Genomic DNA, 56,659 nt, shown 5'->3' on the forward strand with positions numbered 1-56,659 from the left:
GATTGATGATTTTTGGCTTTTTTGTACTTTTGGTTTTAGTATTTTTGATTTAAGGTAGATTATGGAGCATTTTTTAAGTTTAATTATATTTTTCCCAGCCGTCGCTGGGGCGCTTGGGGTTTTTATCGATGAGCGAAGCATAAAAACTTATGCTGTGATGATGAGCCTGATAGAATTTGCACTTTCGCTCTTTTTGCTGGCTTTTTACGAGGGCGGGACCTCGTTTAGCACCTCGGCTAGCATAATTAGCGCGTATGGGATAAGCTATTTTATCGGCGTAGATGGGATTAGCCTATTTTTGGTGATTTTAAGCACGCTAATGACATTTTTGGCCCTAATTAGCCTAAGCATAAGGGAGAGGGTTAAAAATTTAATCATCTCGGTTTTGTTTTTAGAAATGACGATGATTGGGGTATTTGTCGCGCTTGATGCGATATTGTTTTATATATTTTGGGAACTCTCTCTTATCCCAATGCTCTATATCATCGGCGCGTGGGGAAGCGGACGCAGGATTTATGCTGGGGTGAAATTTTTTATCTACACATTTTTTGGCTCTATGTTTTTGCTCGTGGGGCTAATCGCAATGGCGTATTTATACTACAAATCCACGGGCGAACTAAGCTTTAATCTCATCGCGTGGCAGGGGCTAAATTTGCCAATAAATGCGCAAAATTTGCTATTTTTGGCTTTTGGAATTGCTTTTGCGATAAAAACACCGATGTTTCCATTTCACACTTGGCTACCTTACGCGCACGGACAGGCCCCTACAATCGGCTCTGTTTTGCTAGCGGCTGTTTTGCTAAAAATGGGAACTTACGGCTTCGTGCGATTTTCGTTGCCGCTTTTCCCTGATGCGTGCGTGCATTTCGCCCCTTTAATGTGCGTTTTAGCGATAATTATGGTGATTTATACTAGCTTCATCGCATTTGCGCAAAAAGACATAAAACAAGTCGTCGCTTACAGCTCTATCGCTCACATGGGCGTGATAATACTAGGCATTTTCTCGCTTGGAAGCGAGGGCATTAGCGGGGCGATATTTTTGATGATTAGCCACGGAATCACCTCTGGCGGGCTTTTTATGCTTGTGGGATTTATCTATGATAGACGCCACACAAAGCTGCTAAGCGAGTTTGGCGGACTTGCCGAAATTATGCCAGTTTATGCCTTTTGCTTTGGCGTGGTTTTATTTAGCGGGATTGGACTTCCGCTTACGATTGGATTTGTGGGCGAGTTTTTAAGCTTGCTTGGCATTTATAAAATCAGCTTTTCGTATGCCATGCTTGGCGGTTTTGGCATAATTATGGGGGCGATTTATAGCCTAAATTTATACAAAAAAACATTTTTTGGCAAAATTTGCGTCGAACAAAACAAAAGCTTAAAAGATTTGAAATTTAGCGAAATTTCAAGCATTGTTCCGATTTGTGTTTTGTGCATTTTCCTAGGTGTCGCGCCAAATTTTATGCTTAGCCGCATTTCGCCAAGTGTGAGCGAAAATATCGCTCTAATGGCGCACAACGCCCAAAATTTAGCCACCAAAAACTATATAGAAAAAGCAAATTTCAAGGCGGTGATAAATGCAAAATAGTCTTTTAAATTTAGCCGTAATCGTACCAATGGCGATTTTGTGCGTGTTTGCGCTACTGATTTTAGCACTTTGCCTTTTTGGGCGCAAATTACCCCAAAACTTCTACGCCATAATCACACTTTTAGCCCTTATTTTGGACTTTGGCTTCGTTTTTGGATACAGCGGCGGCGCAAGAGGCTTTTTCGATATTATGCTAGTTGATAATCTAGCAATTCTTGCAACCCTCATAATTTTGGGTTGTAGCGTGTTTTATATCTGGCTAAGCCTTGGGGCTAAAAGCGCGCATGAATACAGCGTAGCTGAGTTTTTCGCTATTTTTCTTTTTATGATTTTAGGGTATGAATTTATGGTATCAAGCGAAAATTTAATGATGATTTTCGTCGGACTTGAAACCTCATCGCTGGCACTTTATACACTCATTGCCATGCACAACCGCGCGCGCTCTGCTGAGGCTGCGCTCAAATACTTCGTAATGGGCGCGCTGGGTTCTGCATTTTACGCATTTGGCGCGGCGCTATTTTTCTTAATCACAGGCTCGTTTGAAATTTCGCAAATCGCTATGATTGCGCAAAATTCAGGCCTTAGCACGAGCGCGGCTCTGTTTGGCGCAAGTGCATTTATGATAGCTTCTATCGGCTTTAAGCTATCGTTTATCCCATTTCACACATGGATTATGGACGCTTACGAGGGCGCTAGCTCAGCCCTTAGTGGTTTTATGTCCGTCGCGCCCAAAATCGCAGCCTTTATTGTGGCCATTAGACTTTTTGAAGCATTGCAAAACATAGGCGTAGCGTGGCTTAACTCGGTTTTATACGCAATCGCCGTGCTTACAATGAGCGTGGCAAATGTCATGGCGCTAGTCCAGCACGATGTCAAACGCATGCTATCTTACAGCGCGATTAGCCACGCTGGATTTGGGCTTTGCGCCATAGTTATCGGCACGACGGAGGCAAATTTAAGCCTTTTTCTTTATTGGGTTTTATACGCAATGGCGAATTTAGGCGCATTTGCCGTGCTTTGGAGCGCGAGAGAAAAAAGGGATTTGCACGGCGTAAGTAACGAAATTTGGAGCCGTTTCGAGTATCCATACGAGAAATTTAACGGCCTTATCCACACATTTCCACTGCGCGCGATTGCTCTGGCTATTTTTATGCTTAGCCTCGCTGGGATTCCGCCGTTTGGGCTGTTTTGGGGCAAATTATATTTGCTAGGCTCTGCTATTAGGAGCGAATTTTACGGCTTGGCTGTGATAATGGCGGTAAATAGCGCGATTGCGCTGTATTATTATCTGCGTTTAATCGTGTGTATGTTTTTGTGCGAGGCGGACTTTCGCTCGGCCAAATTTCGCGCCGCACTGCGCCAAAGTAGCGCGCCGATAAATTTCGCCGTGGCTTTGTGTGCGGTTTTGTGCGCTATAATGCCGTTTCTTGTGGATTTTATAAGTAGTAGTATGGGTAAGGTTTTGCTTTAAATTTTAAAATTTTGGCTCAAATTTGAGCCAAAATTTAGCGAATTTACGGGCAAATTTTACTCTGCCACCCTAGTTTCGTTTGGATCCATTTCGATGATTTCCCATGGTAAGCCTTGGCGATTTAGCTCGTCCATAAATGGCTTGGCATCAAATTCTTCCATATTAAATACGCCTTTTCCGCTCCATTTGCCAGTTGCTATCATCATCGAGCCTATCATAGCTGGCACGCCTGTGGTGTAGCTAACGGCTTGTGCGCCAGTTTCAGCGTAGCACTCTTCGTGGTCGCAGACATTGTAGATATAAACTTTTCGTGGTTTTCCGTCTTTGACGCCTTTTATCACACAGCCGATATTTGTTTTGCCTTTTGTGCGTGGTCCTAAGCTTGCGGGATCTGGCAAAAGTGTTTTTAGGAATTGAATTGGCACGATTTTCATGCCGTTGTGTTCCACTTCGTCAATGCGAAGCATGCCGACATTTTCTAGGCAACGCATGTGCGTTAGATAGCTTTGCCCAAAAGTCATAAAAAAGCGAATTCGCTTTAAGCCTTTGATATTTTTAACCAAACTTTCCATTTCTTCGTGGTAAAGCAAATAGCTATCTTTCACGCCGACTTTTGGGTAGTCCCATTTCATCATTATTTCAAGCGGTTTTGTGGTGATCCACGAGCCATTTTCCCAGTATCTGCCATTAGCTGATACTTCACGCAAATTAATTTCTGGGTTAAAATTTGTCGCAAACGCGTATCCGTGGTCGCCTGCGTTGCAATCAAGTATATCAATCTCATTTATTTCATCGAATAAATTTTGCTGTGCGTAGGCGCAAAATACATTTGTAACGCCCGGATCAAATCCGCTTCCAAGAAGTGCGGGAATCCCTGCGTTTTTAAAATCATCATTTTTCGCCCATTGAAGTTTGTATTCAAAGTGCGCGGTGTCTGGGTGCTCGTAGTTTGCAGTATCGATATATGGGATTCCAGCTTTCAAACAAGCGTCCATTAGTGTGAGATCCTGATACGGCAAAGCCACATTTAAAAGCAAATCTGCTCCGATTTCTTTGGCGAATTTTGCCACAGCTCCCGTGTCATCAGCATCGATTTTAGCCGTTGCGATTTCTACGCCAAGGCGCTCTTTTATAAATTTAGCAATCTCATCGCATTTGCTTTTGGTTCTACTTGCAAGAGTTATTTTGGTAAAAACTTGCGAATTCATCGCGCATTTCACGGTTGCCACACGGCTTACTCCACCCGCTCCGATAATCAAAATATGGCTCATTTTCCTTCCTTTAAACAAAATTTGCAAATTTTATCAAAAACGCACTTAAAAGCTAAATTTTAAACAAAAATTCCGCTATCAAATACGCCATATAGACCATTATCACGCCCACCACGCTATCTATGATCCGCCATGCTTTTTCGTTCGCAAACAGCCCGGCAAGCGCCCTAGCAGCGTATCCTAGGCTAAAAAACCACGCGAAGGATACCAAAACCGCCCCGCAAAAAAACCAAATTTTTAGCTCGCTTGGCACGGGTGCTGATGTCGAGCCGATAACGACGATAGTATCCAAATAAACATGCGGATTTAGCACGGTTACGGCTAGGGTTTTTAAAACCACCGGAAGTAGTGAGGCATTTTTGGCGTTTTTGATTTTGGCGAAGTGCGAGCCCTTGTATGCGCTACGAAATGAGGCTAGCGCGTAACTTAGCAAAAACAAAATTCCACTCACACCCAAAATCAGCGTCAAAAGCTCGTTTTTAGCGAAACTCTCGCCCACGACAAAGACGCCAAAACCCGTAAAAACGATATCAAGCAAGGTGCAAAGCGCGCAAACGACGAAAATATAGCTTTTGGCTAGGCCTTGCGAGATGACAAAGATATTTTGTGCGCCAATCGCCACAATCATCGATAGCATAAGCCCAGCCCCGCGCAAAAATGCGCTGGTGATGGCTGGGTCTATCATTTGCGTTTGCCGTGTTTTTTAGAATTTGCGCTAGGCTCTTCGGGTTCGTTTTCAAAGCCCATTTTAGCGCGCAAAATTTTATTTATTTCATATATTGAGGTTTCGTAGATATCTGGCATCGTAGCCTCTTTATCAGTATAAAAATGCAAGAAATTATAAGTATCGTCTAAATCCAGAGCGCGCTTGAATTCGAAATTTAAAAGCTTAACCTGTTTTTTGCCAGCGGTGAAAGTTTTGACATTGATATTTTTAATATCAGCGAATTTAAACTCACACTCGCGCTCATTTATGACGATTTTTAGGGCGTCATCGGTAATTTCGATATGTTTTTTGCTAAACATTTTTTTCAGACAAAACAGCGCGCTCACAGCACAAGTCGCCGACATAAAAAGCGCGATCCCACCATATCCGATATGATACAAATATCCGCCACAAACTGCCAAAATAAGGGCAGCGACCAAGGTTGCTCTAACTGGTTTTTTATTTTCGTTTATTATCATTTTTACCTACTTAAAATTTGTTTTATATGTTCGTAAATTTTATAGTTAAATGCGTCGATTGCGCGCGATTTTGACAAATTTGAGCTACTATTTTGATAGGTCAAATTCGTAGTGTAATCCTGCCAAGCTTTGCCATTTTTCACGCTGATTAGCAAACCAACCTGCGCGTCATAGAGCCTTTCGGGGACATCGTCATACCATGGATCATAAAACATCGGAAATCCCATGCCTACGCCCCAGCGGCTGTGTCTATGACCTCTACCGCCACCAAAACCAAAGCCAAAACTAAACCTAGGCCTTGCATAATAATCCCCACCAACGCTTAGCAAGCGAAAATAATTTATATTTCCACCTACCTTAATCGTGGCGTCTTTTTCGTTTTTTACTACCACAAATCCGTCTTTTACCAGATATTCGCTCACAGCCGAGGTTAGATTTAAATCACTCGTGCTGGTGTTTGTAAAACTCACGCTGATGAATTTTTTCTCTGGCATTTTGGTGATAAAAATCGGCTCGCTCGTGCGCACGATCCCGCTATTTACCGGCGCTTTTGCGCAACCTGTAAAAAACGCAAAAATACAAATCGTAAAAACGCTTAAAATTTTAATTTTCATCAAATTTCTCCGAAAAAATTTCAGAGATTGTAGCAAATTTAGGATTAAGAATTTATAGAATTAAGAAATTTTGGGAGATTTCTCTCCCAAAATTTTATAAATTTGTGCCCCGAGTAAGCACGCGTTTGCGATAAACTTCCGAAACTTTCGTGCTATCTCCGACTAAAAGCGCATTTGTGCAACAAATCGCCGCGCACATTGGCACCTTGCCCTCAGCTATGCGGTTTTGGCCGTATTTGTGAAGCTCGGCACTAGAAAATGTCTCCTCAGGTCCGCCTGCGCACATTGTGCATTTATCCATTGCGCCTTTTATGCCAAAAGCACCATCTCGTGGGAACTGCGGCGCACCGAACGGACACGCATACAAGCAGTATCCGCAACCGATACATTTATCTTTATCATGCAAGACAATCCCGTCAGCCCTGATATAAAAGCACTGTACTGGGCAAACCTGCGCACATGGTGCGTCTGTGCAGTGCTGACATGCGATCGAGCTAGCCACCTCTTTGCCAGGGACGCCCTCATTTAGGATTAAAACCTTGCGTCTATTAATGCCCACAGGGACTTCGTGCGCATTAGAGCAGGCTACTTGACAGCCGTAGCATGCGATACATCTTTGAACATCTACATAAAATTTCATTCTTCCCATTATCTACTCCTTACGCTTTTTCCAAACGGCAAAGTCCGGCGTTAAATTCCGAAATTTGCGTATTTATATCAAAGCCGTAATTCGTGATAGTGTTCGAACTCTCACCGATGACATAAGGTTTCGCCCCCTCTGGATAGCGCGAGCTTAGATCCACGCCCTGCATAATTCCAGCGAAGTTATACGGAAGCACTATGCGATCTGGCGTAACAGAGTGCGAATATATACATTTGACCTTGATTTTCGTGCCTTGTGGCGAGTGTATCCACATCATCGTCCCGTCAGCTATACCATAATCTGCCGCTAGTTTTGGATTGACATGGGCAAACATCTCTGGCGTGATTGCTGCAAGGTATTTGCTAGTGCGCTCTAACATACCAGCACCGCTTAAATTTACAAGTCTCATAGAACTCATAATCGTAGGGAAATCCTTGCTCCAATCCTGCTTTTTCTGCTCGCTGATAAATTTAACCTCGACACGGAAATTTTTAGCCTGATCGTCAAATGTAGGGTATTTTTCTACCAAATCCCAGCGCGGAGAGTGTAACGGCTCTCTGTGTTTAGGGATAGGATCGGCAAACTCCCAAACTTTCGCCCTAGCCCTTGCGTTTCCACAAGGACAAATTCCAAATTCACGCGCTTTTTGGTTGATGATTCCACTATAATCATCGCTCCAACTAGGCCCCATTTTCGCCTTTTCTTCCTCGCTAAGCGTGATTCCTAGCATTTCTTCGATATTATCTTTTAGCAAATGCGCATGTCCGCCAGAAATTTTCGCTCCTGGCAGAGTTATGCCCTCGCCTGCGAGCTGTGAAACGCCGTCGTGCTCTAAACCAAAGCGATTTCTAAATCCCATACCACCCTTTTCATAAGGTTTGCTTAAATCATACAAAATAGGCGTGCCTGGGTGCTTAATGTCCCAGCAAGGCCACGGAAGTCCGAAGTATTCGCCCTCGACTTCGCCACCAATTCCCATTAGCGTATCAGGATCGAAAAATTCCCAGTTTCTTTGGTGGCGTCTTAATCTCTCGGCAGTTCTACCTTGTGCGCCGATACTATGACCGCACCTTGCGATCTCGTTTGTAGCATCATCTGGCCAGATGAAAGGCTCATTATCGGCTTTTACCTGCTTGATTTCGCCATTTACGACTTCCATTTTCATACCGCGAGTGTATTCATCATAAAAGCCAAATTTTTTGGCGAACATAAACATTACCTCGTGGTCTTCCTTGCTCTCATAGATTGGTTTGATGACCTGAGTGCGCCACTGACCAGTTCTGTTTGTAGCCTGCAAATGCCCCTCTGTCTCAAACTGAGTGCAAGTAGGAAGGACATAAATGCCGTCCTTTCTATCGCTTAAAATCGCAACTTCGTTTAAGAAAGGCTCGGCTACGACGAGCATATCTAGCTTATCAACAGCTTGTTGAATTTTAGTCAAATGCGCCATAGAGGTGATTCCTGTGCCTTGAACCCAAAGCACGCGTAAATTTCCGCTTGAATATGTTTTTTCCTCTTTTAGCACGCCTTGCCACCATTTAGAGAGCGAATAGCCTTTTTCGTTGCGCCAAGTTATCTCTTTCTCGGCGTTTGGATCGACATGGAAATACTCATCAAAATTCGTTCCAGGAACTTTTCCGCCTTGTTTTGGCTCTTTAATGGTCGTAGCGAAGCGTTTGACAAATGTATCAAAATCCACGCCCCAGCCCTTGCAGTAGTGTTTCCACGCCGCATCACCTAATCCATAATACATAGATAAGGTATCAGCCAAACAACCCATATCGGTAGAGCCTTGGACATTATCGTGACCTCTAATGATATTTGTGCCACCGCCTGGTTTGCCCATATTTCCTAAAACTAATTGCAAAATCGAAAGAATTCTAGTATTCGAGCTACCCACAGAGTGCTGAGTGATACCAAGTGCCCAAATCAGCGTAGCTGGCTTGGTCGTAGCAAACATTTTTGTAAATTCGAGCAACTCTTCAATCTTACAGCCCGTAACATTTGCTGTCTCTTCTGGCGTCCATTTTTCGGCCTCTGAGCGAATTTCATCGATTGCATAAGATTGATTTGCGATGACATCTTTATCTTCCCAGCCATTTTTGAAAATCAAATGCAACATACCATAGACAAATGCAATATCTGTGCCAGGTCGAATTCTAATATACATATCAGCCTTGGCCGCAGTTCTAGTAAATGCGGGATCTACAACGACGATTTTCGCGCCGTTTCTATCTTTGGCTTGCAAAGCGTGTTTCATACCACCAACTGGGTTTGCCACGGCTGAATTTGCACCAATGAAAAGTATCATTTTTGAGTTTGCTGCCATATCACCGAAGTGATTTGTCATAGCGCCATAACCCCATGTATTCGCCACACCGGCGACTGTCGCGCTATGTCAAATTCTAGCAACATGGTCTATATTATTAGAACCCCAAAATGCTGCAAATTTTCTAAAATAAAATGCCTGTTCGTTGCAAAATTTAGCTGAACCTAGAAATTCTACGCTATCTGGACCATCTTCTTTTCGCACTTCTAGCATTTTTGCTGAAATTTCATTAACTGCTTGATCCCAAGTAATGCGTTCCCACTTACCATTAACTTTTTTAAGCGGGTATTTTAAACGCATTTTAGACTTGGTTAAATCGATTTGATCGATTCCCTTACAGCAATGGCTTCCTTGCGAAATCGGGTGATCTACCGCCATGTCTTGGCGAATCCAAGTGTTTGTGCTCTCATCGACCTGTGCGATGATACCGCACCCTGCCGAACAAATCGAGCACACCGTCTTTTTATAAACCGAATTTGGAAAAGGGTTTTTAATCTCTTGCTCCGTCGCCTCGCGAAGTGTGTCGTTAGCTCCAAACGCACTTACGCTAGCACCGCCCAAAGCAGCGAGTTTTAAAAACGACCTTCTGCCGATCGTATTTTCACTCATAATCTACTCCTAATACGCTACTTTGTAGTATTTTTGCCACGCTTCACTTTCAAAGTAAAGCACCTCTTTTTTTGGTGATTTTCCGCGAACTGTGTTTGGTTGGGGAGTGTCTTTATCACCGTTTGCACTAGCTACGCTAGCAGCTATACCTACGGCACCGACGGCGCCGACTTTTAGAGATTTTTTGAGAAAATCTCTGCGCTTGCTTTGCATAATCTCTCCTTTAAAAGGAAATTTTATTTTAATCTTTGTCGTAACGCCTGCTACATATCTTAAAATAGTTGATATTAACGAAAAGTTAATAATAAAGCGGTTAAAAATAAAATTATAATTTAAGATTAATTTTATTTTAAGAAAGGCTAAAATTCGGCGAATTTAGCCAAATTTAGCCAAATTTTAGCGAATTTACTCCTCAAATTCGAAATTGTGCTTCGCGTTTTTGAAATTTCCGCGGTAAAGCTTAGCATTAATTGATTCTTTGGCGATATTTTTATCTTTTTGCGGTTTTGGCAGAGCTAAAAGCGAACGCTCCAAAGCAAAAAAACTCTCCATAATCCCAGCCAACGCCCTAAAAAATTTCGAACTCTTATGCTCCTTTAAAAGCCCCATAAAATGGTCGCAAAACTCATTTATCACGCTTGCAAAAAGCTCGGTTGAAAGGAAAATATTTCCATTTTGCGCCTCCGCCTCATCGCGCAAAAGCGAAGATTGCAGATAAAAAATAAATCCCACGAAATCCTCGCTATCCTTGCAAAGCTCGCTGTTACGGCGAAATTTGCTCTTTTTAAGGGTGTTTGTGATGAGGATTTTCATTCTGCCCTCGTCCCTGCCCTCGTCGTAAAAACTAGCCGTCGTCGGGACATTGACAAAAGAAAAATCAAACAAAACATCGTTTTGCTCGCGCCTAAACTCCTCAAAACTAAAATTTTGCAAAATTTCAAAATTCTTAGCGTCTGCTTCGCTAATCGGCGATGATTTTAGAAATTCGAGTTGCTCTTTCCACAGGCTAAATTTAGCCCCGTTTTCGTAGAAAAAAAACGGAATTGCGAAAAATTCATAATAATACGACCTAGCCTTAATCAAATTTAAATCCATTTTCAAATCTCCTCTTGCATTTGCTTTAAAATCATAATTTTCGCCTTGCAATCAGCGCAACAAAACAGCGTTTTTGCCTTATCCGCGTCGTCTGCGAAGTGCGCGCTCATCAAATTTGCGATTTTCATAATCGCCTTTTTTGTGGCAAATTTTTTGCCACACTCGATACACTCAAACAGCTCGTCGCGAGCTAAAATTTGATACTCGAAAAACTCTTTTTTAAGCTCTACGCCACATAGATCAAGCGCCATAGTATCTTTTTCGGCGCAACTTAGCACGCAGTAATCGCACCCCACGCAAAGCGAAGCGTTAAATTTGAGCGAATTATCGCTTTTATCGGCAAAAAGTGCGCCTGTGTTACACGCGCCCACGCATGATAGGCACAGCGTACAGGTTTGCTCGTTTATGCTGATTTTAGCGTGGCTTTGCGACGCGCCGTTTGCAATCACGCCGTAATCGCCCTCGCCCACCATAAATGCCATGCGAGCTGAGAAAATTTCAATTTTGCTCAAATTTGTCTCATTTAGGCTAAATTTCCATTTTTGCCCGCTTTTAGCCAAATTTAGCGCAGTTTTTAGCTGGGCTTCATCGCTAGCCACAAACACTCCCTGCACGCCATAAATCGCCATTGTCGCGCTATTTATGAGATTTATCGCATCTTTTGTGGCTTCGCAAATCTCGCCCTCAAAAAGCACGATTTGCGAGCCTGTTTCTTGCATTATGCTAAGCAAAAAAACCTCATCAAGCTGAAATTTAGCAAAAATTCCAAATGGAAGCACGCCGCAGGGCAAACTCACGCCCGAAATCTCGCCAAAGCTCGCCTCATGGGCAAGAAGTGGAATTTTGCCGGCGTAGAGTTTTGCCATTTGGCTAATCGCGATTGGTGGCTGTTTTGCCGAGCTAATCGCGCCTGTGGGGCAGACGCTCACACACCTACCACAGGCTATGCAATCTATATGCGAAATTTCAAGCTTGCGATTTTGCTCATCTTTCAAAAGTGCCACGCTAGGGCAAACCTCCACGCATTTGGCGCACAGCTCCGCTCTCCTGCCCTCGTATTGACAGATGTTTGCGTTAAATGAAATGTTGTTTTTGTAAGTGTAAATCGGCGATTTTTCGGATACGAGAGCTAGAATTTCATCATCATTTAACCCTGCGATTTCATAGCAACCACTTTGGCGAAGTTGATAGCTTTTTGCATTTTCTACTAAGAAAAAATCGGCCTCGACCTCGTATTCATCGGTGCTGCTTAGCACGCTTACACTCAAATCGCCAATCCCACCATAGACAAATTTTACCTCAGCGTGAGTTAGGCAAATCACCTTAAATCCAGCGTTTTTGAGCGCATTTACACTGCTTTCGCGCTCATTATCGCTTACGAAAATTATATTTTTTCCCACTGGTTTTTGATAGGCATTATCTGCGCCATAATCAAACATCACCGCCTTTGCTTCGTATAAAATTTCGACATTTCTAGCGATTTGAAGCATTTCATCGTTTGTGGAATTTATATAAAAATTTATCTCTGGCGCGTAAATTTCAGCCTTTAAGCTAGGCGAATTTGCCACGACAAAGTGTTTTTCGCTATCAGTGCAAACCTCTATGCTATCGCCTAAAATGGCCTCTTTTACCCCTACTGGGCTAAATCCGTATTCGCTCATTTTCTATCCTAAAAACAAAATTCGCATTTTTTACACTCATTTTCTAAACAATCGTTAAATGTAAATTTAAACTAAACATAAGTTAAATTTGTAATTTTTTTGGCATGTTAAATTTTAATAAAAATAGTGATAAAAACAGTCCATAAAAACAAAATTTATAGGATTTTTTAAATGCAAATCAAACTTCCCAAAGTCGATAAAATCGCAAATAGCGGGGAATTTCACGGACTTTTGAAGCCTGTGGTTTTGCGAATCGCAAAAGAGGTCATAAACGAATTTCGAACCAGCCTGGTAAATGGCGAAAATTCTTGCGCTAGCGAAGAGCAAATCATCGCGCAAATCAAATCCCGCTACGAAAAATTCGCAAATCTCGCACTTCGCCCGCTTATCAACGCAACCGGCGTCGTGCTTCACACCAATCTCGGTCGTAGCGTGATTTCGCCTGAAATTTTATCTCGCGCGCAGGGGGCGATTTGTGCCTACTCTAACCTCGAATTTGACCTAGATAGCGGGACGCGCGCCAATCGCTACGATCATACTAGCGCGCTTTTGGCTGAGCTTTTTGGCGCCGAATCCGCACTTGTGGTAAATAACAACGCAGCGGCTGTATTTTTGGTGCTAAATACCTTTGCTAGGGGGCGCGAAGTCGTGGTAAGTCGTGGCGAGCTAGTCGAAATCGGCGGGAGTTTTAGGGTAAGCGAGGTCATGGCAAACTCTGGGGCGATTTTGCGCGAGGTTGGCACCACGAATAAGACTAAAATTTCGGATTATCAAAACGCCATAAACGAAAATACGGCAGTTTTGATGAAAATTCATCGTTCAAATTTTGAAATTTCAGGTTTCACGCAAAGTGTGGAAATAGGCGAAATTTCAAATTTGGCAAAATTTGCGAGCGAGAAAAAGGCTGAATTTTACGAGAAAAAAGAGCTGGAATTTAAAATTTGCGAAGAGGAAAAATTTAGCGAAATCATTGATTATTACGATCTTGGAAGTGGGAGCGTGAATGATTTAGGCTCAAATTTAAGCAAAAACGAGCCAAAAATTGGTGAAATTTTAGGCTCCGGGGCTAGGCTAATTAGTTTTAGCGGGGATAAACTTTTTGGAAGCGTGCAGTGCGGAATAATCCTGGGCGAAAAATCCTTAATCGAAAAATTGCGCAAAAATCAGCTTTTGCGAATGCTTCGCGCTGATAAAATCACACTTGCGATTTTAAACGAAACGATTAAGGCTTACATTAATAAAGAATTTTCGCTAATTCCTACGATTGATCAAATTCATCTGCCCCTTAGCGAGCTTGAAAGGCGCGCCAAGGCTGTTTTGGACGCGCTAAAAAACACTAAATTTCAAGCAAGCCTTATTCGCACAAAAACCTTTGTGGGTGGCGGGAGTCTGCCTTGCAAAAACTACGATAGCGTCGCTTTGGTGCTTAGCCAAAACGCTAGCCCAGAGGAAATTTCGGCGAAATTTAGGGCGCGTGGGATTATCGGGCGCATTGAAAATGATAAATTTTTGCTTGATTTTCGCGCCATTTTAAAACACGATTTGCAAAAACTAATAAAAATTTTAAAGGAAATGTATGAATAGCGTCATAATCGGCACAGCAGGGCATATCGATCATGGCAAAACCGCACTCATAAAGGCGCTAAATGGCGTCGATGGCGACAGGCTAGCAAGCGAGATTGAGCGCGGAATCACGATTGATTTAAGCTTTTCAAATTTAAAATCAAAAAACGCAAATATCGCATTTATCGATGTTCCGGGACACGAAAATTTAGTAAAAACCATGATTAGTGGGGCGTATGCGTTTGATTGCGCGCTTTTGATTGTCGCTAGCGATGACGGACTAATGCCCCAAAGCAGGGAGCATATCGAAATTTTATCGCTTTTAGATGTAAAAAGCGTGGTTTTGTGTATCACAAAGTGCGATCTCACGGACTCTGCGCGCCAAAGCGAAGTTAAAAAAGAGTGCGAGGAATTTATAGCTAAATTTTCAAATTTGCAAATTTTAAATACATTTTTCCTAAGCGCAAAGACAAATTTAGGCGTTGATGAGCTTAAATCTTATCTATTTAATATAAAGCCAAAACCGCGCAAAAATGGTGGAATTTTGCACTATTATATAGATAGAATTTTCACTTTAAAAGGCATTGGCACGGTGGTAACTGGCTCGCTTATTAGCGGGGCGATTTCGCGTGGCGAAAAGCTTCTTTGCGCAGATTGTGGCAAAATTTTAACCGCCAAAAGCCTGCAAATCCACGATACCGACACGCAGGTTGCGTATGCGCCAAACCGCGTAGCAATCGCACTTGATGCTAAAACTAGCGAGTTAGAGCGAGGCTATATCCTCACTAAAAAGGGCTTTTTTAGGGGATTTAACGAAGCCGATACGCTCTTTCGTGGCAAAATAGCGCACGGGGAAGATGTGAGCTTTTGTGTGGGCTCAAAGCAAACGCCGGCAAAAGCGCGCATTATCAAAGAGCTTGATAGTGGCGAATTTTTGATAAATTTTAAATTTGAAAAAACTATGTTTTTGAAATTTGACGAGCCGTTTGTATGCTTGGCAAACTCTCGCGTGTGTGGGGGCGGAAGGGTGCTAAATGCGGTCATTGAGCCACTAAAAAAGGCAAATAAGGCAGAGTTTTTAACAGCACTTTTGCACAAAAATTTCAAAAAAGCCTTTGAAATTTTAAGCAAATTTCACCGCCATGGATTTGGGCTATTTTCGGCGTATCAGAGATTTGATATGGATTATGATAGCGCAAAAGCGATCGCTAAGACGATACCAAATACATATTTTGACGAAGCGACGCTGTGCGTGTATGATAATAGCGCGATTGGCGATATCAAAGAACTGATTAAATTTATCATAGACAAAAACCCGCACGCTGTATTTTCCCCAACCTCAATCGCCCTAAAACTCTCTTGGGCTAGCGAAAGCTTAGCCTCCCTCGTGCTTAGCGAGCTAGAAAGGGCCAGCGTGATAGAAAAAACCGGTGGCGTGTATATCAAAAAAGGGGCGAATTTACAGGATTTAAAACAGAGCTTGGAGGGCAAAATTTTTGACATCATCAAAAAAGGCGGAATTGCCCCGCTTGCGCCATATAATATCTACGAAATGCTCGATATCGACCGCGTCAGTGGCGATGACGCTCTGAAAAAACTAACATATTCTAAAAAGGTAGTTCGCCTAGCGCACAATCTATTTGTGGAGGCTGGGAATTTAAGCCAAATTATCAAAAAGCTTTATGATTTGATAAAAGAAGCTGGTTTTGCCGATGTAGCAAATGTCAAAGAGAGGCTAAATTTAAGCAGAAAATTTGCGATTTCTTACCTAGAATACCTCGACAATCTAGGCGATATCATCACAATCGATAATAAACGCTACTTAAAAAAATAAGTTATTTACAAATTTTGGCTAAAATCGTTGGATTTTTTAAAAAAGGAAGAAAATGAAAAAAGTTTTACTTTTCTCGCTTGCGGGCGCGCTAAGCCTAAATGCCGCGCTTAGCGATAGCGAAATCTTATCTATGTATGGCGGTTTGCCATCAAATTTAAAAATCAGCGTGGCTGAGCGTATGCCAGTAGAAGGGCTAAAAGATATCCAAGCTGTGATTTTGAAAATTTCAAATGGCGAAATTTCACAAGAAGAGGTGATTTTCACTAGTGGAGATTTGGTTTTGATGGATGTAATCGACCCTAAAAAACAGATTCTTTACAAAGATCAAATCAAACAATCTAGACTTTCAAAAGGGGTAGCAAGCGTCTATAAAAGCGAAAGCAAAGACAATATCATTACCCTTGGAAATGACCCTAAAAAGCCAACTTTGCTAATGCTAACTGACGCTGAGTGTCCGTTTTGTCGTAGAGAGCTAGCCGAAATCGAGCGAACGCTTAAAAGCAACAATGTCGAAATCATAATGACATCAGTGCATGGAGATAGCGGTCATGCTAAATCAGCGCTGATTTACAAAGAGGTCAAATCAGCCAAAACTGACGCCGAAAAAATCGCTGTTTTGCGCAAATACTATGCCGAAGATAACAAAGCAAACGCTTCAAGCGTAAGCCCAGAGGAACTAAAAGGCGCAAAAGCTATCGCCGATAAATACTTCTCATCTGGCCTAAATTCAGTGCCATTTATCATCGAAACTTCTAAATTAAAATAAATTTCAAAATTTATACTTCAAATTCCACGCTAAATTTATGAATTTAGCGTGGTGTAAATTTCAAAATTTCATTAAAATTTAAATTTTGGAAATTTTAAAATTTCCAAAATTTTGGGTAGGTTATTTAGATTTTTTTGTAGAATTTGTAGGATTTAGGTTGCGGTCAATTATGCGGACATTTGCGTTTGCGCGGATTCTATCGTTAAATTCCTCGACCATTTTTTTGCGCTTGTTTGTCACATAGGCTTCGATTGCCTTTTCTTGCACGCTTTCGAAATCTGCCATTTGCACGCCTTTTTTATCATTTACATAAAACATCTCATATCCATTTGCCGTAGGGATAACTGGTGAGAATTTACCCTTATCCACGCTTGTGACGATATATTTTAGCCCTGCGTCCATTTGGCTAGATTTTAGCGTGCCACGCATGACATATACATTGCCAGGGCGGGCGTTTGGATTGCGTTTGATTGGATTAAGAGCGCTTTCGGTTTTGGCGATATAGCGAGTTAGCGTAATGCTATCAAAGGTCGTGAATAAAGATGGATTTTGCTCGTAAAATCTGCGCACATTTTGTGGCGTTACGGTGCGTTGCACATCGGCAAAAAGTGGCCCATAGAGCTTTTCTTCTAAAATTCCGCGACGCACATTTTCTCTAAACGCCTCTTCTGACATTTTTTGCTGTTTTAGCGCCTTTTGTAGCTGTTCTAGGCTGAGTTTGTTCTGCTCGGCAATCATTTTTATGCGGTTATCTATTTCGGCCGGGCTTACGGTGATTCCTCTGCGCTTAATCTCAGAATCTTGCAATTTTTGCTTGATTAAAATTTCCATTGCAGCTTGCGGGCTGGCACCTGTGGCCTTTTGGACTCTGGCTAATTCGTAATTCGTAATCGGCTCGTTTTCTACGACAGCCACGACGCTATTTACGACATTTGCGTTTAACGCGCCAAAACCTAAAAGTGCAACAACGGCTAGTTTTTTTATCATTTTCAACCTTTATTTAGTCTTTTTGCTTTATAATCCCACGATTATAACATTAAAAAGTAAAATTTTAAAAAGGAAATTTATGATTGTAACTCGTTTCGCACCAAGCCCGACAGGGTATTTGCACATCGGCGGATTAAGAACTGCGCTGTTTTCATACCTATACGCAAGAGCAAATAACGGCAAATTCTTGCTTCGCATTGAAGATACGGATTTAAAAAGAAATTCGGTAGAGGCCGCAAAGGCTATCGAAGAGGCGTTTAAATGGTGCAGCCTAGACTACGACGGCGAAATCGTATATCAAAGCTCACGATTTGATTTATACAAAGAATATGTCCAAAAGCTCCTTGATGAGGGCAAAGCATACAAATGCTATATGAGCAAGGCTGAGCTAGACGCGCTAAGAGCCGAGCAAGAAGCCAGAAAAGAGCGCCCAAAATACGATAATAGGTATCGCGATTTCACAGGCACACCGCCGGTTGGTATCGAGCCAGTAATCCGCATAAAATCGCCACTTGACGGCACGATTGAGTTTAGCGACGGAATTAAGGGCGATATGAAATTTGAAGCCAAAGACATTTTAGACGATTTTATCATCGCTAGAAGCGACGGCACGCCGACTTATAATTTCACGGTCGTCATAGATGACGCGCTAATGGGCGTTACAGATATCATCAGAGGCGATGATCACCTATCAAATACCCCAAAACAAATCGTGCTTTATAACGCACTTGGATTTAAAGTGCCTAAATTTTACCATGTTGCTATGATAAATGGCTCTGACGGCTCAAAACTCTCTAAACGCCACGGCGCGACAGATGTCATGGAATACAAAAAAATGGGCTATTTGCCACAAGCTCTGCTAAATTTCTTAGTCCGCCTTGGCTGGTCGCATGGGGACGATGAAATTTTTAGCATGGACGATATGAAAAAACTCTTTAATCCTAATAATATCGGCAAAAGCGCAAGCACATTTAACCAAACCAAACTTGATTGGCTAAATGCGCATTACATTAAAAATTTAAGCACCACCGAAGCCTGCGCCCACCTGCTAGAATTTGGCGTAGATATAGTAAATCACCCTAAAAAAGAGCTTATCATTGATCAATACAAAGAGAGAGCAAAAACCCTAGCCGAAATGGCGAACGGAATCGCAACCTTAATCAATCCTTTAAAAATTTATGATGAAAAAGCGTATAAAAAGTTTATCAACGAAAATTCGATAGCCTTACTCGCAAAATTCCAAGAAATTTTAACCTCAAATTTCGTTGCAAGCGAAATCGAGGCGAAGACAATGGAATTTTTGGAGGCAAACGAAGTGAAGCTAAAAGATTTAGCCCAACCTTTGCGAGTCGCCATAACAGGAACAAGCGTAAGTCCGTCGATATTTGAAATGATTGAAATTTTAGGTAGCGACGAGGTTAAAGCTAGAATTTCTAGCTTATTACAGAAAGGAATTTAAATGGCACAAAATGATTTGAAAGAAAGGGCGTTAGAGTATCATATCAGTGGAAAAATCGGCATAAATGTCAAAACCCCATGCGCTAAACCAGAGGATTTGACCCTAGCATACACACCAGGCGTTGCCGAGCCTTGCAAGGTGATTGAGGCCGATAATGAGCTAGCATACAAATACACCAACAAATCAAATCTTGTCGCAGTTATCACAAATGGAACGGCCGTTTTAGGGCTAGGAGATATAGGTGCAATAGCAGGAAAGCCAGTAATGGAGGGAAAAGCGGTTTTGTTTAAAAAATTTGCTGGCGTAGATGCTTTTGATATCGAGATCAACGAAACAGATCCTAAAAAAATAGTCGAAATTTGCAAGGCTATCTCGCCGACATTTGGTGGAATAAATTTAGAGGATATCAAAGCTCCTGAGTGCTTTGAGATCGAAAAAGAGCTACAAAATGCCGTCGATATCCCTGTCATGCACGATGATCAGCACGGCACAGCGATGATTACAGGTGCTGGATTAATCAACGCAGCCTACATCAGTGGCAAAAAAATCGAAGATATGAAAATCGTAGTATCTGGTGCTGGCGCAGCAGGTATTGCGTGCGCGAAACTCTATAAAAGTCTTGGCGCAAAAAATGTAATTATGCTCGATTCAAAGGGCGTGATTCATACTGGCAGAAATGATTTAAACCCGCAAAAAATGGAATTTGCTATCGACACAAACGATAGAAGCCTAGCAGATGCGATGAGGGGTGCGGATATGTTTCTTGGCCTTAGCAAACCGGGCGTCGTAACAGCCGAAATGGTAAAATCAATGGCGCCAACGCCGATAATCTTCGCTCTGGCTAACCCTGTGCCTGAAATCTACCCAGATGAGGTACATGCCGTGAGGGACGATGCAATCGTAGGCACTGGTAGAAGCGACTTTGCTAATCAAATCAACAATGTTTTGGGTTTCCCTTACATTTTCCGTGGTGCGCTAGATGTAAAAGCCAAAAAAATCACCGAAAATATGAAACTAGCCGCTTCTCGCGCTATGGCAGAGCTAGCCCGTGAGCCAATCCACCCAGATGTGCTAAAAATGCTAGGCAAAAAGGATTTGAAATTTGGACGAGATTATATTATCCCGAATCCATTTGATCCGCGCGTATTTGCTATCATTTCAGCTGCTGTTGCAAAAGCTGCCGTAGATGATGGCGTCGCAAGAGTAAGCAATTTCGATTTCGAGGCTTACAAAAAATCTTTACAATCAAAATAATCGAAATTTCCCGTTTTTCGGGAAATTTCAAAATTTAAGGTATTTAAAAAATGCAAAATTTCGAAAATTCATCAAATTTAGCCCTACTTACTGACTTTTATCAACTCACAATGATGCAAGGATATTTTTTCTTAAAACCGCACGAAGTCGCAGTTTTTGATATGTATTACCGCAAAAACCCATGCGGCGGCGGTTATGCGATATTTTGTGGTATGAGCGAAGTGGTGGATTATATAGAGAATTTGCATTTTAGCAGTGATGATATAGAATATTTGCGCTCGCTTGGGAGTTTTAAGGAGGAATTTTTAACCTACCTTGAAAATTTTAAATTCTCTGGCGAAATTTACGCTGTCGATGAGGGCGAGGTCGTATTTCCGCACGAGCCACTAATCCGCGTCAAAGCAAATATCATCGAGGCGCAGTTAATCGAAACTGCGATTTTAAACACCATAAATTTCCAAACCCTAATCGCCACCAAAAGCTCGCGCATAAATTTCAGCGCAGGAGAGGGTAGCGTAATGGAGTTCGGGCTTCGCAGAGCGCAGGATAAAAGTGCTGCGATTTTTGGCGCAAAGGCCGCTATAATCGGCGGTTGCGTGGCTACTTCAAATGTTTTGGCTGCCAAAATTTTTGACATACCAGCTATCGGCACGCACTCTCATGCGTGGATCGGAAGCTTTCCTAGCGAAATCGAGGCCTTTCGCGCTTACGCCAAAATTTACCCAGACTCCGCGCTTTTGCTCGTCGATACCTACGATACGCTAAATTCCGGTGTGCCAAATGCGATTAAGGTTTTTGAAGAACTTCGCGAGCAAGGCCACAAACCGCTTGGAATTCGCATTGATTCTGGCGATTTGGAGTATCTGACAAAACAATCTCGCAAAATGCTTGATAACGCTGGATTTAAGGACGCCAAAATCACAGCCAGCAACGATTTGGACGAATACGCGATCGATCAGCTCAAACTTTTCGACGCTAAAATCGATAGCTGGGGCATTGGCACGAGATTAATCACAGGTGGCGATAGTTCAAGCCTTGGCGGCGTTTATAAGCTAAGCGGTATCGAAAAAGAGGGCGAAATTTTGCCAAAGATTAAAATTTCAAACGACCCACGCAAGATAAACAACCCCGGCTACAAGCAGTTTTTTAGGCTCTATGACAAAGATAGTGGCATGGCACTAGCGGATTTAATCACGCTTGAAAATGAAAGTATCGATGAAGGTGCACCGCTTGAAATTTTCCACCCACTCTACACTTACAAGCGCAAAAAACTCGAAAATTTCAGCGCAAAGGCTATGTTAAAGCCTGTATTTGTCCATGGCAAATTTGTCGGCGAGAAAAAATCCGTCATGCAAATCGCCGAATTTTCGCGCAAGGCCAAGGCGAAATTTTGGTGCGAATACCTGCGAAATATCCACCCACAAACCTACAAAGTAGATTTATCGGCTAAGCTTTGGGAGACGCGAAAATCGCTGATTGATGAAATAAACGCAAATTTAGGCAAATCGTAGAAAATAGTAAATTTTTATTTACTTTTGAAATAAAAATTTTGACTATAATTGCGCGTTTGCAAGATTTCTTGCGTAAAATTTCATTTTTAAAGGATAGAAAATGAGCAAAATTCTCTCATGCGCGGCTGCACTTTTACTTTTGGCAGGTTGCGCCTCAAAGCAGCTTCGCCAATCCCCAGAGGACGCGATTAACGAGCAAAACCACACCGCTGCGACTACCAAAATGGAAGTGCTAAATTTCAAAACCGAAAATGGCAAAAAACTAAGCCTAGCTTCAAACGATTTATTTGACACAGCGGTTTTGACTGATAGCGAGGGCAAAACTCACAACCTAACTCGCCAACGCTCAGCTAGCGGAATTTACATGGAAAATGACAAAGGTGTCAGTATCCACTTCAAAGAGGGTGGCGAGGGCATAGTCGAGTTTAGCAAATACAACTCACTCTCAATCTCACAAGCCGATTAATCCAAATTTTGCCACTTCTTTGGTGGCAAAATTTATTCGTTTTATTAATTTAAAAATTTTAACTTTTTCTTACAAAAATAGTAATATAATTTACGAATTTTAAAATAGGAATATGGATGCGATTTGGCAAGATAGATTATTTAAATTTACTCCCTTTTCATGTGTATTTAAAATCTCTACCTTTGCCAGCGCATACCAAAAAATTCATAGAACTCAAAAAAGGCGTGCCTAGCAAGCTCTGTCGCGATTTGCGCGCAATGCGTGTCGATGCGGCCGTGATTTCTAGCATAGAATCCCGCCACAAAAAATACTCCACCCACCCTCTTGGCATAGTCGCCCAGAAAAAAGTAAAAAGCGTGCTCGTGCGTAAAAATACCACCCCGCGCCTAGATCCAGCCTCGATGAGCTCAAATATGCTCTCGCGAATTTTAGGCATTAGTGGCGAGGTCATCATCGGTGATAACGCTCTGCGCGCGATTTTATCGCAAGGGGAGGAGAAATTTTACGATTTGGGCGAAATTTGGCACAAAAACACAAATTTGCCATTTGTTTTTGGAATTTTATGCTCAGTTAAAAATCACGAAATTTACGCCAAACTTACCGAGGCGTTTTTACGCACTAAGGTCAAAATCCCACAATATATCCTCATCAAATACGCTAGAAGCAGAGGAATTGCTGAAAAAGACATCTTAGAATACCTCCAACTCATAAGCTACAAAGTCGGCGCGCGCGAGAGGCGCGCACTTAAAATTTTCCTAAAAAAAGCAAGCAAATTTAATTATAAACCAATTTAAGGAGGAGATATGAACAGTTATGTGGCAGGGTTGTTAAACAACCTAAAAGAGCAAAATCCGGGCGAAGAAGTTTTTATACAAGCAGCGACTGAAATTTTTAACTCTCTTGCTCCCCTAATCGAGCGCGAAGAAAAATACACAAAACACAAAATTTTAGAGCGAATCACCGTGCCAGAGAGAAGCCTGAGCTTTCGCGTAGTCTATACAAACGATCGTGGCGAGCCTTGCGTGCATACGGGATACCGCGTCGAGTTTAACTCAGCGCTTGGCCCATACAAAGGCGGTCTTAGATTTCACCCTAGCGTAAATATGGGTGTTTTGAAATTTTTAGGTTTCGAGCAAATTTTCAAAAATTCACTCACAGGCGTTAATATCGGCGGCGGCAAAGGTGGCGCAAATTTCGATCCAAAAGGCAAAAGCGACGGCGAAATTATGAGATTTTGCCAAGCATTTATGTTAGAGCTTCACAGGCTTATTAGCGAAAATACAGATGTCCCAGCCGGCGATATCGGCGTGGGCGGTAGAGAGATCGGCTATATGTATGGCGCATACAAAAAAATCACTCGCAGATTTGATGGCGCTCTTACTGGCAAAGGCCTAGCATGGGGCGGAAGCCTAGCTCGCACGCAAGCCACAGGATATGGCTCAGTGTATTTCGCACAAGAAATGCTAGCTAAAAAAGGCGAAGCACTTCGTGGCAAAGTCTGCGCAATCTCAGGCGCAGGAAATGTCGCAATCTACACAGTCGAAAAACTATATCAACTAGAAGCCAAACCGGTTACCGTTAGTGATTCTACCGGCTTTATCTACGATCCAGATGGCATTGATTTGGCACTTCTAAAAAAGCTAAAAGAAGAGCTTAGAGTAGGTCTTGCAGAGTATGTCAAAGAGCGCAAAAACGCTAAATTTACCCCAGTTAGCGAGTATCCAGAGGGCAGAAACGGCGTATGGAGCGTCAAATGCGACGCAGCCTTCCCAAGCGCTACGCAAAACGAGCTAAGCTTAGATGACGCCAAAACACTATACGCAAACGGATGTCGCCTTGTATGCGAGGGGGCAAACATGCCTAGCACGCTAGCTGCGATTGATTTTATGCTAAGCCAAAAAGACTTTTTATTTGGCCCTGCAAAAGCAGCAAATGCTGGTGGCGTGGCGACAAGTGGCTTAGAAATGATGCAAAATGCGCAACTTGAATCATGGAGTTTCGAAGAGGTCGATGGCAGGTTACACGAGATTATGAGGCATATCTTCCGCACTAGTTACGAAACTTCGAAAGAATTCGGCGATGAGGGCAACCTTGTGCTTGGCTCAAATATCGCAGGTTTCCGCAAAGTAGCCGATGCGATGATAGATCAAGGCTATGTTTAATAGCTAAATTTCGCTAGGATTTCCCTAGCGAAATTTGAAATTTTAAAATTTAATGCTCAATTTTATTGCTTAAAAGCGTGGCGATAGATTTCGTGCGTTCGTTTGAATTTAGCGCGATTTGTATGCTCATAGTAAGTGGCACAGCCAAAAACATACCTCCCACACCAAAGACAAATCCCCAAAGAAGAAGACCTCCAAGCACGCTTAGTGTCGAAAGCCCCAGCCCCTCGCCCATGAAGCGCGGTTCGATGATATTTCCGATGACGACATTTATGATAAGATAGATCGCCACGACCCAAATACTCACGCTTAAATCCATTGTCGCCAATGTCACGAAAAGTGTCGGAAAAACGGCGATTATAGAGCCGATTGTAGGGATATAATTTAGCATAAACGCTACTATCCCCCAAAGTGCTGCATACGGCACGCCAAGTAGCCACAGACAAAGCCCGATTAGCGCACCTGTCGTGGCGCTTGAAATCGTTTTGATAAGTAGATATTTTTTCAGGCTTGGGGCAAATTTTTTCATAAATTTATGCATACCGCGGTTGCGAGCAGAAAAATATTTGATTTTCGCATCAATTACCGAGCTTTCAAAGACCATGAAAGAGACCAAAATAAAGACGAAAAACCCGGTGCTGACAATTCCGCCTGTTTTTTTCGCCACAGCTGTCGCGCGAGATACCATTTCAGAGGGCTCAGCACCGAGGCTAGCTAGATCAAAATCAATGCCATAATTATTCAGCCGCTCTTGCGCGCCACCTAGGACCTGGTTAAATTTCGCCCCCAGCTCTGGTAACTGCGCCGAAAACTCTCTGACCGCCTTAAATACGATATCACCCATAAATCCCATAACACCAAGAAATCCCAAAACCACGATCAAAAAGCTAAACAATCGCCCTACGCGCAGTTTTTGGATAGATAGCATTAGTGGAGAAATCAAAACCGTGATAAAAATCGCTAGCAAAAACGGCACGATAATCGAGCCAGCAGCTTTAAGTCCTGCTATGATTATCACCACGCAAGCAGCCGAGATTAGGGACATTTGAAGTTTCATTGTAATCCTAAATTTTGAAATTTGTTCTATATTTTAATAAAAATTTGTAAATTTTAGATTTTTTGTAAAGTGGAATTTACCCGTAAATTTCACGGGTAAATTCGGCTAAATTTAATCAGCGCACACCGCGTTTGGCTGGATTCTCGTCTCGCCAGAGTATGATGAAATCATCAGCGCTTCGCCATTAGCATACTGGCACACGCGACCTGCTTGTGTCGAGCTTTTAAGCGCTTTACCATCTTTATATGTGATTGTCACGGCGTCGATTACCTTGGTATCGCTTACCATCGATCCCGCTCCCGCTCCTAGCACGCCACCTATCGCGCCACCAGCCACAGCTCCGCCTGTTTCGTGGCGACCGCCCATTTTATGACCTAGCACAGCTCCGCCCACAGCGCCTACTACGCCACCTGCGGCTTGGGCTAGGCGTTTGTTTTCGGTATTATCGACCCTGACCTTGGCTGGAACGATTGAGAGAATTTGGATAGTTTTGGCGTTTTGTTCTTGGTTTAATCCATGCTCGTCATAGACATCAGGTCCCAAAGTTTCCGATTTGTTAGAGCAACCGCTAAGCGCAATCATCGCAACTACGCTAAGGCTAAGTAGAGATTTTTTCATTAAAACTCCTTTAAAATGAGATAAAATGCGAGGATTATACACTCCCGTGGTAAATTTATTTTAATCATATATTAAATTTGGCTAAATTTTGCTATTACAAATTTAAGCCTAAATCGTTATAATTCTTGCAAAATTTAAAAAAAAGGAAATTTATGAGAAAATTTCTAGTTTTGGCTAGTCTTTTGGTGCTTTTAGTGGGGTGCGGGGAGGAGAAAAAAAGAGGAAAACAGTGCTTAGCAAACACGAAAAAAAATGATTCCATAGAGCTAGAAATTTCGCGCGAATTTGACAAAATCGCCGCCGCAAACTCCGCAACACCGACAAAACCTATAAATTCTACCACGCTAGCCATACCTGATACGCCAGCTATTTTTGATGCGAGCAAAGATAGCTCAAATGAAATTGTAAGCGCGCCAGAGAGGCTAGAAGCGCCAAATTTCGCACAAGAAAAAAGCGCGCCGAGTGTTTCAAATGAGCCTAATACAAAAAATCTCGCGCCAAGTGAGCCCGAGACGGCAGTGGCGCCAGCCACTTCCACGCAAACGATAATTTTATCGGCTCCAAATCAAAATAAAAGCGAACAAGAAAACGCCGATAAATGCCAAAACGCCGAAACTATCGCGCTAATCAAGGCTAGCAAAAAGGATTTGCCATACAAAAACGGCGTTGTGATTTATAGCGATATAACCTGCCAAGACAACCTACTAACGCACTACTATGAATTCAACCTTCCGCCAGAGGCAATGGCGAAAATAGGCGAAATCGAGGACAAATTGCGCTCGAATTTGGTTTTGAAAAGTGGCGAGCTTTTGGAGCTTTACTGCAAGGCCGAGGAGCTAGCCGAATACAGAGATAACGAAATCGCCATGGAGTGGCGCTACACCCTACCTGGGATCGATGCTAACCTAGCTTCTATCGTAATTTCGCCAAGCGATTGCAAGTAAAATTTAGTGAAATTTAAAAGGAATTTAGCCAAATTTTGAAATTTGGCTAAATTTTGTATTATCTGTTTAGAAGTTTTTTCGCTTCGTTTGCGACATTTAGATCGCTAAAACCGAAAAGCTTGAATAGCTCGCCAGCTGGTGCGCTCTCGCCAAAACTCTTCATGCCTAAAATTTCATCAGCGAATTTATACCATTCTAGCGCACTTGCAGCCTCGACGGCTAGGACTTTGCCTTTGAAAATTCTAGCCCTGTATTCTTCACTTTGTTCGCACAAAAGCTCGAAACAAGGCGCACTAACGACATTTGCTCTGATATTTTCGCTTTGTAAAAGCGCGGCGGCTTTTAGGCAGATTCCTACTTCGCTACCGCTAGCTACTAGCGTGATATCGGCGTTTTCGCACTCTTTGATCAAATACGCGCCGTTTTTTGCCTCGCCAAATACAGCCTTTGGCAAAGCCTCTAAGCCTTGGCGTGAGCAAACAAAGGCAGCAGGGGCATTTGTAGCCAGTGCTGCGCGCCAGCACTCTACATTTTCGTTGCCGTCAGCTGGACGGAAGGTGTAGAAATTCGGCATTGCGCGGAAGGTTGAGAGTTGCTCGATTGGCTCGTGAGTCGGGCCGTCCTCGCCCACACCGATACTATCGTGAGTGAAAACGAAATAGTGCCTTAGGCTCATAAGTGCCGCCATTCTAGCACTATTTTTGAGATAGTCGCTGAAAATAAAAAATGTCGCAGAAAATGGGATAAACAGCCCATATCTGGCAATGGCGTTATTTATCGCAGCCATTGAGTGTTCGCGAATCCCGAAGTGGAAATTTTTGCCATACGGAAAGTCACCAAAGCCCTTTAATTCGGTCTTATTAGAGGCCGCAAGGTCTGCGCTTCCGCCTATGAAGCTAGGAAGCGCAGCCGCAATTGCGTTTAAAATTTTGCCATTGCTATCGCGCGTAGCGACCTTTTGACCGCTAAAATCAGGGAATTGTATAGCGTCAAAATTTGGATTTTGAAGCGAGTTTAATAAATTTTTCTTCTCTGCGCTTAAATTTGCGATTTTTTCGTTCCATAGTTTCTCAGCCAAATCGCCCTTTTCTACGGCTGCGCGAGTAGTGAAAAGCACATCTTCGCTCACACTAAAACTCTCATTAGGGTCAAATCCAAGCGCCTCTTTGGCTCTTTTTATGAGATCCTCACCCAAAGGTGCGCCGTGAGTTTTGTGGCTACCTTCTAGCTCTAATGCACCCTTGCCGATAGCGGTATTTGCGATGATTAGGTATGGTTTGGTTTTGTTTTTGGCCTCATCTAGGGCAAATTCGATTTGATCGAAATTGTGTCCGTCTATGCGAGCCACCTCGAAGCCTTGGGCTTCGAAGCGAACCTTGATATCCTCGTCCCACGCAATCGAAGTTGAGCCATCAATCGTGATTTTGTTGCTATCGTAGATAATGACGAGATTATCTAGGCTGTGGCAACCTGCCAGCGCGCATGCTTCGTAGCTGATACCTTCTTCTAAATCGCCATCCCCGCAAAGGCAGTAAATTTTATGATCGATTACCTTTGTATTTTCATCATTTAGCAAATTTGCAGCGTATTTTGCCGCCATTGCAAAGCCCACAGCGTTTGCTACGCCTTGACCTAGCGGACCTGTGGCGATTTCTACGCCAGGGGTTGTGATTTCTGGGTGACCTGGGGTTTTGGAGTGGAGCTGACGGAAATTTTTCAAATCTTCCAGCGCGATATCATAGCCACTCAAATATAGATAGCTATACACCAAAGCACTTGCATGACCGCCGGAAAACACTAGGCGATCGCGGTTTAGCCAGTTTGGGTTTTTTGGATTATGCACTAGCTTTTCCATAAGCACGCTCATCACATCGCTTAGCCCCATAGGAGTGCCTGGGTGGCCAGAATTAGCCTTTTGGATCATATCTGCACTCAAAAATTTAATGGTGTTTGAAATTTTACTTCTCATTTTTATCCTTTCAGATATTTGTTTATCAAATTTGATACTAAATTTTGCAAATTTTCACTCTCGTCGCTCATGCTTTCTTCGATTTGCGAAATGAGTGAGTTTTTATACTCTTTGGCGCGTTCGACGCCGAGTAAATTCGTAAAAGAATTTTTATCCCCGTCGTGCATAGTAGGCTTTCCTGCGGTTTGGGAGCTTTGCGTGGCGTCGATGATGTCATCTTGTATCTGAAAAGCTAGTCCTAAATTTAGCCCGACGCCATAAAATTTCCTCGCCTTTTCATCGCCCAAACCCGCAATAACAGCGCCTAATTCAAACGAAGCCGCTATTAGGGCGCCTGTTTTGTGAAGGTGCAAAAATTTTAAATCTGATATTTCTAGGTGTTTTTTCTCAAAATAACAATCAATCGCTTGACCCAAAACCATGCCCGCCGAACCAGCATTTTTGGCTAAAATTTCAACGCATTTTACCTTAATCTCTGCGCTTAAATTTGACTTAGAAATCACCAAAAACGCGTCAGTATTTAACGCGTCGCCCACGAGTATCGCTGTAACCTCATCGTATTTTTTGTGTATGGTTTGATGAGCGCGCCTAAAATCAGCATTATCCATAGCGGGTAAATCATCGTGGATTAGCGAGTATGTATGCACCATTTCTAGGGCTTTTGCGACAGGCAGGGCGTCTGCAAATTTATTTTTATTTATAGCAGCGACCACGCCAAGAAGCAGTTGAGCGCGAAAATGCTTCCCACCAGCACCCAACATATAATTTAACGCCTCTTCGAAATATGGGTGAAAACTAGGCGCTTGAAGTGGGTTTTCGCGCAAATACTCTTTAAATTCCTTTAAAATTTCCATTTTTATTCCTAATTCGCGCCAAATCCGCCTAGTCCGCCAAGACCGCCTAGCATGGCGGTTGCGGCGTTTTTCTTTTCGTTTTCTATGAGTTTTACGGCGTCATTTATCGCTGAGATTAGCAAAATTTGCAAGCTATCTTTATCCTCCAAAAGGCTATCGTCGATCTCCACATCTAAAACCTCGCCAGCGCCGTTGATTTTGATAGCGACCATACCAGCGCCGACTTTGACGCTAAATTCTTTTTTGGCGTTTTCTTCTTGGATCTGCTTTGCTTTTTCTTGCATTTGCTCGATCATTTCACCCATTTTAGAAAAATCCATTCCCTCAAACATCTCTTACTCCACAATCTCATTTTTTTCATTTACATGCACGATTTTTGGCTTGAATTTTTTCGCTTCCTCGGGTTTCATATCAGCATAACTTACGATAATTATGACATCGCCTACGCAAACTTTGCGCGCAGCCGCGCCATTTAGGCAAATCTCGCCCTTTTTCTCGCCCTCGATGATATATGTGCTAAATCGCTCGCCGTTGTTGATATTTAAAATTTCAACCTTTTGAAACTCAATCATACCGCTAGCTTTTAAAAGCTCTTTATCAATCGTAATCGAGCCGACATAATTTAAATTTGCGTCCGTTACACGGGCTCTGTGAATTTTGCTTTGAAGCATTGTTATTTTCATTTTTGCTCCTTTAAAATCTCTAAAACGACATCTTTATCGCTAAATGGATATTTTACGCCCTTGATTTCTTGATATGTTTCATCGCCCTTACCCAAAATCACGACCACTTCGCCATTTTGCGCTAAATTTATGGCTTTTTTAATCGCCTCTTTGCGATCTGCGATTTTTGTGATTTTTTCTTTATCTCGCATACCCTCTTCGATTTGCGCGATGATTTTTTCGGGGTCTTCGCTTCGTGGATTATCGCTAGTGATGATTGCAAATTTAGCGAAATGCTCCACCATAGCCCCCATTAATGGGCGTTTTAGAGGATCTCTGTCGCCACCTGCGCCAAAAACCACGATTAGTTCGTTATCTTTGAGCGCATTTAGCACCTTTTCGATCCCATCTGGCGTATGGGCGAAATCCACGATGACAAGGGGGTTTTTAGCCACTACTTGCACCCTACCCTCAACACCTGCGAAATTTGACATTGCCTTTGCTATATCTTTTTCGTTTTTATTAGTTAGCATTTTAACTGCGCCAAACGCTGCTAGGGCGTTGTAAAGGTTAAATTCGCCGATTAATTCGCTAGAAATTTCAAACTCGCCATTTGGAGTTTTTATCATAGCGTCGATTGCGCCTTTTACGCTGTAAGCTAGCACGCTAAAAGTGGCTGGATTTTTCACGCCATAAGTTAGGGCATTTTTTAGATTAAATTCGATATGGCCGTCGTCTTTGTTGATAAGCTTTGCGCTCTCATCGGCGAAAAACGAGCTTTTTACCGCGGCGTATTCGCTCATAGTTTTATGATAATCCAAATGGTCTTGGCTTAAATTTGTAAAAATTTTAAGCGCGAAATTTAGCCCTTCAATGCGGTTTTGCGCGATTGCGTGAGAGCTAACCTCCATGACGAAAAATTCGCATTTTTGCTTAGTTGCTTCTAGCAAATAACTCATCGTTTTAAAAACAGAGCTTGTCGTAAGCCCCTTTTCATCGATTCTTTTATCGTTTATGAAAGCCCCTCTGGTGCCACACAGCCCCACAGAATACCCCAAATCCAAAAGCATAGAATAAATCAGTGCTGCGGTCGTGGTCTTGCCGTTGGTGCCGGTAATGCCTACGATTTTGATACTCTCATCAATCCCTAAAAGCGCCTTTGCTTCGCTAATAGAAATGATTTGCGCGCCGTTTTGCTCAGCTTGTGCGCTAAATTTGGCATTTGCGCTAGTTTGCACAAAATAGCACCCGCTCTCGCACTCGCCCGAATTATCGGTGATAAAACTATTTTTAATCCCTATTTTCATTTTTTATCTTTTTTATAATCTCATCTAGGCGCAAATCCCCAGCAAAATGCTCCGAACTCGCCTCGATATAATTAATGCAAATTTCATCAAATCCATTTGCAAGTAAATTTTGCAAAAACTCAATCATCTCGTCTTTGTTCTCAACCGCGATTTTTGACGAGAAAATCACGCTCTCAAAGACATTTTTGAAGCTTCCACTCTCCTTTACAGCGCGCATGAAATCTTTGTATAAAATCGCGTCTATCCCCTCAGCCTCATCTGAAAATTTCTTTGAAATTTCAGCATTTTTCTTAGCGATTTTTTCGTTAATTGAGTTTAAAATTCGAAACAAAACGCTAGGTTTTGGCTTGGGTTTTAGAGTGTAAAATTCATACAGCATCAAGGCCTCTTCTGGCTCGCTAAGCCCCAAATCGCAAAGCTCGATTAAAAACAAAAGCTCATCGCTTGGTTTTTGCTCTTGCGCTAGGGCAAAAAATGTTTTAGCAAACTCAAATTTGCCAGATTTTAGGGCGTTTAGCCCCTTTGATTTATAGCTCAAATTTCTCGCCTTGTGGGATATTTACGACGCTAAGTTCTGGGTGAATATCCATACGAAGCTGTCTTTCTACGCCAAATTTCAGCGTCTGTCCGCTAGCTGCACAACCATGACAATGTCCTGTGAGCGTGACATACACAACGCCGTTTTTAATGCCACGAAGCTCCATATCACCGCCGTCGTTTTGTAGCATTGGGCGGATAGTATCGAGGCTAGCCTTGACAGGATTTAAAAGCTCTTCATCGCTAAATGGTATCATTAAATTTCCTTTAAATTTGCTCTTTAATTGCTTTTTGGCGCGTCTTTTGCCATGATTTTATCGCCTAGGGTTTGTAGATTGCTTAGGCTTTTTAGGTGGAAAAACGCTAGCTCCAAATAGCCTTTGCGCGCAAATTCGGCTAGTTTTTTATCATCTAGGCTCAAAAGTTTTTCGCGGTTTAGTATCAAAAAGCCGTTTAATAGCGTAATCGTCTCGCCATCTCTTTGGATATTTAGCTCTTTTGCCTCCAAAACGCCAGCCTCTTTTAGCTCTTTTGCAGCCTCGCTAGTAATGGCGTTTAGCTCCCAGTAGTTTTTCATTACGCTTTTCAAATTTTCCAAAAACTGCGTTGGTTTGCCGTCTTCAAACAGCGCCTCGCCCTCGCCTTTGATTTGTTTGGCGTCCTCATCGAAGCAAATCACCATGCGATCTTCGATTTTGGCTAGGAAAAATGGGTAGTTTTGGATAGCTGATGGCACCATGCCTTTGTAGCTTTTGTCGATTAAAAGGTTTTTTGAACGGCCTAGAAGTGCTACCATTTTTGGCTCAGGTTCGTTTGTAAAAACGATGACTAATTTATCAGAACACGCTGGAACCTCAGGCGCGATTACAGGCACAAACGGCTCGTTTGGAATCGCGTCTGCGTGGTATTTTAGGTCTGCGTGTTTTACGCTATCGAGTATAACTGGTCTCATGATTTGTCCTTAAATAAAAAATATCCCGTGATTATACTAAATTTAGGATTAGAATAAAATTTATTATGGCGCGAAATTTGCGAATTTAGCGTTTAAATTTTTAATTCATTAGCAGGCAAAATTTAAAAGCATTGATTTGTCATTGCAAGGCGATTTATCGCCAAAGCAATCTGTGAATTTAAAATTCAAAGCGTGTGTTTTAGAAAATTTAAAATTTATGAAATTTAAAATTCGGCTAAATTTGAAGCAAAAGCTCAAATTTAGCCTGCGTATCATCAAATCGGCATTACGCGGATATTTTCGCTTAAATTATCCTTCAAAACTGCTTCGATTGCATATAGCGTCGCGCCTGCGCCACTAGCACACCCTGAACACGCACCCAAATAGCGAATATAAATGTCAGTTTTGCCGTCATCGCTTGGTTTGATGTCGATGACATCGAGATTTCCGCCGTCCATTTGAAGCATTGGGCGAATATCGCTATCGAGTATCGCCTCGACCGCTTTAAATTTGCCGATTAAATTTAGCTCTTCAAAGCTTAGTTTCGCCTCTGGCGTCGCGCCAGAACTCGCACACGCACCGGCTTGGGCTTGGAGTTTTTCTAGCTCCATTTCCTCTCTTGTTTGAGCTAAAATATCCTCTAAATAATACTCCCTAGCCTCATGCCCACCGGGTCTAATACAAGATTTACAAAACGCGCCAGCCTTTGTGTATTGTGTGATTTGCTCGACGGTTTTTAAATCATTTAGCTTAATAACCTCTTTTATCGTGCCAAGGCTCACCCTAGCGCACTCGCACACGATAATCTCATCTTCGAAATGCTCAGGATCTATGCCTTTGTATTTTGCCGCGGCTGCTTTGATGACATCATACGCCATTACCGAGCAGTGCATTTTTTGCGGTGGGACAGCCGGCTCGTCAGGGGTATCGCGCATATCGCGCTCGACATCTAAATTTGTAATCTTTACGGCTTGATCGACGGTTTTGCCGATACAAAGTGCTGCCATAGTGTCGCTACTAGCGATTGCCGTGCCACAGCCAAAGCTTTTAAATTTAGCGTCTATAATAATGTCAGTAGCAGGGTCGATGAGCCAGTATAATCTCACAGCGTCCCCACAGCTCTCTGCGCCAAAATCAGCCACGATTAGCTTTGCACCGCGCGCAGCAGCTTCCTCCTCTGTGATTTCGCCCATAAATTTAGGGTTATTCATGCGATCTTGAACCTTGTTTGAGTATTGCTCCCAAATCGAACCATTTATTAAATCGTTTTTTGCCATTTTAAATCCTTATTTTTGATAACCTTGTGGGGCGTAAGCAAATGTGCTAGAAATCCCGCGAAGTCTCGTGATTGCCTTGCTGATATGCTCTATGGCATAATCAATCTCGGCCTCTGTATTAAAGCGAGAAAGAGATAAACGAAGCGCTGTGTGAGCTAGCTCTTTATCTGCGCCGATTGCTTCCATGATTGGGTTGTTTTCTAATGCTTCGCTAGCGCATGCTGAGCCCGTGCTAGCAGCGATTCCGGCTTTGTTTAGATCCCAAAGCATAGCCTCGCCCTCTACGCCTTGAATCGAGGCTAAAATCGTATTTGGCACGCGAATTTCGCGCTCTCCCACGACATAGACATGTGGAATTTCAAGCAAAGCGTCCTCTAATTTATCGCGTAGCCTTTTGACATGCGAATTTTCAAAAGCCATAAATTTATTCGCTAACTCCATTGCCTTGCCAAGGCCTACTATACTAGCGACATTTAGTGTGCCAGATCTGCGCCCGCCCATGTGCTCGCCACCGTGAAGTAGGCTAGTAAGTGGTTTGCTATCTTTGATATATAACGCGCCGACGCCCTTTGGAGCGTGAAATTTATGTCCAGAAAGGCTTAAAAAATCCACGCCTGCTGCGCGCACATTTACAGGGATTTTTCCCATTGCTTGCACAGCGTCTGTGTGATAAAGTGCGCCAAATTCGTGCGCGATATCTGCGATTTGCTTTACGGGGAAAATCGTGCCTGTTTCGTTGTTTGCCCACATTACGCTAACAAGGGCTGTTTTGTCATTGATTTTCTCTCTTAGTTCATCTAGGCTGATTAAGCCGTTGCTATCCACGCCTAGCCTGATGATTTTGACCCCGCACACTCGCTCCAAAAACTCACAGGTCGCGCTGATAGCTGGGTGCTCGACAGAGCTAATTATGATATTGTCCTTTTCGCCTGATAAAATTTTGTCGTAATAAATCCCTTTTAAAACCCAGTTGTTGCTCTCTGTCGCACAGCTTGTGATGACGATATCGTCCGCGTCTGCTGCGCCAATCCCCTCGTATAGCTCGTCCATAGCCCGTCTTAGAGCCGGGTGGGTTTCGCTACCGAAGCTATGTAGTGAATTTGGGTTTCCAAATTTTTCACAAAAATATGGCTTCATCGCCTCGAAAACTTCGGGATCGACCATAGTTGTAGCGTTATTGTCTAAATAAACACGCTCCATAAATTTCCTTTCTTAAATTTTTATTAATGAGATATATTTAATCTTTTGAAAGCTAGTTTGATAATATAATCATTAGACTAAATTTCACCTTAACTTACCGACGCTAAAATCCAAATGTTTTTGGCGAATTTATCAAATCAAAAAACTCTTTTCTGGTGTCGTTTCGGCTGATAAATAGCCCACGCAAAGCCGAGGTTGTCGTGGTGGAGTTGATTTTTTGCACGCCACGCATTTCCATACACATGTGGCGGGCTTGGATTACGACACCCACGCCAAGGGGCTTGATGACCTCTTGGATAGCGTTTGCGATTTGTTCGGTGAGTTGTTCTTGGATTTGTAATCTTCGTGCGAAAATATTTACCATACGCGGAATTTTGGATAGTCCAACGACCTTTTTATTAGGTATATACGCCACATGCGCCCGCCCGATAATAGGCAAAAGGTGGTGTTCGCAAAGGCTGTAAAATTCAATATCCTTAATAAGCACCATTTCATTATTTGAACTCTCAAAAAGTGCGTCATTTAGCACATCTTTGGGGTCTTGCTCGTATCCACTAGTAAGAAATTCATACGCTTTTGCCACACGCATTGGCGTTTTTATTAACCCTTCGCGCTCAGGATTTTCGCCAAGCAAAGTTAGCATTTTAGCGACACAAGAAGCGAATTCTTCCCTGCTTTTTTCGTCCATATTTTTCCTTTAAAATTTTTCGCGCATATTACTTAAACTCCCCTTTTATAACGCTAAAATTTAAAAGCAAAATTTAGCCCCAAACAATAAAATTTGCCAAATTTTAAAATTATTAAGCAAAATTTTGGTATATTCTGCGCTTTAATTTTAAAATTTTTTAAAAGGAAATTTATGGAAATCAATGCAAAGCTAACAAACTCTGCTAACGCAGTAGCAAGCACAAAAATCGATGCAGACACTATCGCTAAAAAAGTAGATGATCTTGCTAAAAAAGCCGCCAAAAACCTTAAAATCGACGGTTTCAGAAAGGGCAAAGTCCCAGTAGCAGTCGTGATGAAACGATACGGCGCGCAGTTAGAACAAGACGCAAAACAAGAGATTTTTAAAAATATCATCGACGAATCAATCAAAAGCGTAAATAAAAAAGCTGATGAAGTAATCGGCGAGCCAATTTTTTCTAAATACGATGAAAAAGACGGAAATATCGATGTAGAGATGGAAATTTCTTTCCGCCCAGAGGTCAATATCGACGGATACGAGGAGCTAATCCCTGAATTTTCGACACCTCGCGTAACCAAAAAAGAGATTGAGGACGAGATAAATAAAATTTTATTAATGGTCGCTCCACTAGAAAAATCAGATAAAACAGAGCTTGAAAAGGGCGATTTTGCCAAATTTGACTTCAAAGGTTTCGTTGATAATGAGGCTTTCGAGGGTGGCGAAGCAAAAGATTATGTGCTTGAAATCGGCTCAAATCAATTTATCCCGGGTTTCGAGGATGGTATGATTGGTCTAAAAGTCGGCGAGGAGCGCGATGTAAGCGTGAAATTCCCAGCTGAATACGGCGCGAAACACCTTGCGGGAAAAGACGCGATTTTTAAAGTAAAACTACATGAAATTCAGTGCAAAAAACCAGCCACTGAACTTGATGAGGATATGCTAAAACGCATACTTCCAGGCGAGGAAAAACCTACAAAAGAAAAGGTTGAAAGCACGATTAAAGAACAACTTAAAAACGACAAACTTCGCAAAAAAATCGAAGAAGAGTTAAAACCAAAAATGGCTGATGCTTTGGCTGAGAAATTTAACTTTGATTTGCCAAAATCAATCGTCGAGCAAGAGATAAATTTACAATTCAACAACGCTTGGCGTTCATTTGACGAGGCTACAATCGAAGAATTTAAAAAAGATCAAAAAGCAATCGAGAAAAAACGCGATGAATTTAGAGCCGGCGCAGAAAAAAGCGTAAAAATCACATTTTTGATCGACGCTTTGGCTAAAAAACGCGGTATCGATGTAAGCGATCAAGAGCTAATCCAAGCCATTTACTTCGAAGCCTACTCAAACGGCTTAGATCCGAAAGCTCACCTTGAAGAATATCGCAAAAGAGGTGTTTTACCGGCTGTTAAAATGGCGCTAATCGAGGAAAAACTTTTCAACAATATTTTTAGCAAAAACAAAGACGACAAAGAAGGCGAATAATGTTTTTACCTTATGTAATCGAGCAAACAAGCAGAGGCGAGAGGAGCTATGATATCTACTCTCGCTTGCTTAAAGATCGCATTGTAATGCTAAGTGGCGAAATCAACGACGATGTAGCCAGCGCAATCGTAGCCCAATTGCTATTTTTAGAAGCAGAAGATCCAGACAAAGATATCTATATGTATATCAACAGCCCTGGTGGCGTGGTTACGAGCGGATTTAGCATTTATGATACTATGAATTACATCAAACCAGATGTCAGCACGATCTGCATAGGTCAGGCTGCTTCAATGGGCGCATTTTTGCTTAGTTGTGGCACCAAGGGCAAACGATACGCCCTACCAAATGCGCGCATTATGATTCACCAACCTCTCGGCGGTGCCCAGGGCCAAGCCACTGATATCGAAATCCAAGCAAAAGAAATTTTGCGTATGAAATCGCAACTAAATCAAATTTTAGCTCAAAACACAGGCAAAAATTTAAGCGATATCGAAAAAGACTGCGAGAGAGATTTTTTCATGAGCGCGAAAGAGGCCAGCGAGTATGGACTAATCGACAAGGTATTGGAAAAGAGTTTTAAATAATGGTTTTAGAAATTCTTACATATCCGAACAAAAAGCTTCATGTTCGCTCCAAAGAGGTCGTCAAATTTGACGATGAGCTGGCGAAATTTTTAGACGATATGTATGAAACCATGATAAGCAAAAACGGCATTGGACTAGCTGCTATCCAAGTGGCTAATCCAATCAGAGCCGTTGTGATAAATTTAGCCAACGAAGAGGGCGTGCAAGACAAAGCCGATTTGCTCGAACTCATAAACCCCGTAATCACACAAAAAGAAGATGAAATCATCTACCAAGAAGGCTGCCTTAGCGTGCCAGGATACTACGAAGAGGTAAAAAGAGCGCGCAAAATCACGCTAAATTACCAAGACAGAAACGGGCAAAAACACGAACTAAGCGCCGATGAGCTTTTAGCCGTGTGTATCCAGCACGAGCTAGACCACTTAGACGGGCACCTTTTTATCGAGCGCATAGGCTACAATAACCGCAAAAAATTTGACAAAGAATACCGCAAAAACAAAAAAGAAAAATCAAAATGAAATCTCTAAAATGCGCTGTTTTTACCGATACTTTAATCAGTGTCAGTGTAGAAAGCACATTTGTAAGAGGTCTTCCTGGCTTTAATATCGTTGGACTTGCCGGAGCTACGATTAAAGAGAGCGAAAGCAGGGTAAAAGCGGCTTTGATGAGCCTAAATTTCAAATTCCCAGCCTCTAAAATCATTATAAATCTCTCCCCCTCTGATGTGCCCAAAAACGGCTCGCACTTCGACCTTGCAATCGCGCTTTTAATCGCTTTGCAAAAAGAGAGCTTTGGGGACGATTTTTTCGTATTTGGCGAGCTTGGACTTGACGGGGCGCTCAAATCCACAGCCTCTTTGTTTTCGACACTGCTGTTTTTAAGCGCGCATGTGAAAAATGCTAAAATTTTAGTGCCAAAAGAAATCGCGCTTAGAGCCTGCACAATCCCAAATTACGAGGTTTATGCGGTCGAAAATTTAGCAGAAGCGATTAGATTTTTTAGCGATGATGAATTTGCCACGACCTGCCTTATGAGCGAAACTCACCCGATTTTCAAAGATGTTATCAAAATAGGCAGTGAAATTTATGTCCCAAACCGAAATTTCACCCTAAATTTCAAAGACATAAAAGGTCAAGAAAGAGCCAAAAGAGCGAGCCTAATCGCCGCTAGCGGTATGCACAATATACTTTTTGAGGGCAGTCCAGGGTGCGGCAAATCAATGTGCGCTAAACGCATAGCCCAAATTTTGCCACCTCAAAGCGTGAGTGAGATTTTGCTATCATGCGCTTACGAGTCATTAAACAACAAAAATGTCGATTTTAGCGCACTCAGAGCCTTTCGTTCGCCTCATCACACAAGCACTAGAAGCTCGATTTTCGGCGGTGGTTCGCTTGGAGCGCGTATCGGCGAAGTGGCTTTGGCAAACGGCGGCGAGCTGTTTTTCGACGAGCTTCCGCACTTTGGAAAGCAAATTTTAGAAAGTCTGCGAGAACCACTTGAAGATAATAAAATTTTAATCTCGCGAGTAAATTCCAAAACCGAGTATGAGACGAAATTTATCTTTGTCGCAGCGCAAAACCCCTGCCCGTGCGGACATTTGTTTTCGCAATCGACCTCATGCTCGTGCTCGGCAAACGAAATCAAAAAATACAAAAGCGTGATTTCTGGGCCACTGCTTGATAGGATTGATCTGTATGTGGCTATGGACGAGGTCAGCAAGGACGATAGAACTAGCATATCTAGCGAAGAGATGTATGAGAGGGTGGTGTGCGCCTTTCGCGCGCAAAAACTAAGGCAGCAAAGCGAGCTAAACGCGAAATTAAGCGATAAGGATGTGCAGAAATTTTGCGTTTTGGAATCAAGCGCGCAAAATATCCTAGAAAGCGCGATTAGCAGGTATAATCTAAGCCAAAGAGGGATTATAAAAACCAAAAAAGTAGCGCGCAGTATCGCTGATCTAAGCGAGAGCGAAGTCATCGCAAAGGGCCATTTACTCGAAGCTCTGAGCTTTCGAACTAGGAGCGAGATATGAAAAATTTGTATTTTAGCACAGCCGAATTTGACAAAAACGCAAGCCAAAATTTAGGCATTGATGAGAAAATTTTAATGGAAAACGCCGCTAGTGGCGCAGAAATTCTAATCCGCAAAAAGCTGAAAAAGGGGGCAAAAATTTTAGCCCTATGTGGCGCAGGAAATAACGCAAACGACGCTATTTGCGTGCTTCGCAGGCTAAGCGGGGATTATTTGTGCGAGGCGTTTTTAATCTTTGGCGAGCCAAAAAACGAAGCGTTTAAACTCCAAAGTGAAATTGCCAAAAAAGTCGGCGTGAAATTTAGCCAAAATTTGGAAAATTTCAAATTTGATTGCATAATCGACGGCGTTTTTGGAAGCGGTTTATCGCGCGATATGGACGAGAAAGTATGCGAGATACTAGGGCGTGCTAACCACGCCAAAGCCCTAAAAATCGCTGTGGATATCCCAAGCGGACTAGATCAAAACGGCACTCCTAGCCCATGCGCGTTTAGCGCAGATTATACAGTGTGCATGGGAGCGCTTAAAATCGCCCTATTTAGCGATTTAGCCAAGGATTTTGTAGGCAAGATTAAGCTAGCAAATTTAGGTATTAGCAGAGTAAAATTTGAACAATCTAGCGATATGTTTTTGCTAGAAAAATCTGATTTACGCCTGCCATTTCGAAAGAAAAAAAACACAAACAAAGGCGAATTTGGCCATGCCTTTATCGCCTCTGGCGAAATGAGTGGCGCAGCCCAAATCGCCGCCCTTAGCGCGCATGCAATCGGCGCAGGGTTGGTAAGCGTCGTAGGCAAGGTAAAAAATCTAAATCCAATTTTAATGCGCAAAAATTCGTTTTTGGGCGCTAGCGCAATCGGGGCTGGTATGGGGCTAGGAGGGGCGAAATTTGACACACAAATCCTAGCTAACACGCCTTGCGTCATCGACGCGGATTTGTGCTACAATGAAGCAATCATTGAAATTTTGCAAACTAACGAAAACGCCGTTATCACGCCACACCCGAAGGAATTTGCCGCCTTGCTAAGTTTGGCAAAAATCGCAAATTTAAGCGTGGGCGAAGTGCAAAAAGATCGCTTTGCCTTAGCGCACAAATTTTCGCTTGCTACCAAATCCGTGCTCGTGCTAAAAGGCGCAAACACCATTATAGCGCACCATGGTGAGCTTTTTGTGTGCGAGAGAGGAGTTAGCGCGCTAGCTAAGGCAGGCAGTGGCGATGTGCTATCAGGGTTAATCACAGGGCTTTTAGCCCAAGGTTATAGCTCGCGCGAAGCCGCGATAAATGGCGTTTTGGCCCATGCCTTAGCTGGGCGAAATTTTAGGAAAAACTCATATTCACTAAATCCATTTGACATCATTGAGGAGATAAAATGGTTACGAAAAAAATAGCCGTGCTTTTTAGCGGCAGCGGAAGTAATTTAGAGGCGATTTTAGAAAAGCTTCATGGCAAAATTTTTGGCGATATTAAAATCGAGGTCGTGCTAACACTAACTAACAAACCTAACGCGTTAGGTATCCAAAAAGCCGAAAAATACGGACTAACAAGCGTTGTTATTGATCATAAAGCGTTTGTTAGTAGAGAGGAATTTGACGCAAAAGTAGTAGAAGTTATCAAAAAAAGTGGCGCCGAGCTAACTGTGCTAGCGGGCTTTATGAGAGTGCTTACGCCGGTATTTTGCGAGCAAATCAGAGCGATCAACCTGCACCCGTCGCTTCTGCCACTTTTCAAGGGCGCGCACGCAATCGATGAGAGCTTTGCAAGCGATATGCAAGTAGGTGGTGCGAGCGTGCATCTAGTCAGCGCAGAGCTTGACGGGGGCAAAATCATAGCCCAAGAGGCTTTTGCCAGAGAGGGCAAAACGCGCGATGAGTGGGAAGCCAAAATCCACGAAATCGAGCATGAAATACTGCCTCGCACAATAGTTAAAATTTTAAAAGGTGAGATTTAAAATTTGGTTTTGATTGAAATTTGCACCGCTAAATTTCAATCAAATTTCATTAAATTTATTCGGTTTTTCCAAGCATTTCTTTGATTTTTTCTTTCACGCTTTCTAAATCATCACTCGATAAAATCCCCGTTAAATTCTCTATTTCAGCCACGCTTTTATCCCACCATTTAAGCTCTAAAAGCAAATTTATCATCTCATTATCGAAGCGTTTTCGCACTAGCCGTGCAGGGTTTCCGGCGACTATGCTATACGGCGGGATTTCGCCACCCACTACGCTACTTGCACCGATTATCACGCCATCGCCGATTTTAGCTCCCGGTAATATGAGCGAATTTTGCCCTATCCACACATCATTTCCGACCATCGTGTCGCCCTTAATCGGCAATTTATCAAGGCTCGGAGCGTCTTGCAAAAAGCCCTTAAAAATATAAAACGGAAATGTGCTAACCCCGCTCATAGCGTGGTTTGCGCCGTTCATCATAAACTCCACCCCAAAACCTATTTGACAAAATTTGCCGATGATTAATTTATCTCCGATAAAATCATAATGGTGTGTAACCCGCTTCTCAAAATCCTGCCCAGCATAGTAGCTAAATTCGCCGACAATTATATTTGGATTTTTTATAGTCGGCTTTATATAGGTTACGCTTCCTAACCCCGATTTTAAGGGGAAAATTTCGTCCCAGTTTGGTAGAGTTTTCATAGTTTGTCCTTAAAATTTAGAATTTTAACGCAAATCAAAAATCTTGAAACCTGCGAGATTTTTCTTTTATGACAACTTGTGTGATATTTTGCTCCGATAGTCTTACAAATTCAGAAAAATCTACTTTTTTAAATTTGCCGTCTTGTTTATAAAGATAATATTTGCATGGGATAATAGAACTAATAGAACTAGTCGGATTAAAAAAGCATTTTATATCTTTTATAATTCCATTTATTTCATCAGCATCTATAATTACAAGCAAATTTTCTTTATTTTTATCTGAAAGAATACTTGTAAGTTTGCTTTGTTCAAAATTTCGTATATAAAATTCATAACTGTGCAATGGTAAAGTACTAGTGTTTTTGCTATTATTAGCAAACATAATAAGATGTATCGTCCCAGTATGCAATCTAGGTGTAAAAAGCGCAATCCCTATAAATACCAAAATAACCACCAAAAAAGCGTTGAAAATTTTCCTTTTTTTGCTTATTTTTGTTCTCATTTACGACCTCAAATTTTACCCATAAATTTTCTTTAAATTTTCCAAATTTGCACTTGTATTTAGTAGAAGTAAATCAGCCAAAATCAGCCGTAAAAGTGCCGTGCAGACGACACTGCCACGCACTCCGATACAAGGGTCGTGGCGACCACGAAGCGAACAAATCGTTTCTTCGCCGTTTTTATCAATCGTCGGCTGGTCGGCAAAAATGCTTGGGGTCGGCTTAAAATGCGTTTTTATAATAATATCTTGCCCTGTTGTGATACCACCTAAAATGCCACCTGCGTGGTTTGATTTAAAGCCATTTTTATCCATAAAATCATTATTTTCGCTTCCAAATTTATGCGAAACTTCCACGCCGTCGCCGATTTCTACGGCTTTTACGCCGTTTAGCCCCATGAACGCCCCGCTGATTAACGCGTCAATTTTAGCATAAAGTGGCTCTCCAAGCCCCTTTGGCACGCCATTTGCGATTGTTAGCACACTTGCACCCACGCTCTCGCCTTTTTTCTTTAAATTTGCGATAAGCTCTTTTTGAGAATTCTCCACGCCCTTATCAAGTGCGAAAATCTCGCTATTATCGGCATTTGCGAAGTCTAAATTCTTAGCCATTATTTCGCCCACGCTTAAAACTCCACTTTTCACGCTCACGCCAAATTCATTTAAAAGCATCTGCGCAAACGCCCCACCTGCGACCCTTATCGCCGTTTCTCTTGCCGAGCTTCTACCGCCGCCTCTGTGATCTCTAATGCCGTATTTGCTAAAATAGCCAAAATCAGCGTGTCCCGGGCGAAAAAGCTCTTTTAAATTTTCATAGTCTTTTGAGTGCTGATTTGCGTTGTAAATCACAAATCCTATCGGCGCACCCGTGCTAAGCCCGTCAAACACGCCACTTAAAATCTGCACCTCATCGCTTTCTTTGCGTGAAGTGGCAAATTTACCGCCGGGTTTGCGTTTGTCTAGTTCGGCTTGTAAAAATTTAGTATCGATTTTCACACCCGCCGGAAAGCCGTCCAAAACACCGCCAATCGCCACGCCGTGGCTCTCTCCAAAAGTCGTAAGCCTGAGTTTTATACCTAGTGTGTTCATATCAAATCTCCGTTATAAAATACCTGTGAATTTTGGCGGATTTTTATCTATCAGCCACTTAAAATAGTTTTGATCTATGTTAAAAACGGTTTGACCTTCCATTTGTTGCCTTGTAATCCAGTTCAAATCGTCATCTGCGATATTTGAAATATCCACAAACGCAACCTGTCCGTTAAATAAATCAAAATGTAAAACAAGAGTTTGAATTTGTTCTAGCTCAAAAACTCTTTTTGCTTCCAAAACCTTGTGCTGTTTTATGTCGTTTATGCCTTGAAATCCGCTCTGGGCTTCGATTCTATAAGCATTAAATTCCAAATCAGCTTTTGGCGTTCTTTTAAAAGAATCCAAGCTATCAAATTTATCATCGCCTATGTTTTTTATTTGCGAAATTTTGACTTCAAAAATCTCAGAAATCGCACCCTTAAAAAATTCAAGGCTCAAAAATCCACGCATCCAACTAAAATAAACTTCTTCTTTTCGTCTGCCTTGATTGTTTAATTTATTTAAAATTCCGTTATTTTTGAGTTTTTCAAAGGTTGCAAACAGATTATTTTGCAAAAATTTATCAATATCGCACGGAGCATAATAAATTTCATTTATTTTTGTAAAAATTTCACATAGTCTATCATTTAGGCTTCCGATATAGGCAAAATCGACACTAGCTTCAATATCTTTTGCCGATAAAAAATTTTTAAAATCTACCTTTGATGAAAATCCAAGTTTTTTTCGGTATTCTTTAAAATCGTCGCTACTAAACATAATTTTCTCCTAAAAACTCTAAAACCGATTTTGACAAAGCAATGCTAAGAAGCGGCGGCACGGCATTTCCGATTTGTAGTCTTTTCGACTGGTCGCTTCCACAAAAAGCGTAATCATCAGGGAAACTTTGAAGCCTAGCACCTTCCCTAATGCTTAAAGCTCTTGAATCTCGCGGGTGGATACAACGAGAGCTTGACGGCGTGGCGAAATTGCGTGTGATTGTAGGTGCTGGGCGATTCCACCACATTTTAGCATAAGTGTTTGTATAGCCTGATTTTGGGCGAATTTCGGGCGGCAAATCGTCCTTGCACTCGCCGTCTTTTAGTGTTTGCATAATTTTGATTAAATTTGGATTGTTTTTTGGGCTAGAATGCTCGGTTAAATTTGCCGAATTTCTAACAAATTTTAAAAATTCATTATTCGGTGCGTGGCGATACGACCTGTCATCGCCGTTTTCGCCACTCCCAATAATCGGCAAATCATCAATCGCTTCTTTTAACGCTATAAAATTTGATAAATCTCGCTCGTTTTCGCCGTGTGTGGGGCGTGGAAATTTAAATTCGCCCTTTTTTGTGCCGACAAGCAAAACTCGCTCTCTGATTTGTGGGACACCGAATTCAGCGGCATTTAAAATCTTATAATCCGTTTTATAGCCCAAATTTTCAAACTCAGCACAAATTTGTTTAAATAATTTTCCGCTTTGCATAGATAAAATTCCCCTAACATTTTCGAAAATAAACATTTTTGGGGATAAAATTTTTAAAATTCGCAAATATTCTTTAAATAAATTTGCTCTGCTATCCATTTGCCTTTTGCCAAGTGTCGAGTAGCTTTGGCACGGCGGACCGCCTAGCAAAATATCAATTTGTCCGAATTTTTGGATTTCATTTTGGCTTAAATTCGCTATATCTTTGCATAAAATAGCCGTGTTTTTGTGATTTGCTTTGTATGAATTTACGGCGTCTTTGTCTATGTCGTTAGCAAAAACTATTTCAAATTTATCGTTTTTACTAAAACCATAGCTAAGCCCACCGGCTCCGCAAAAAATATCAGCTATTTTGTAGGTCATTTGGTGCTCCATTCTATGCAATTAAACTGAAAACAATTTACTAATATCATAAATTAATCCATTTGTGTATATCTTCATATTTTGGAAAATATATTTTTTTCTATATTTCAAATCATTAGGTATATTTCCGTCAAAATAAGTTGTAATTTCGTCTAAATCAAATTGTAATTTAGAACAAATCGTATTTATCTCGTTTGAATATGTGTATAAAGTAGTCTCAAAATCATTAATCTCAATGGTGCCATAAAGTTCTTGCTGTATTAGCTCCATAAATTCTAAAAGTATTTCTCTTGTAATAATGGATTTCTTAATATCATTATTGTATATACTATTTTCTTTTACAATTCCATTATTATATAATTTGATACAAGTATGTAAAATAGCAACAAAATATATAATAACCTTATCGTCTATTTTATATTTTTTTAGAATTAGTTGATTGTCATTATAAAAATTATTGACTTCACTTATCTCGTTATAACAGAATTCAAATTTTTTATCCAATTCGATATTTGCTTCATCTTTTAAATTTAAATATTTTTTTAAAATATTTTCGCTAAACCAATAAACTATTCTTTCTATTCTATAAATCAAATTTCTAAAATTTAATAAAATTTCTGCTTCTCGTTCAACATATGGCTTATACAACCATTGCTCTTTTTGTTTTTCTAATAACTTATCCAAAAGCTCTGTTTGATGTTTAGAATTTTTACTTGCAATAAATAATGAAACACACAAAGATATAAAAGCACTAAGTATAACTACTAGTGGGTTAATAAAATCAATATTTTCCATAAATTTTCCTACATAATTTTCCATAAATTTTCCTACATAATTTTCCATAAATTTTCCTACATAAAAACTAAAAAATTATTTTTTCTCTAAAATCTCAATCGCAATCTTTGCTGCCTTTTGTTCGGCCTCTTTTTTGCTGTTTCCGATGTCCCTAGCAAACTCCTTGCCGCCCACGAAAACCGCCATTTCAAAGCTTTTTTTATGATCAGGTCCAGTTGAGCCTAGCAAGCGATACTCGGGCGTAACGCCGAATTTTGCCTGCGTGATTTCTTGAAGCGAGGTTTTATAATCCTTCACAAGTTCGTTAAATTCGATCTTTGGATAAATTTTTTCTAGCAGAGTGGTTACGATTTTGGCCGTTTTTTCTAGCCCCACCTCCAAATACAGCGCGCCAATCGTCGCCTCAAAAGCGTCAGAAAGTAGCGAGTTTTTCTCCCTGCCGCCGTTTTTTTCCTCGGAAGCTGACATATTCAGACACGCCCCAATCCCCAAAAACCTAGCAAATTTCGAAAAACTCGTCTCATTGACAAGTGCCGCGCGCAGTTTGCTGAGATCTCCCTCGTTTGAGTTAAATTTCACAAACAAATACTCCCCCACTATCAAATCCATAACCGCGTCACCCAAAAACTCCAATCTCTCGTTGTTTGCGCCATTTTTAGCGCTTCTGTGCGTTAGCGCGACCGCAAGCCTTGCCTTATCCTTAAATTTATAACCAAGTTTTTCTTCTAGATTTAATAAATTTTGCATTTTTTTCCTTTATTAAATTTGCAAAAATTCTTAAATTTAGCAACGCTCATTGCAAAATTTAAGCCTTTTTATATTTTTGTGCCTCGCCCCTAGCTAGGCTGTCGCAAGCCTCATTTTGCGGGTGTCCAGCATGCCCTTTGATCCATACGGCCGTGATTTTATGGCCGTTTGCCACTCTGATATACTCCCTCCACAAATCCTCGTTTTTTTTGTTTTTAAAATCCGTTTTTATCCACTTATGAAGCCACGAATTTATCGCATTTACCACATACTGACTATCTGTGATAAGCTCCACTTCGCATGGCTCTTTAAGCGCCTTTAAGCCCATAATCGCCGCGGTTAGCTCCATTTGGTTGTTTGTAGCGCACGCACTGCCGCCGCACTCGCATTTTTTAGCGCCCTTGTATTCTAAAATATACGCCCAGCCCCCAGCTCCTGGGTTTCCAAGACTGCTACCGTCGCTAAAAAGTCTGACCGATTTCATTGTTTGCTTCCGAGATTTTTGCACTCACGCCTACGCTAGCCATTTCGTAGCACACAGGGCAACGATGAGAAAATATCCCCACTTGGCTTTTGCATTTCGCGCACGAATACGAAAACGCTAAACTAGCCCCCGCAAATCCCGCTTCCTTCATCGCTACAAGGGCGTTTATTTCGAAAATTTGGCTAGGTTTTTCTGGCTTTTTCTCGCTTCTACCCAGCGCGTAAAAAAGCGCATTATAGTCGCTATCGCCCAAATTTACGGCTGTTTTTAGCGGATAAATTAGATCAATCACTTCGCTCAAATTTGGAAATTCGCTAAATTCGCCAAATGGCTCTTTGTTTTTGATAAAAAGCTCTATGCAAAATCTCTTTGCACCCTTGAAATTTAGGGCTAAAATTTGCCTTATTTTCTCGCTAAATGGCGTGTTTGCGTCATTTGCTATGATTTGAGCTCTGATATATTGCGCGCCTTGCCAGACATCTACGCCTTGTTCTTGCAGCGCGTCTAAAACCTGCAACGCCTCGTCAAACCTGCGAAGCCTCTCATAAATCACGGTTAGGTGATTTAGCGCGGTTTGATTGCGTGGGCGCAGACGCAAAGCCTCCAAAAACACCTCCTCAGCCCTGCCCATAAATCCAGCTTTAAAATATACAATGCCTAAATTTGTCAGCACAAACTCTCTTTGTGCGCCGTTTGTGGTTTTATTTAGCGCGATTAGATAAATTTCAATCGCCCGCTCATAATCCCCGCTTTTGACAAAAGAATTCGCTAACACCCCAAGGGTAGGCTGATCGATTTGTGGGCTTGATAAAAGCTCGCGGTGGGCGTCGCTAAGCGCGTCTAGGGTGTCAAATTTTTTGATAAAATTCTCTAAATTTGTCCTTTCGTTTTTTTTATGAAAAATCCCCCAAACATAGCTTAGAACGCTAACTAACAAAATAATGCTGATTAAAACAATTAGCCCAAAAATCGGATCGCGATCATCAAGAAAAAAATTGTCCAAATTTCGCCTCGTGGTATAAAATAAAGGGCGATTATAGCAAAGTGTGGGTATAATTTGCAAATGATTAAAAATGAAAGTATTGAAAGGCTTTTAGCCGTCGCTGATATCGTAGATGTCGTAGAAAGATATGTCCCACTCAAACGCTCTGGCTCAAATTTCGTCGGAATTTGCCCATTTCACGATGATTCGCACCCTAGTATGAGCGTGAGCTCACGGCTTGGGATTTTCCACTGCTTTTCATGCAAGGCTGGCGGAAATGCCATAAAATTCGTCCAAGACTACGAAAAGCTAAATTTCAAAGAAGCCGTAGAAAAGCTAGCCTCGATGTATGGTTTCGAGCTCGAATACACAAATGAGCGCAATTTTCAGCGCGAAGATAAAAAAATTTTAGAAATCCTAAACGCTTTTTACCAAAGTCAGCTTTATAACAATCCTAGCGCGGTAGAGTATCTGCACTCGCGCGGTCTTAGCGATGAGACGATACAGAAATTTGGCCTTGGCTGGGCTGGATCTAGTGCGCAGACAATCCGTGTTTTGCAAAACGAGCAAATCGAAGCGCGCGACGCCTTTAATGTGGGTGCGATTAAACAAAACGAGCGCGGAAGTTACGCTAGCTTTATCGAGCGCATTACATTTCCGATTCACAACCACACGGGCAAAATCGTGGGCTTTGGCGGGCGCACGATTAGTGGCAATCCTGCCAAATATGTCAATTCGCCCCAGTGCGCGGTTTTTGATAAATCGCGGATTTTTTACGCTTACAATCTAGCTAAAAAAAGTGCGTATGATAAAAAAACTCTCATCATCACAGAGGGCTATATGGATGTCATAATGCTTCACCAAGCAGGTATCGACAACGCAGTAGCCGTGCTTGGCACAGCTTTGACGCCACTACATTTGCCACTGATTAAACGCGGGGATTTGCGCGTGATTTTAAGCTTTGACGGAGATAGCGCAGGAATCAACGCTGCGATAAAAAGTGCTAGACTCTTATGCGCAAACGGCATTGATAATAGCGTGGTTATCATAGGCGGTGGCGCAGATCCAGCCGATATGGTGCAAGCTGGCAAAGTGCGCGAGCTAGCCCAAATTTACGCTAATGGCATGGAGGGCGGAGAGTTTTTGATCCGTGAAATCGCCAAAAAATACGACCTAACTCGCCCCGTGCAAAAAGAGCAGGCTCTAAATGAAATCAAAGAATTTACTAACGCGCTAAATCCCGTGGTAGCGCAATCATATACGAGTTTGGTAGCGCAAATTTTAGATGTTTCGCCTAGTGCGTTTTCGCTAAGTTCAAATTCGGGTGCGAGCGCAAATTTCGCGCCAAAGCAAAATTTAAAACCGCAAGAAAACGCGCCAAAACCAGAGGGCTCAAATTTAAAAGACATAACCGAGCTTCAAGTCATAAAATCCATGCTTTTAAACGAAAATTTCATGGCAAACGGCCTAAACTGCCTTAGCGTGCAGGATTTCCGTATGCATGGCAGGGTGTATGAAGCTCTAATATCAGCGCAAAAAAGCGAAGATGACGAGCAAAGTCTGCGCGCGCTTGCCTTGGATAATAAAATTTTAGCCATTACAAATGAGACGAATTTTATCAAAGCCTGCATGCTTCTTCGTCGCAGGGTTTTAGAGGAGCAAATGCAAAAATTGCTTGTTTCAAACGACCCTGATAGGCTCGATAAAATCCTCGAATATCAAAAAAAAATAAACGAATTAAAAGGAAAAAAATGAAGGCACTCGCACTTTTTAGCGGTGGGCTAGATTCGATGCTAGCCATAAAATTAATAACTATGCAAAATATCGGCGTTACGGCACTTTATATGGATATTGGCTTTGGTGGTAAAGATGATAAAAGCGAGATTATGAGCGAGCGAGCGCGCATGGCTGGGGCTGAGTTTTTGCGCGTGGATATCAGAGATGAATATTTGCAAAATGTGCTTTTTAGCCCAAAATACGGCTATGGCAAGCAGTTTAATCCCTGCATAGACTGCCACGGGTATATGTTTAAAACCGCGCTTTCTATGCTAGAAGCACTTGGGGCTAGTTTTGTGATTTCTGGCGAGGTGCTAGGACAGCGCCCAATGAGCCAAAGGGCCGCTGCAATGGCGCAGGTGCGCAAACTAAGTAGCGATGAAAATAACCTAATCTTGCGCCCGCTAAGCGCGAAACTAATGGCACCAAGCGCGCCTGAAATCAACGGCTGGGTCGATCGCGAAAAACTGCTAGATATCAGTGGCAGGGGGCGAACGCGCCAAATGGAGTTAGCGGGGGAATTTGGCTTTGATGATTACGAAACGCCAGCTGGCGGGTGTTTGCTTACGATCCAAAGCTACGCTGATAAAATCAAAGATATGATGAAATTTGAAAAATTCGAGACTTCGCAGGACGCTGAAATTTTAAAATTTGGCCGTCATTTGCGCCTAAGTGGTGGCGCAAAAATGATAATCGGACGCAACGAAGATGATAATGCGCGCCTAAGAAATATCCAAAATCCTAAATTTACGCGCATTAAATTTACCGAGCCACTCGTAGGTGCATACTCGCTCATTTCGCGTGGTGCTAGTCGCGATGACATGGAGTTAGCGGCGAAATTTGCGCTAACTTATATGAAATTTCAACCAGGCAAAAGCTATGAAGTCATCATCGAAAATGAAAAATTTATAGCCACGCCGTTTGAGGATAAAGCCGAAGCGCAAAAATATTTTATTAGCTAAAATATTATATAATACTAAATATACTATATAAATTTAAGAAAGAGAGGTATAGGCTATGCAAGATATTGTAAGGCGCAAGTTTGTGAAAATGGCAGGAGCCGCAGCGGCACTCGGCGCTCTCTCAAACTATGCTAGCGCAACGGAGAAAAAAGACGAAACAAACGCCGCTAAAACCCCAGTCTCTGGTGTCGGCGGAGAAAATTATATCCCGTATGACCAGCGCAAAGGGCCTGAGTCTTATGTGTATTTTACAAGGGATCTCTCTCCCGCAGGACTAGTCAAAATATTTGATAAAATCAAAAGCGTATTAGTCGGAAAAGTTGCGGTCAAACTCCACACCGGAGAGCCACACGGACCAAATATTATTCCACGCCCATGGGTAAAGGAGCTTATGAGCTCTCGTCTTGCTAATGCCTCTATTGTAGAGACAAACACATATTACGCAGGCGCGAGGTATAACACAGAAGATCACCGCAAAACTCTCGAAACAAATGGCTGGACTTTTGCTGGTGTGGATATAATAGACGAAGCTGGGACAGCGTTGCTACCGGTGCCACATGGTAAATGGTTCAACGAAATGTCTATGGGAAAAAATATCCTTGATTATGATTCATTTCTTGCCCTTACTCACTTCAAGGGACACATGATGGGGGGATTTGGCGGTTCGAATAAAAATATCGGTATCGGTTGCGCTGACGGACGAATAGGCAAAAAATGGATCCACTCCGCAGAGGGTAAAGGTCAGTGGAGTATCAGCGAAGAAGAGCTTATGGAGCGCATGAGTGAATCCACCAAAGCAATAACGACATATTTCGCTCACAAAATCGCCTTTATAAATGTATTGCGCAATATGAGCGTTTCTTGCGACTGCGAAGGAACTGCCGCAGCCCCTGTTGTAACTCCTGATATCGGCATCGTCGCCTCGCTTGATATCCTAGCAGCAGATCAGGCTTCGGTTGATCTCGTCTATGCCTTGCCAGAGTCATCAAAGCACGATCTCGTCGAGCGCATAGAAACTCGCCATGGTCTTAGACAGCTTTCGTATATGAAGGAAATGGATATGGGCAACGACCGCTATCACCTGATAGATATAGATAACGGCGATGTGGAAATCAAAGTAGCAGACGCCGTAAAGGGTATCAGCGGAAAATGGGTCTCTGATGGTCAGTAGCAAAAGATATCGCCAAAGCCACGCTGTTTGATGATATCTGTCTAAATTTCGCACGAAATTTAGACATGCCAAATTTTGGCAAGAAATTTTCATTGTAAAATTTACGCCAAAATTTGGCTAAATTTCGCCAAATTCTACAATCACAAAATCACCACTTCTTCGTGTAAATCCACGCCAAATTCGGCTTTTACGCGCATTTTGGCTAAATTTATGAGCGTGATTGCCTCGAAATATGTAGCCCCGCCGTAATTGATGAGAAAATTTGCGTGGATTTCGCTAAATCCGCACCCGCCGACACGAAAACCCTTTAAGCCCACTGCTTCGATGAGCCTACCAGCGCTATCGCCCTGTGGATTTTTGAAACAGCTTCCAAAACTTGCACCCTTGGGCTGATTTGCTCGTTTTTTTGCGATTTCATCGCTTAAAATGGCGTTAAATCCGTGCGAAACTCTAAATTTGGCTTCTAAAATAATACCGTTAATTTCGCTGTGGCGATAGGCGAAATTTAACTCGTCTTTGCCAAATTCGCCAAGATTTGTGCGAACACTAATGAGATTTTGCGAAATTTCAAAGCCCATAAGTCCTGCGTTCATGGTTATTAGACCGCCAAGTGTGCCCGGGATATTTTTTAAAAACTCGAAATTTGCGAGATTTTGGCGTTTTGCGAAGTTGTAAATTTTACCGCTTTTTGTTTTTGCACCGATTTTTAGCGTGTCGCCGTCAAGTGCGACGAAATCGAATTTATCGCTTAAAATTCCTAATTGTGGCGGATTTGGCGAGATTAAAAGATTATTTGCTCCACCCACGACAAAGCTGTTAAATTCGCTATTTTCGTCTAAAACTTCAACTTTTTCCACGCCCCCGATTTTCACTGAACTATATTTTGAAAAATCAATTTCTTTATAAATTTTCGCCATAACTATGCCTTAAATTTTTGCGTTATTATACTGAAATTTTAAAATTATTTTTCTTGCGACGGCAAGGCGTCTTTTAGCATAGATTTGATTTTATCAAAATTTTCATCGCTTTCTTTGATACTTTCGCGAAGTAAAAAACTAGCCTCGATAATGGCATAAAGCTCTGGCTTCGTGCGTTTCCAGTTTTGCAAAGTTCTAGTCGTAATGCGTAAAATTCTCGCTTTGTCTTGTTGAGTGTATTTCATAATGAAAATTTAGCAAGATTAAATTTAATTCCGAATTGTCAAATTATTTCGTAAATTTAAACTAAATTTAGAAAATATTTCATATAATCAACAAATGTAAAAATCAAATTTATTTTTAAGGAGAAAAAATGGCAAGTTATATTGAAAGTAACTTAACAAATGACGAAAGAATTATCAAGTGGGCAAATGTAAGTTGGTGGTCTCAGCTAAAAATTATTTCGCTTGGTATTATTATTTTTTTATTTTGTGCTGCAGACGAAGGGGCGGTGATTTGGGGTATAGTTATTTTGATTATGTGTTTTATCATTGCTTTTATTAGAGTAAAAACAACAGAATTAGCATTGACAAATAAAAGAGTTATCGCAAAATTTGGCTTTATTAGCCGAGATAGCGTAGATTTGAGATTAGAAAAAGTCGAAAGTCTATCATTTAGCCAAGATATTCTTGGTAGAATTTTTAACTTTGGTTACATTGTGATAAATGGCGCAGGTAACAAAACACCAATTCCTTTTATATCAAAACCTATCGAATTTAAAAAAGCTTTTGAAAATTTCTTGGACGAAAAACAATAAACACAAAAATTTAAATTTAAAATAACTATGAATTTGCCGTATGGCAAATTCTAGTCATAAATTTAAAATTCTACGAATTCCTAATCTCGCTATATTCCGTCGGTATCAGCATATCTCTCGCGCAAATTTGTTCGCTATAAAAGCCGTGCTGGGAGCCCAAATCAAAGAGCTTTTGCACTGCGTTTAATTGCGTTTCGTTCATTGAAATCGAATTTTCGTTTGCATACAGCCCTAGATACTTTTCTAGTTTTTTATCATCAACTCGCACCAAATCTCGCTCAATCAGCATTTTTGAAAGCAAAGATTTATTTGCGTGAGCGACCCGCACGGCGTCAGTCAGCACCCTTTCGCACTCAATTGCGTCTGTGAGTGGCAGAGATCTGCGAAGCGCCATACCGCCAAGCGGAAGCGGTAAATTTTCGCCATTTAACTCGCTCCAAATATCCCAAATTTCGCGCTCCACGCACAAATCACTAGAAAAATCCAAAATGCTCTCGTGTATCAGCACCCCAGCATCGACCTCGCCGCTAAGCACGGCATTTTCGATTTCTAAGAAATTTTTATAAACAATCCTAGCATTCGGGTAAGCAATGCGAAAAATCATCGCATTTGTCGTGTGTTCGCCACTAAGGGCGACTTTGAAATTCGGTTTTAGCTTCACGCCTTTTTTCTTTATCAGTTTTGGGCCATAGCCTTCGCCAAAGCTCACAGCCGTGCGAAGTAGAGTGTAATCGGCGTAAATTTTTGGATACAATGCAAAAGAGATAGCGCAAACATCGTAAGTCCCAGCAAGACTTGCCAAATTTAGCGTTTGAATATCGTCCGCGTGGTTAGAAAATTTAAGCCACGATGAACTAACCCAGCCAAATTTTATCGCCATATACATAAAAATATCGTCCGCATCGGGCGAGTGAGCAACGCTAATGTTTTTCATAATCTTACCTTAAATTTGATTTTGTGCAATCATAACAAAAAAGGGTTAAATTTCGCCATATAACACAACCTATTATTAAAGTTATTTTGCTAAAATCAGCGGTAAATTTTTTTTAAGGAACACTATGGACGAAGGAAAGAAAAAAACCCTTGACGCCGCGCTAAAATCGATTGACAAAGCGTTTGGCAAAGGCACTTTGGTTCGCCTTGGCGATAAGCAAGTCGAGGCGATCGACGCGATATCCACAGGCTCAGTCGGCCTTGATATCGCCCTTGGAATCGGTGGCGTGCCAAAGGGCAGAATTATCGAAATTTACGGACCAGAAAGCTCTGGTAAAACTACTTTGACACTTCATATCATCGCCGAGTGCCAAAAGGCT

Annotated in this window: 59 protein-coding genes (2 of these 59 running past the window's edge); 24 read left to right on the forward strand and 35 right to left on the reverse strand. The window is 41.9% G+C overall.

Annotated elements, in window-relative coordinates; all coding sequences use genetic code 11:
- The 3 genes in view from nuoL to nuoN are tightly spaced (at most 8 nt apart) and all read left to right on the forward strand, a layout consistent with a single transcriptional unit that may run on beyond the window.
- On the forward strand, window positions 1-53 hold the final stretch of the coding sequence (gene nuoL, locus OFN67_RS04120; protein ID WP_270868490.1) for an NADH-quinone oxidoreductase subunit L. Its footprint begins 1,795 nt before the window's first position; only the last 53 of its 1,848 coding nucleotides appear in the window; its start codon lies beyond the left edge, outside the window; its stop codon occupies window positions 51-53.
- Between the two features lie 8 nt (window positions 54-61).
- On the forward strand, window positions 62-1,585 hold the full coding sequence (locus tag OFN67_RS04125) for an NADH-quinone oxidoreductase subunit M (RefSeq protein WP_270868491.1): 1,524 nt from the start codon (window positions 62-64) through the stop codon (window positions 1,583-1,585).
- On the forward strand, window positions 1,575-3,056 hold the full coding sequence (gene nuoN, locus OFN67_RS04130; protein WP_270868492.1) for an NADH-quinone oxidoreductase subunit NuoN: 1,482 nt from the start codon (window positions 1,575-1,577) through the stop codon (window positions 3,054-3,056). Before OFN67_RS04125 ends, nuoN begins: the two co-directional genes overlap by 11 nt.
- A 56-nt stretch (window positions 3,057-3,112) precedes the next feature.
- Here nuoN and OFN67_RS04135 read toward each other — a convergent pair whose 3' ends face one another.
- The 9 genes from OFN67_RS04135 to OFN67_RS04175 all read right to left on the reverse strand — a co-directional run bounded on the left by OFN67_RS04135 (window position 3,113) and on the right by OFN67_RS04175 (window position 12,463).
- Entirely contained in the window at window positions 3,113-4,327 is a 1,215-nt protein-coding gene (locus tag OFN67_RS04135; RefSeq protein ID WP_270868493.1) for a saccharopine dehydrogenase family protein, read from the reverse strand.
- A gap of 52 nt (window positions 4,328-4,379) precedes the next feature.
- Window positions 4,380-5,012, reverse strand: coding sequence for a LysE/ArgO family amino acid transporter (locus OFN67_RS04140; protein ID WP_270858452.1), 633 nt, complete (start codon window positions 5,010-5,012; stop codon window positions 4,380-4,382).
- Entirely contained in the window at window positions 5,009-5,512 is a 504-nt protein-coding gene (locus OFN67_RS04145; protein WP_270858453.1) for a hypothetical protein, read from the reverse strand. Before OFN67_RS04145 ends, OFN67_RS04140 begins: the two co-directional genes overlap by 4 nt.
- 2 nt (window positions 5,513-5,514) lie before the next feature.
- The gene (locus OFN67_RS04150; protein ID WP_270865840.1) at window positions 5,515-6,126 is read right to left on the reverse strand and encodes a hypothetical protein; all 612 of its coding nucleotides are present in this window, start codon (window positions 6,124-6,126) and stop codon (window positions 5,515-5,517) included.
- 94 nt (window positions 6,127-6,220) lie between these two features.
- Complete coding sequence (gene fdh3B, locus OFN67_RS04155) at window positions 6,221-6,775, reverse strand: formate dehydrogenase FDH3 subunit beta (RefSeq protein WP_270862929.1); 555 nt, start codon at window positions 6,773-6,775, stop codon at window positions 6,221-6,223.
- Window positions 6,776-6,785: 10 nt separating this feature from the next.
- Window positions 6,786-9,707, reverse strand: coding sequence for a formate dehydrogenase subunit alpha (locus OFN67_RS04160; protein WP_270868494.1), 2,922 nt, complete (start codon window positions 9,705-9,707; stop codon window positions 6,786-6,788).
- 9 nt (window positions 9,708-9,716) lie between these two features.
- Entirely contained in the window at window positions 9,717-9,920 is a 204-nt protein-coding gene (locus OFN67_RS04165) for a twin-arginine translocation signal domain-containing protein (protein WP_270864785.1), read from the reverse strand.
- Window positions 9,921-10,112: 192 nt separating this feature from the next.
- Window positions 10,113-10,802, reverse strand: coding sequence for a hypothetical protein (locus OFN67_RS04170; RefSeq protein WP_270868495.1), 690 nt, complete (start codon window positions 10,800-10,802; stop codon window positions 10,113-10,115).
- A gap of 2 nt (window positions 10,803-10,804) precedes the next feature.
- Window positions 10,805-12,463 (reverse strand): 4Fe-4S binding protein, encoded by a 1,659-nt coding sequence (locus OFN67_RS04175; RefSeq protein ID WP_270868496.1) that lies wholly within the window; start codon window positions 12,461-12,463, stop codon window positions 10,805-10,807.
- 171 nt (window positions 12,464-12,634) lie between these two features.
- Between OFN67_RS04175 and selA the strand changes: the two genes are divergently transcribed.
- From selA to OFN67_RS04190, 3 genes are read left to right on the forward strand one after another with little or no spacing between them, the layout of a single operon-like run.
- Window positions 12,635-14,047, forward strand: a complete 1,413-nt coding sequence (gene selA / locus OFN67_RS04180; protein WP_270868497.1) for an L-seryl-tRNA(Sec) selenium transferase — start codon at window positions 12,635-12,637, stop codon at window positions 14,045-14,047.
- Complete coding sequence (selB, locus tag OFN67_RS04185) at window positions 14,040-15,860, forward strand: selenocysteine-specific translation elongation factor (RefSeq protein ID WP_270868498.1); 1,821 nt, start codon at window positions 14,040-14,042, stop codon at window positions 15,858-15,860. The genes selA and selB overlap by 8 nt, the downstream gene beginning before the upstream one ends.
- A gap of 52 nt (window positions 15,861-15,912) precedes the next feature.
- Entirely contained in the window at window positions 15,913-16,626 is a 714-nt protein-coding gene (locus OFN67_RS04190) for a histidine kinase (protein ID WP_270868499.1), read from the forward strand.
- 120 nt (window positions 16,627-16,746) lie between these two features.
- Here OFN67_RS04190 and OFN67_RS04195 read toward each other — a convergent pair whose 3' ends face one another.
- Window positions 16,747-17,613 (reverse strand): SurA N-terminal domain-containing protein, encoded by an 867-nt coding sequence (locus OFN67_RS04195; protein WP_270868500.1) that lies wholly within the window; start codon window positions 17,611-17,613, stop codon window positions 16,747-16,749.
- A 79-nt stretch (window positions 17,614-17,692) separates the two neighbouring features.
- Between OFN67_RS04195 and gltX the strand changes: the two genes are divergently transcribed.
- From gltX to gdhA, 6 genes are all read left to right on the forward strand, one after another.
- Window positions 17,693-19,072: a glutamate--tRNA ligase gene (gene gltX / locus OFN67_RS04200; RefSeq protein ID WP_270865833.1), complete on the forward strand. Its 1,380-nt coding sequence runs from the start codon at window positions 17,693-17,695 to the stop codon at window positions 19,070-19,072.
- Window positions 19,073-20,326 carry a malic enzyme-like NAD(P)-binding protein gene (locus OFN67_RS04205; protein WP_270865832.1) on the forward strand — a complete coding sequence of 418 codons (1,254 nt, stop codon included), beginning with the start codon at window positions 19,073-19,075 and terminating at the stop codon, window positions 20,324-20,326. It begins immediately after the preceding gene.
- A 50-nt stretch (window positions 20,327-20,376) separates the two neighbouring features.
- Entirely contained in the window at window positions 20,377-21,837 is a 1,461-nt protein-coding gene (locus OFN67_RS04210) for a nicotinate phosphoribosyltransferase (protein ID WP_270865831.1), read from the forward strand.
- A gap of 100 nt (window positions 21,838-21,937) precedes the next feature.
- Window positions 21,938-22,303: a hypothetical protein gene (locus OFN67_RS04215; protein ID WP_270865830.1), complete on the forward strand. Its 366-nt coding sequence runs from the start codon at window positions 21,938-21,940 to the stop codon at window positions 22,301-22,303.
- 116 nt (window positions 22,304-22,419) lie between these two features.
- Window positions 22,420-23,097 (forward strand): MqnA/MqnD/SBP family protein, encoded by a 678-nt coding sequence (locus tag OFN67_RS04220; protein ID WP_270864777.1) that lies wholly within the window; start codon window positions 22,420-22,422, stop codon window positions 23,095-23,097.
- A 9-nt stretch (window positions 23,098-23,106) separates the two neighbouring features.
- Entirely contained in the window at window positions 23,107-24,465 is a 1,359-nt protein-coding gene (gene gdhA / locus OFN67_RS04225) for an NADP-specific glutamate dehydrogenase (RefSeq protein WP_270865829.1), read from the forward strand.
- A 49-nt stretch (window positions 24,466-24,514) separates the two neighbouring features.
- Here gdhA and OFN67_RS04230 read toward each other — a convergent pair whose 3' ends face one another.
- Together OFN67_RS04230 and OFN67_RS04235 are read right to left on the reverse strand one after the other, a co-directional pair.
- A complete protein-coding gene (locus OFN67_RS04230) occupies window positions 24,515-25,522 on the reverse strand; it encodes an AI-2E family transporter (RefSeq protein WP_270864775.1) in 1,008 nt (335 codons plus the stop codon).
- A 111-nt stretch (window positions 25,523-25,633) separates the two neighbouring features.
- A complete protein-coding gene (locus OFN67_RS04235) occupies window positions 25,634-26,140 on the reverse strand; it encodes a glycine zipper 2TM domain-containing protein (protein ID WP_270868501.1) in 507 nt (168 codons plus the stop codon).
- 152 nt (window positions 26,141-26,292) lie between these two features.
- Between OFN67_RS04235 and OFN67_RS04240 the strand changes: the two genes are divergently transcribed.
- The gene (locus OFN67_RS04240) at window positions 26,293-27,084 is read left to right on the forward strand and encodes a hypothetical protein (RefSeq protein WP_270868502.1); all 792 of its coding nucleotides are present in this window, start codon (window positions 26,293-26,295) and stop codon (window positions 27,082-27,084) included.
- A gap of 58 nt (window positions 27,085-27,142) precedes the next feature.
- Here the strand turns inward: OFN67_RS04240 and tkt are convergent, their stop codons facing one another.
- The 11 genes from tkt to folE form a co-directional block, all read right to left on the reverse strand.
- The gene (gene tkt / locus OFN67_RS04245) at window positions 27,143-29,053 is read right to left on the reverse strand and encodes a transketolase (protein WP_270868503.1); all 1,911 of its coding nucleotides are present in this window, start codon (window positions 29,051-29,053) and stop codon (window positions 27,143-27,145) included.
- Window positions 29,054-29,055: 2 nt separating this feature from the next.
- On the reverse strand, window positions 29,056-29,907 hold the full coding sequence (locus OFN67_RS04250) for a polyprenyl synthetase family protein (protein WP_270868504.1): 852 nt from the start codon (window positions 29,905-29,907) through the stop codon (window positions 29,056-29,058).
- Between the two features lie 8 nt (window positions 29,908-29,915).
- Entirely contained in the window at window positions 29,916-30,239 is a 324-nt protein-coding gene (locus OFN67_RS04255) for a YbaB/EbfC family nucleoid-associated protein (RefSeq protein WP_270858475.1), read from the reverse strand.
- Between the two features lie 3 nt (window positions 30,240-30,242).
- Complete coding sequence (gene panD, locus OFN67_RS04260; RefSeq protein WP_270868505.1) at window positions 30,243-30,590, reverse strand: aspartate 1-decarboxylase; 348 nt, start codon at window positions 30,588-30,590, stop codon at window positions 30,243-30,245.
- Complete coding sequence (locus tag OFN67_RS04265) at window positions 30,587-31,876, reverse strand: UDP-N-acetylmuramoyl-L-alanyl-D-glutamate--2,6-diaminopimelate ligase (RefSeq protein WP_270868506.1); 1,290 nt, start codon at window positions 31,874-31,876, stop codon at window positions 30,587-30,589. The genes panD and OFN67_RS04265 overlap by 4 nt, the downstream gene beginning before the upstream one ends.
- Entirely contained in the window at window positions 31,860-32,414 is a 555-nt protein-coding gene (locus OFN67_RS04270; protein WP_270858478.1) for a histidine kinase, read from the reverse strand. The genes OFN67_RS04265 and OFN67_RS04270 overlap by 17 nt, the downstream gene beginning before the upstream one ends.
- Window positions 32,404-32,670: a NifU family protein gene (locus tag OFN67_RS04275; RefSeq protein WP_270868507.1), complete on the reverse strand. Its 267-nt coding sequence runs from the start codon at window positions 32,668-32,670 to the stop codon at window positions 32,404-32,406. Before OFN67_RS04275 ends, OFN67_RS04270 begins: the two co-directional genes overlap by 11 nt.
- A 23-nt stretch (window positions 32,671-32,693) precedes the next feature.
- Complete coding sequence (locus OFN67_RS04280) at window positions 32,694-33,365, reverse strand: SapC family protein (protein ID WP_270868508.1); 672 nt, start codon at window positions 33,363-33,365, stop codon at window positions 32,694-32,696.
- A 275-nt stretch (window positions 33,366-33,640) separates the two neighbouring features.
- Window positions 33,641-34,642 carry an iron-sulfur cluster assembly scaffold protein gene (locus tag OFN67_RS04285; protein WP_270868509.1) on the reverse strand — a complete coding sequence of 334 codons (1,002 nt, stop codon included), beginning with the start codon at window positions 34,640-34,642 and terminating at the stop codon, window positions 33,641-33,643.
- 9 nt (window positions 34,643-34,651) lie between these two features.
- Window positions 34,652-35,842, reverse strand: a complete 1,191-nt coding sequence (locus tag OFN67_RS04290) for a NifS family cysteine desulfurase (RefSeq protein ID WP_270868510.1) — start codon at window positions 35,840-35,842, stop codon at window positions 34,652-34,654.
- Between the two features lie 103 nt (window positions 35,843-35,945).
- Entirely contained in the window at window positions 35,946-36,530 is a 585-nt protein-coding gene (gene folE, locus OFN67_RS04295; protein WP_270868511.1) for a GTP cyclohydrolase I FolE, read from the reverse strand.
- Window positions 36,531-36,701: 171 nt separating this feature from the next.
- Between folE and tig the strand changes: the two genes are divergently transcribed.
- Genes tig through purN form a run of 6 tightly spaced genes read left to right on the forward strand, consistent with a single transcriptional unit; the run spans window position 36,702 to window position 42,576 of the window.
- Window positions 36,702-38,012, forward strand: a complete 1,311-nt coding sequence (gene tig / locus OFN67_RS04300; RefSeq protein ID WP_270868512.1) for a trigger factor — start codon at window positions 36,702-36,704, stop codon at window positions 38,010-38,012.
- A complete protein-coding gene (clpP, locus tag OFN67_RS04305; protein WP_270858485.1) occupies window positions 38,012-38,596 on the forward strand; it encodes an ATP-dependent Clp endopeptidase proteolytic subunit ClpP in 585 nt (194 codons plus the stop codon). The genes tig and clpP overlap by 1 nt, the downstream gene beginning before the upstream one ends.
- Window positions 38,596-39,114 (forward strand): peptide deformylase, encoded by a 519-nt coding sequence (def, locus tag OFN67_RS04310; RefSeq protein WP_270868513.1) that lies wholly within the window; start codon window positions 38,596-38,598, stop codon window positions 39,112-39,114. The genes clpP and def overlap by 1 nt, the downstream gene beginning before the upstream one ends.
- Window positions 39,111-40,628, forward strand: coding sequence for a YifB family Mg chelatase-like AAA ATPase (locus tag OFN67_RS04315; protein WP_270868514.1), 1,518 nt, complete (start codon window positions 39,111-39,113; stop codon window positions 40,626-40,628). Before def ends, OFN67_RS04315 begins: the two co-directional genes overlap by 4 nt.
- Complete coding sequence (locus OFN67_RS04320) at window positions 40,625-42,016, forward strand: NAD(P)H-hydrate dehydratase (RefSeq protein WP_270868515.1); 1,392 nt, start codon at window positions 40,625-40,627, stop codon at window positions 42,014-42,016. The genes OFN67_RS04315 and OFN67_RS04320 overlap by 4 nt, the downstream gene beginning before the upstream one ends.
- Entirely contained in the window at window positions 41,998-42,576 is a 579-nt protein-coding gene (purN, locus tag OFN67_RS04325) for a phosphoribosylglycinamide formyltransferase (protein WP_270868516.1), read from the forward strand. The genes OFN67_RS04320 and purN overlap by 19 nt, the downstream gene beginning before the upstream one ends.
- A 55-nt stretch (window positions 42,577-42,631) precedes the next feature.
- Here purN and OFN67_RS04330 read toward each other — a convergent pair whose 3' ends face one another.
- The 9 genes from OFN67_RS04330 to OFN67_RS04370 are packed head-to-tail and all read right to left on the reverse strand — an operon-like array spanning window position 42,632 to window position 49,724.
- Window positions 42,632-43,279 (reverse strand): CatB-related O-acetyltransferase, encoded by a 648-nt coding sequence (locus OFN67_RS04330; RefSeq protein WP_270873972.1) that lies wholly within the window; start codon window positions 43,277-43,279, stop codon window positions 42,632-42,634.
- 34 nt (window positions 43,280-43,313) lie between these two features.
- On the reverse strand, window positions 43,314-43,781 hold the full coding sequence (locus tag OFN67_RS04335; protein ID WP_270873973.1) for a hypothetical protein: 468 nt from the start codon (window positions 43,779-43,781) through the stop codon (window positions 43,314-43,316).
- 15 nt (window positions 43,782-43,796) lie between these two features.
- On the reverse strand, window positions 43,797-44,867 hold the full coding sequence (aroC, locus tag OFN67_RS04340; protein ID WP_270868518.1) for a chorismate synthase: 1,071 nt from the start codon (window positions 44,865-44,867) through the stop codon (window positions 43,797-43,799).
- Between the two features lie 12 nt (window positions 44,868-44,879).
- Window positions 44,880-45,626 carry a restriction endonuclease gene (locus OFN67_RS04345; protein ID WP_270868519.1) on the reverse strand — a complete coding sequence of 249 codons (747 nt, stop codon included), beginning with the start codon at window positions 45,624-45,626 and terminating at the stop codon, window positions 44,880-44,882.
- Window positions 45,619-46,707, reverse strand: coding sequence for a DNA cytosine methyltransferase (locus OFN67_RS04350; protein WP_270868520.1), 1,089 nt, complete (start codon window positions 46,705-46,707; stop codon window positions 45,619-45,621). The genes OFN67_RS04345 and OFN67_RS04350 overlap by 8 nt, the downstream gene beginning before the upstream one ends.
- Before the next feature lie 9 nt (window positions 46,708-46,716).
- The gene (locus OFN67_RS04355) at window positions 46,717-47,538 is read right to left on the reverse strand and encodes a hypothetical protein (protein ID WP_270868521.1); all 822 of its coding nucleotides are present in this window, start codon (window positions 47,536-47,538) and stop codon (window positions 46,717-46,719) included.
- A gap of 27 nt (window positions 47,539-47,565) precedes the next feature.
- A complete protein-coding gene (gene rnc / locus OFN67_RS04360; protein WP_270868522.1) occupies window positions 47,566-48,237 on the reverse strand; it encodes a ribonuclease III in 672 nt (223 codons plus the stop codon).
- A gap of 58 nt (window positions 48,238-48,295) precedes the next feature.
- Entirely contained in the window at window positions 48,296-48,721 is a 426-nt protein-coding gene (gene rnhA, locus OFN67_RS04365) for a ribonuclease HI (protein ID WP_270858494.1), read from the reverse strand.
- On the reverse strand, window positions 48,699-49,724 hold the full coding sequence (locus OFN67_RS04370; protein WP_270868523.1) for a tetratricopeptide repeat protein: 1,026 nt from the start codon (window positions 49,722-49,724) through the stop codon (window positions 48,699-48,701). Before OFN67_RS04370 ends, rnhA begins: the two co-directional genes overlap by 23 nt.
- Window positions 49,725-49,784: 60 nt before the next feature.
- On the opposite strand from OFN67_RS04370, the gene dnaG reads away from it, so the two are divergent.
- Genes dnaG through OFN67_RS04385 form a run of 3 tightly spaced genes read left to right on the forward strand, consistent with a single transcriptional unit; the run spans window position 49,785 to window position 53,612 of the window.
- Entirely contained in the window at window positions 49,785-51,458 is a 1,674-nt protein-coding gene (dnaG, locus tag OFN67_RS04375; protein WP_270868524.1) for a DNA primase, read from the forward strand.
- Window positions 51,455-52,441: an argininosuccinate synthase domain-containing protein gene (locus tag OFN67_RS04380; RefSeq protein WP_270868525.1), complete on the forward strand. Its 987-nt coding sequence runs from the start codon at window positions 51,455-51,457 to the stop codon at window positions 52,439-52,441. The genes dnaG and OFN67_RS04380 overlap by 4 nt, the downstream gene beginning before the upstream one ends.
- Window positions 52,442-52,496: 55 nt before the next feature.
- Window positions 52,497-53,612 (forward strand): DUF362 domain-containing protein, encoded by a 1,116-nt coding sequence (locus OFN67_RS04385; protein ID WP_270868526.1) that lies wholly within the window; start codon window positions 52,497-52,499, stop codon window positions 53,610-53,612.
- 140 nt (window positions 53,613-53,752) lie between these two features.
- On the opposite strand, the gene OFN67_RS04390 is transcribed toward OFN67_RS04385, so the two are convergent.
- Together OFN67_RS04390 and OFN67_RS04395 are read right to left on the reverse strand one after the other, a co-directional pair.
- Window positions 53,753-54,529: a UDP-N-acetylmuramate dehydrogenase gene (locus tag OFN67_RS04390; RefSeq protein WP_270868527.1), complete on the reverse strand. Its 777-nt coding sequence runs from the start codon at window positions 54,527-54,529 to the stop codon at window positions 53,753-53,755.
- A 44-nt stretch (window positions 54,530-54,573) separates the two neighbouring features.
- Complete coding sequence (locus OFN67_RS04395) at window positions 54,574-54,774, reverse strand: hypothetical protein (protein WP_270868528.1); 201 nt, start codon at window positions 54,772-54,774, stop codon at window positions 54,574-54,576.
- A 128-nt stretch (window positions 54,775-54,902) separates the two neighbouring features.
- On the opposite strand from OFN67_RS04395, the gene OFN67_RS04400 reads away from it, so the two are divergent.
- On the forward strand, window positions 54,903-55,346 hold the full coding sequence (locus OFN67_RS04400) for a PH domain-containing protein (RefSeq protein ID WP_270868529.1): 444 nt from the start codon (window positions 54,903-54,905) through the stop codon (window positions 55,344-55,346).
- Between the two features lie 70 nt (window positions 55,347-55,416).
- Here the strand turns inward: OFN67_RS04400 and OFN67_RS04405 are convergent, their stop codons facing one another.
- Window positions 55,417-56,280, reverse strand: a complete 864-nt coding sequence (locus OFN67_RS04405; protein ID WP_270868530.1) for a menaquinone biosynthesis family protein — start codon at window positions 56,278-56,280, stop codon at window positions 55,417-55,419.
- Window positions 56,281-56,404: 124 nt separating this feature from the next.
- Here OFN67_RS04405 and recA point away from each other — a divergent pair, with 124 nt between their 5' ends.
- Window positions 56,405-56,659, forward strand: the 5' portion of a protein-coding gene (gene recA, locus OFN67_RS04410; RefSeq protein ID WP_270858502.1) for a recombinase RecA. It continues 783 nt past the right edge of the window; only the first 255 of its 1,038 coding nucleotides appear in the window; it begins with the start codon at window positions 56,405-56,407; its stop codon lies off the right edge, out of view.

It is taken from the genome of Campylobacter sp. JMF_11 EL3 (genome assembly GCF_027736965.1).
Classification (GTDB): domain Bacteria; phylum Campylobacterota; class Campylobacteria; order Campylobacterales; family Campylobacteraceae; genus Campylobacter_B.

What these genes read in the sequence shown, in the direction of transcription:
- def (WP_270868513.1), top strand. Translation starts at nt 38,596, where the DNA reads ATGGTTTTAGAAATTCTTACATATCCGAACAAAAAGCTTCATGTTCGC.
- dnaG (WP_270868524.1), top strand. Translation starts at nt 49,785, where the DNA reads ATGATTAAAAATGAAAGTATTGAAAGGCTTTTAGCCGTCGCTGATATC.
- OFN67_RS04235 (WP_270868501.1), bottom strand. Translation starts at nt 26,140, where the DNA reads ATGAAAAAATCTCTACTTAGCCTTAGCGTAGTTGCGATGATTGCGCTT.
- OFN67_RS04125 (WP_270868491.1), top strand. Translation starts at nt 62, where the DNA reads ATGGAGCATTTTTTAAGTTTAATTATATTTTTCCCAGCCGTCGCTGGG.
- OFN67_RS04350 (WP_270868520.1), bottom strand. Translation starts at nt 46,707, where the DNA reads ATGGAGCACCAAATGACCTACAAAATAGCTGATATTTTTTGCGGAGCC.
- OFN67_RS04285 (WP_270868509.1), bottom strand. Translation starts at nt 34,642, where the DNA reads ATGGCAAAAAACGATTTAATAAATGGTTCGATTTGGGAGCAATACTCA.
- tig (WP_270868512.1), top strand. Translation starts at nt 36,702, where the DNA reads ATGGAAATCAATGCAAAGCTAACAAACTCTGCTAACGCAGTAGCAAGC.
- clpP (WP_270858485.1), top strand. Translation starts at nt 38,012, where the DNA reads ATGTTTTTACCTTATGTAATCGAGCAAACAAGCAGAGGCGAGAGGAGC.
- OFN67_RS04265 (WP_270868506.1), bottom strand. Translation starts at nt 31,876, where the DNA reads ATGAAAATAGGGATTAAAAATAGTTTTATCACCGATAATTCGGGCGAG.
- tkt (WP_270868503.1), bottom strand. Translation starts at nt 29,053, where the DNA reads ATGAGAAGTAAAATTTCAAACACCATTAAATTTTTGAGTGCAGATATG.
- OFN67_RS04210 (WP_270865831.1), top strand. Translation starts at nt 20,377, where the DNA reads ATGCAAAATTTCGAAAATTCATCAAATTTAGCCCTACTTACTGACTTT.
- OFN67_RS04280 (WP_270868508.1), bottom strand. Translation starts at nt 33,365, where the DNA reads ATGAGACCAGTTATACTCGATAGCGTAAAACACGCAGACCTAAAATAC.
- OFN67_RS04390 (WP_270868527.1), bottom strand. Translation starts at nt 54,529, where the DNA reads ATGGCGAAAATTTATAAAGAAATTGATTTTTCAAAATATAGTTCAGTG.
- OFN67_RS04145 (WP_270858453.1), bottom strand. Translation starts at nt 5,512, where the DNA reads ATGATAATAAACGAAAATAAAAAACCAGTTAGAGCAACCTTGGTCGCT.
- OFN67_RS04195 (WP_270868500.1), bottom strand. Translation starts at nt 17,613, where the DNA reads ATGATAAAAAAACTAGCCGTTGTTGCACTTTTAGGTTTTGGCGCGTTA.
- OFN67_RS04405 (WP_270868530.1), bottom strand. Translation starts at nt 56,280, where the DNA reads ATGAAAAACATTAGCGTTGCTCACTCGCCCGATGCGGACGATATTTTT.
- OFN67_RS04165 (WP_270864785.1), bottom strand. Translation starts at nt 9,920, where the DNA reads ATGCAAAGCAAGCGCAGAGATTTTCTCAAAAAATCTCTAAAAGTCGGC.
- OFN67_RS04330 (WP_270873972.1), bottom strand. Translation starts at nt 43,279, where the DNA reads ATGAAAACTCTACCAAACTGGGACGAAATTTTCCCCTTAAAATCGGGG.
- gltX (WP_270865833.1), top strand. Translation starts at nt 17,693, where the DNA reads ATGATTGTAACTCGTTTCGCACCAAGCCCGACAGGGTATTTGCACATC.
- OFN67_RS04385 (WP_270868526.1), top strand. Translation starts at nt 52,497, where the DNA reads ATGCAAGATATTGTAAGGCGCAAGTTTGTGAAAATGGCAGGAGCCGCA.
- purN (WP_270868516.1), top strand. Translation starts at nt 41,998, where the DNA reads ATGGTTACGAAAAAAATAGCCGTGCTTTTTAGCGGCAGCGGAAGTAAT.
- OFN67_RS04135 (WP_270868493.1), bottom strand. Translation starts at nt 4,327, where the DNA reads ATGAGCCATATTTTGATTATCGGAGCGGGTGGAGTAAGCCGTGTGGCA.
- OFN67_RS04170 (WP_270868495.1), bottom strand. Translation starts at nt 10,802, where the DNA reads ATGGATTTAAATTTGATTAAGGCTAGGTCGTATTATTATGAATTTTTC.
- OFN67_RS04205 (WP_270865832.1), top strand. Translation starts at nt 19,073, where the DNA reads ATGGCACAAAATGATTTGAAAGAAAGGGCGTTAGAGTATCATATCAGT.
- OFN67_RS04395 (WP_270868528.1), bottom strand. Translation starts at nt 54,774, where the DNA reads ATGAAATACACTCAACAAGACAAAGCGAGAATTTTACGCATTACGACT.
- selA (WP_270868497.1), top strand. Translation starts at nt 12,635, where the DNA reads ATGCAAATCAAACTTCCCAAAGTCGATAAAATCGCAAATAGCGGGGAA.
- OFN67_RS04290 (WP_270868510.1), bottom strand. Translation starts at nt 35,842, where the DNA reads ATGGAGCGTGTTTATTTAGACAATAACGCTACAACTATGGTCGATCCC.
- OFN67_RS04335 (WP_270873973.1), bottom strand. Translation starts at nt 43,781, where the DNA reads ATGAGAACAAAAATAAGCAAAAAAAGGAAAATTTTCAACGCTTTTTTG.
- panD (WP_270868505.1), bottom strand. Translation starts at nt 30,590, where the DNA reads ATGAAAATAACAATGCTTCAAAGCAAAATTCACAGAGCCCGTGTAACG.
- selB (WP_270868498.1), top strand. Translation starts at nt 14,040, where the DNA reads ATGAATAGCGTCATAATCGGCACAGCAGGGCATATCGATCATGGCAAA.
- OFN67_RS04150 (WP_270865840.1), bottom strand. Translation starts at nt 6,126, where the DNA reads ATGAAAATTAAAATTTTAAGCGTTTTTACGATTTGTATTTTTGCGTTT.
- OFN67_RS04240 (WP_270868502.1), top strand. Translation starts at nt 26,293, where the DNA reads ATGAGAAAATTTCTAGTTTTGGCTAGTCTTTTGGTGCTTTTAGTGGGG.
- nuoN (WP_270868492.1), top strand. Translation starts at nt 1,575, where the DNA reads ATGCAAAATAGTCTTTTAAATTTAGCCGTAATCGTACCAATGGCGATT.
- OFN67_RS04355 (WP_270868521.1), bottom strand. Translation starts at nt 47,538, where the DNA reads ATGGAAAATTATGTAGGAAAATTTATGGAAAATTATGTAGGAAAATTT.
- rnhA (WP_270858494.1), bottom strand. Translation starts at nt 48,721, where the DNA reads ATGAAATCGGTCAGACTTTTTAGCGACGGTAGCAGTCTTGGAAACCCA.
- fdh3B (WP_270862929.1), bottom strand. Translation starts at nt 6,775, where the DNA reads ATGGGAAGAATGAAATTTTATGTAGATGTTCAAAGATGTATCGCATGC.
- OFN67_RS04230 (WP_270864775.1), bottom strand. Translation starts at nt 25,522, where the DNA reads ATGAAACTTCAAATGTCCCTAATCTCGGCTGCTTGCGTGGTGATAATC.
- OFN67_RS04140 (WP_270858452.1), bottom strand. Translation starts at nt 5,012, where the DNA reads ATGATAGACCCAGCCATCACCAGCGCATTTTTGCGCGGGGCTGGGCTT.
- OFN67_RS04190 (WP_270868499.1), top strand. Translation starts at nt 15,913, where the DNA reads ATGAAAAAAGTTTTACTTTTCTCGCTTGCGGGCGCGCTAAGCCTAAAT.
- OFN67_RS04220 (WP_270864777.1), top strand. Translation starts at nt 22,420, where the DNA reads ATGCGATTTGGCAAGATAGATTATTTAAATTTACTCCCTTTTCATGTG.
- OFN67_RS04400 (WP_270868529.1), top strand. Translation starts at nt 54,903, where the DNA reads ATGGCAAGTTATATTGAAAGTAACTTAACAAATGACGAAAGAATTATC.
- OFN67_RS04320 (WP_270868515.1), top strand. Translation starts at nt 40,625, where the DNA reads ATGAAAAATTTGTATTTTAGCACAGCCGAATTTGACAAAAACGCAAGC.
- OFN67_RS04315 (WP_270868514.1), top strand. Translation starts at nt 39,111, where the DNA reads ATGAAATCTCTAAAATGCGCTGTTTTTACCGATACTTTAATCAGTGTC.
- OFN67_RS04250 (WP_270868504.1), bottom strand. Translation starts at nt 29,907, where the DNA reads ATGGAAATTTTAAAGGAATTTAAAGAGTATTTGCGCGAAAACCCACTT.
- rnc (WP_270868522.1), bottom strand. Translation starts at nt 48,237, where the DNA reads ATGCAAAATTTATTAAATCTAGAAGAAAAACTTGGTTATAAATTTAAG.
- OFN67_RS04275 (WP_270868507.1), bottom strand. Translation starts at nt 32,670, where the DNA reads ATGATACCATTTAGCGATGAAGAGCTTTTAAATCCTGTCAAGGCTAGC.
- OFN67_RS04215 (WP_270865830.1), top strand. Translation starts at nt 21,938, where the DNA reads ATGAGCAAAATTCTCTCATGCGCGGCTGCACTTTTACTTTTGGCAGGT.
- OFN67_RS04345 (WP_270868519.1), bottom strand. Translation starts at nt 45,626, where the DNA reads ATGTTTAGTAGCGACGATTTTAAAGAATACCGAAAAAAACTTGGATTT.
- folE (WP_270868511.1), bottom strand. Translation starts at nt 36,530, where the DNA reads ATGGACGAAAAAAGCAGGGAAGAATTCGCTTCTTGTGTCGCTAAAATG.
- OFN67_RS04380 (WP_270868525.1), top strand. Translation starts at nt 51,455, where the DNA reads ATGAAGGCACTCGCACTTTTTAGCGGTGGGCTAGATTCGATGCTAGCC.
- OFN67_RS04255 (WP_270858475.1), bottom strand. Translation starts at nt 30,239, where the DNA reads ATGTTTGAGGGAATGGATTTTTCTAAAATGGGTGAAATGATCGAGCAA.
- aroC (WP_270868518.1), bottom strand. Translation starts at nt 44,867, where the DNA reads ATGAACACACTAGGTATAAAACTCAGGCTTACGACTTTTGGAGAGAGC.
- OFN67_RS04175 (WP_270868496.1), bottom strand. Translation starts at nt 12,463, where the DNA reads ATGAGCGAATACGGATTTAGCCCAGTAGGGGTAAAAGAGGCCATTTTA.
- gdhA (WP_270865829.1), top strand. Translation starts at nt 23,107, where the DNA reads ATGAACAGTTATGTGGCAGGGTTGTTAAACAACCTAAAAGAGCAAAAT.